Annotated in this window: 43 protein-coding genes; 32 read left to right on the forward strand and 11 right to left on the reverse strand. The window is 64.2% G+C overall.

Features of this window, described 5'->3' with window-relative positions:
* Nucleotides 1–221: 221 nt before the first annotated feature.
* Nucleotides 222–1,496, forward strand: a complete 1,275-nt coding sequence (locus tag AB7F49_RS21630; protein ID WP_428526233.1) for an adenosylmethionine--8-amino-7-oxononanoate transaminase — start codon at nt 222–224, stop codon at nt 1,494–1,496.
* 148 nt (nt 1,497–1,644) lie between these two features.
* Here the strand turns inward: AB7F49_RS21630 and bioD are convergent, their stop codons facing one another.
* Both bioD and bioF read right to left on the reverse strand, forming a co-directional pair.
* On the reverse strand, nt 1,645–2,328 hold the full coding sequence (gene bioD, locus AB7F49_RS21635) for a dethiobiotin synthase (protein WP_428526155.1): 684 nt from the start codon (nt 2,326–2,328) through the stop codon (nt 1,645–1,647).
* A gap of 161 nt (nt 2,329–2,489) precedes the next feature.
* Nucleotides 2,490–3,641: an 8-amino-7-oxononanoate synthase gene (gene bioF, locus AB7F49_RS21640; RefSeq protein WP_428526157.1), complete on the reverse strand. Its 1,152-nt coding sequence runs from the start codon at nt 3,639–3,641 to the stop codon at nt 2,490–2,492.
* A gap of 112 nt (nt 3,642–3,753) precedes the next feature.
* On the opposite strand from bioF, the gene crcB reads away from it, so the two are divergent.
* From crcB to AB7F49_RS21670, 6 genes are all read left to right on the forward strand, one after another.
* On the forward strand, nt 3,754–4,128 hold the full coding sequence (crcB, locus tag AB7F49_RS21645) for a fluoride efflux transporter CrcB (protein ID WP_428526235.1): 375 nt from the start codon (nt 3,754–3,756) through the stop codon (nt 4,126–4,128).
* 196 nt (nt 4,129–4,324) lie between these two features.
* Nucleotides 4,325–5,047, forward strand: coding sequence for a cysteine hydrolase family protein (locus AB7F49_RS21650; protein WP_428526159.1), 723 nt, complete (start codon nt 4,325–4,327; stop codon nt 5,045–5,047).
* Nucleotides 5,044–6,642 (forward strand): regulator, encoded by a 1,599-nt coding sequence (locus AB7F49_RS21655; protein WP_428526160.1) that lies wholly within the window; start codon nt 5,044–5,046, stop codon nt 6,640–6,642. Before AB7F49_RS21650 ends, AB7F49_RS21655 begins: the two co-directional genes overlap by 4 nt.
* A gap of 100 nt (nt 6,643–6,742) precedes the next feature.
* Nucleotides 6,743–7,378, forward strand: a complete 636-nt coding sequence (eda, locus tag AB7F49_RS21660) for a bifunctional 4-hydroxy-2-oxoglutarate aldolase/2-dehydro-3-deoxy-phosphogluconate aldolase (RefSeq protein WP_428526162.1) — start codon at nt 6,743–6,745, stop codon at nt 7,376–7,378.
* Entirely contained in the window at nt 7,378–7,941 is a 564-nt protein-coding gene (locus tag AB7F49_RS21665) for a permease (protein WP_428526164.1), read from the forward strand. The genes eda and AB7F49_RS21665 overlap by 1 nt, the downstream gene beginning before the upstream one ends.
* Nucleotides 7,917–8,435 (forward strand): hypothetical protein, encoded by a 519-nt coding sequence (locus AB7F49_RS21670; protein WP_428526166.1) that lies wholly within the window; start codon nt 7,917–7,919, stop codon nt 8,433–8,435. The genes AB7F49_RS21665 and AB7F49_RS21670 overlap by 25 nt, the downstream gene beginning before the upstream one ends.
* Before the next feature lie 13 nt (nt 8,436–8,448).
* On the opposite strand, the gene AB7F49_RS21675 is transcribed toward AB7F49_RS21670, so the two are convergent.
* Nucleotides 8,449–9,375 carry a sugar kinase gene (locus AB7F49_RS21675; protein WP_428526168.1) on the reverse strand — a complete coding sequence of 309 codons (927 nt, stop codon included), beginning with the start codon at nt 9,373–9,375 and terminating at the stop codon, nt 8,449–8,451.
* Nucleotides 9,376–9,540: 165 nt separating this feature from the next.
* On the opposite strand from AB7F49_RS21675, the gene AB7F49_RS21680 reads away from it, so the two are divergent.
* The 7 genes from AB7F49_RS21680 to AB7F49_RS21710 all read left to right on the forward strand — a co-directional run bounded on the left by AB7F49_RS21680 (nt 9,541) and on the right by AB7F49_RS21710 (nt 15,540).
* On the forward strand, nt 9,541–9,699 hold the full coding sequence (locus tag AB7F49_RS21680; protein ID WP_428526170.1) for a hypothetical protein: 159 nt from the start codon (nt 9,541–9,543) through the stop codon (nt 9,697–9,699).
* Nucleotides 9,699–10,448: a zinc ABC transporter ATP-binding protein AztA gene (aztA, locus tag AB7F49_RS21685; RefSeq protein WP_428526172.1), complete on the forward strand. Its 750-nt coding sequence runs from the start codon at nt 9,699–9,701 to the stop codon at nt 10,446–10,448. Before AB7F49_RS21680 ends, aztA begins: the two co-directional genes overlap by 1 nt.
* 126 nt (nt 10,449–10,574) lie before the next feature.
* Entirely contained in the window at nt 10,575–11,444 is an 870-nt protein-coding gene (locus AB7F49_RS21690) for a metal ABC transporter permease (RefSeq protein WP_428526174.1), read from the forward strand.
* An 18-nt stretch (nt 11,445–11,462) separates the two neighbouring features.
* Nucleotides 11,463–12,392 carry a metal ABC transporter solute-binding protein, Zn/Mn family gene (locus AB7F49_RS21695; RefSeq protein ID WP_428526176.1) on the forward strand — a complete coding sequence of 310 codons (930 nt, stop codon included), beginning with the start codon at nt 11,463–11,465 and terminating at the stop codon, nt 12,390–12,392.
* A 148-nt stretch (nt 12,393–12,540) separates the two neighbouring features.
* Complete coding sequence (locus tag AB7F49_RS21700) at nt 12,541–13,611, forward strand: CobW family GTP-binding protein (RefSeq protein WP_428526178.1); 1,071 nt, start codon at nt 12,541–12,543, stop codon at nt 13,609–13,611.
* Nucleotides 13,612–13,770: 159 nt separating this feature from the next.
* Complete coding sequence (locus AB7F49_RS21705; RefSeq protein WP_428526180.1) at nt 13,771–14,787, forward strand: WD40 repeat domain-containing protein; 1,017 nt, start codon at nt 13,771–13,773, stop codon at nt 14,785–14,787.
* A 42-nt stretch (nt 14,788–14,829) separates the two neighbouring features.
* Nucleotides 14,830–15,540 carry a histidine phosphatase family protein gene (locus tag AB7F49_RS21710; RefSeq protein WP_428526182.1) on the forward strand — a complete coding sequence of 237 codons (711 nt, stop codon included), beginning with the start codon at nt 14,830–14,832 and terminating at the stop codon, nt 15,538–15,540.
* Between the two features lie 111 nt (nt 15,541–15,651).
* On the opposite strand, the gene AB7F49_RS21715 is transcribed toward AB7F49_RS21710, so the two are convergent.
* From AB7F49_RS21715 to AB7F49_RS21735, 5 genes are all read right to left on the reverse strand, one after another.
* Nucleotides 15,652–17,082, reverse strand: a complete 1,431-nt coding sequence (locus tag AB7F49_RS21715) for a homospermidine synthase (RefSeq protein ID WP_428526184.1) — start codon at nt 17,080–17,082, stop codon at nt 15,652–15,654.
* Nucleotides 17,083–17,171: 89 nt separating this feature from the next.
* Entirely contained in the window at nt 17,172–17,747 is a 576-nt protein-coding gene (locus tag AB7F49_RS21720) for a GNAT family N-acetyltransferase (protein WP_428526237.1), read from the reverse strand.
* A 126-nt stretch (nt 17,748–17,873) separates the two neighbouring features.
* Entirely contained in the window at nt 17,874–19,004 is a 1,131-nt protein-coding gene (locus AB7F49_RS21725; protein ID WP_428526186.1) for a type III PLP-dependent enzyme, read from the reverse strand.
* 665 nt (nt 19,005–19,669) lie between these two features.
* Nucleotides 19,670–20,308 (reverse strand): DUF5074 domain-containing protein, encoded by a 639-nt coding sequence (locus AB7F49_RS21730; RefSeq protein ID WP_428526188.1) that lies wholly within the window; start codon nt 20,306–20,308, stop codon nt 19,670–19,672.
* Between the two features lie 43 nt (nt 20,309–20,351).
* On the reverse strand, nt 20,352–21,572 hold the full coding sequence (locus tag AB7F49_RS21735) for a helix-turn-helix domain-containing protein (protein WP_428526190.1): 1,221 nt from the start codon (nt 21,570–21,572) through the stop codon (nt 20,352–20,354).
* Between the two features lie 127 nt (nt 21,573–21,699).
* On the opposite strand from AB7F49_RS21735, the gene AB7F49_RS21740 reads away from it, so the two are divergent.
* Nucleotides 21,700–22,452 (forward strand): DUF899 domain-containing protein, encoded by a 753-nt coding sequence (locus AB7F49_RS21740; protein ID WP_428526192.1) that lies wholly within the window; start codon nt 21,700–21,702, stop codon nt 22,450–22,452.
* Complete coding sequence (locus AB7F49_RS21745; RefSeq protein WP_428526194.1) at nt 22,449–22,712, forward strand: hypothetical protein; 264 nt, start codon at nt 22,449–22,451, stop codon at nt 22,710–22,712. Before AB7F49_RS21740 ends, AB7F49_RS21745 begins: the two co-directional genes overlap by 4 nt.
* Nucleotides 22,713–22,734: 22 nt before the next feature.
* Here the strand turns inward: AB7F49_RS21745 and AB7F49_RS21750 are convergent, their stop codons facing one another.
* On the reverse strand, nt 22,735–22,998 hold the full coding sequence (locus tag AB7F49_RS21750) for a hypothetical protein (protein ID WP_428526196.1): 264 nt from the start codon (nt 22,996–22,998) through the stop codon (nt 22,735–22,737).
* Between the two features lie 138 nt (nt 22,999–23,136).
* On the opposite strand from AB7F49_RS21750, the gene AB7F49_RS21755 reads away from it, so the two are divergent.
* The 10 genes from AB7F49_RS21755 to AB7F49_RS21800 all read left to right on the forward strand — a co-directional run bounded on the left by AB7F49_RS21755 (nt 23,137) and on the right by AB7F49_RS21800 (nt 33,544).
* Nucleotides 23,137–25,233, forward strand: coding sequence for a M3 family metallopeptidase (locus AB7F49_RS21755; protein WP_428526198.1), 2,097 nt, complete (start codon nt 23,137–23,139; stop codon nt 25,231–25,233).
* A gap of 80 nt (nt 25,234–25,313) precedes the next feature.
* The gene (locus AB7F49_RS21760; RefSeq protein ID WP_428526200.1) at nt 25,314–25,559 is read left to right on the forward strand and encodes a nucleotidyltransferase family protein; all 246 of its coding nucleotides are present in this window, start codon (nt 25,314–25,316) and stop codon (nt 25,557–25,559) included.
* The gene (locus tag AB7F49_RS21765) at nt 25,519–25,890 is read left to right on the forward strand and encodes a HepT-like ribonuclease domain-containing protein (protein WP_428526202.1); all 372 of its coding nucleotides are present in this window, start codon (nt 25,519–25,521) and stop codon (nt 25,888–25,890) included. Before AB7F49_RS21760 ends, AB7F49_RS21765 begins: the two co-directional genes overlap by 41 nt.
* Nucleotides 25,891–25,914: 24 nt before the next feature.
* Nucleotides 25,915–27,510 carry a gamma-glutamyltransferase family protein gene (locus AB7F49_RS21770; protein ID WP_428526203.1) on the forward strand — a complete coding sequence of 532 codons (1,596 nt, stop codon included), beginning with the start codon at nt 25,915–25,917 and terminating at the stop codon, nt 27,508–27,510.
* A 143-nt stretch (nt 27,511–27,653) separates the two neighbouring features.
* A complete protein-coding gene (locus AB7F49_RS21775; protein ID WP_428526205.1) occupies nt 27,654–28,304 on the forward strand; it encodes a DUF1007 family protein in 651 nt (216 codons plus the stop codon).
* Entirely contained in the window at nt 28,298–29,440 is a 1,143-nt protein-coding gene (locus AB7F49_RS21780; RefSeq protein WP_428526207.1) for a nickel/cobalt transporter, read from the forward strand. Before AB7F49_RS21775 ends, AB7F49_RS21780 begins: the two co-directional genes overlap by 7 nt.
* Nucleotides 29,441–29,472: 32 nt before the next feature.
* Nucleotides 29,473–29,991: a TRAP transporter small permease subunit gene (locus tag AB7F49_RS21785; RefSeq protein ID WP_428526209.1), complete on the forward strand. Its 519-nt coding sequence runs from the start codon at nt 29,473–29,475 to the stop codon at nt 29,989–29,991.
* 4 nt (nt 29,992–29,995) lie between these two features.
* Nucleotides 29,996–31,390 carry a TRAP transporter large permease gene (locus AB7F49_RS21790; RefSeq protein ID WP_428526211.1) on the forward strand — a complete coding sequence of 465 codons (1,395 nt, stop codon included), beginning with the start codon at nt 29,996–29,998 and terminating at the stop codon, nt 31,388–31,390.
* Nucleotides 31,387–32,160 (forward strand): SDR family NAD(P)-dependent oxidoreductase, encoded by a 774-nt coding sequence (locus tag AB7F49_RS21795; protein WP_428526213.1) that lies wholly within the window; start codon nt 31,387–31,389, stop codon nt 32,158–32,160. The genes AB7F49_RS21790 and AB7F49_RS21795 overlap by 4 nt, the downstream gene beginning before the upstream one ends.
* Nucleotides 32,161–32,314: 154 nt before the next feature.
* Entirely contained in the window at nt 32,315–33,544 is a 1,230-nt protein-coding gene (locus AB7F49_RS21800) for an MFS transporter (RefSeq protein WP_428526215.1), read from the forward strand.
* A 50-nt stretch (nt 33,545–33,594) separates the two neighbouring features.
* Here AB7F49_RS21800 and AB7F49_RS21805 read toward each other — a convergent pair whose 3' ends face one another.
* Both AB7F49_RS21805 and AB7F49_RS21810 read right to left on the reverse strand, forming a co-directional pair.
* Entirely contained in the window at nt 33,595–34,317 is a 723-nt protein-coding gene (locus AB7F49_RS21805; protein WP_428526217.1) for a methyltransferase, read from the reverse strand.
* Between the two features lie 76 nt (nt 34,318–34,393).
* Nucleotides 34,394–35,158 carry a class II aldolase/adducin family protein gene (locus AB7F49_RS21810; RefSeq protein ID WP_428526219.1) on the reverse strand — a complete coding sequence of 255 codons (765 nt, stop codon included), beginning with the start codon at nt 35,156–35,158 and terminating at the stop codon, nt 34,394–34,396.
* Nucleotides 35,159–35,488: 330 nt separating this feature from the next.
* Here AB7F49_RS21810 and AB7F49_RS21815 point away from each other — a divergent pair, with 330 nt between their 5' ends.
* The 6 genes from AB7F49_RS21815 (at nt 35,489) to AB7F49_RS21840 (ending at nt 45,388) form a co-directional block, all read left to right on the forward strand.
* The gene (locus AB7F49_RS21815; protein WP_428526221.1) at nt 35,489–38,998 is read left to right on the forward strand and encodes an indolepyruvate ferredoxin oxidoreductase family protein; all 3,510 of its coding nucleotides are present in this window, start codon (nt 35,489–35,491) and stop codon (nt 38,996–38,998) included.
* Between the two features lie 120 nt (nt 38,999–39,118).
* Nucleotides 39,119–41,110, forward strand: coding sequence for an AMP-dependent synthetase/ligase (locus AB7F49_RS21820; RefSeq protein ID WP_428526223.1), 1,992 nt, complete (start codon nt 39,119–39,121; stop codon nt 41,108–41,110).
* Complete coding sequence (locus AB7F49_RS21825) at nt 41,107–41,907, forward strand: ABC transporter ATP-binding protein (protein ID WP_428526225.1); 801 nt, start codon at nt 41,107–41,109, stop codon at nt 41,905–41,907. The genes AB7F49_RS21820 and AB7F49_RS21825 overlap by 4 nt, the downstream gene beginning before the upstream one ends.
* A gap of 9 nt (nt 41,908–41,916) precedes the next feature.
* Complete coding sequence (locus AB7F49_RS21830) at nt 41,917–42,873, forward strand: branched-chain amino acid ABC transporter permease (RefSeq protein WP_428526227.1); 957 nt, start codon at nt 41,917–41,919, stop codon at nt 42,871–42,873.
* Nucleotides 42,874–42,883: 10 nt separating this feature from the next.
* The gene (locus AB7F49_RS21835) at nt 42,884–43,960 is read left to right on the forward strand and encodes a branched-chain amino acid ABC transporter permease (protein ID WP_428526229.1); all 1,077 of its coding nucleotides are present in this window, start codon (nt 42,884–42,886) and stop codon (nt 43,958–43,960) included.
* Between the two features lie 93 nt (nt 43,961–44,053).
* Nucleotides 44,054–45,388: an ABC transporter substrate-binding protein gene (locus AB7F49_RS21840; protein ID WP_428526231.1), complete on the forward strand. Its 1,335-nt coding sequence runs from the start codon at nt 44,054–44,056 to the stop codon at nt 45,386–45,388.
* Nucleotides 45,389–45,569 lie beyond the last annotated feature (181 nt).

The following is a 45,569-nucleotide window of genomic DNA, read 5'->3' on the forward strand; positions in this document are numbered from 1 at the left end:
TTGACTGCGTCCGCTCTTACCCTCCCCCTCGTGGGGAGGGTCGATCGACTGAGCGAAGCGAAGGAGATCGGGGTGGGGTCTTATGATGGGGAAACCTCTTTCGCGTGTGAAAGTCCCCACCCCGCCAGCCTCACTTTGTTCGGCAGGCGACCCTCCCCCCAAGGGGGAGGGTACGACCGTATTCGTGGCAATAACTCGCTGAACGCAAAATAGGACCAATGATGCTCGATCAGCGTGACTGGTACCGCTCCGGCCTCGACCACATCTGGCTGCCCTATGCGCAGATGAAGACTGCGCCGGCGCCGCTGCCGGTCTTGCGCACGCAGGGTACGCGCATCCATCTCGCCGACGGCCGCGAACTCGTGGATGGCATCGCCTCGTGGTGGACCGCATGCCACGGCTACAATCACCCGCACGTTGCGCAGGCGGTGAAGCGTCAGCTCGAAGTCATGCCGCATGTGATGTTCGGTGGCCTCGTTCATGAGCAGCCGATGACGCTGGCGCGCAGGCTGTCGGAAATCCTGCCGGGAGATCTCGACCGTGTGTTCTTCACCGATTCCGGTTCGGTCTCGGTCGAAGTCGCCATGAAGATGGCGATGCAATATTGGCTCAACCTCGGGGAAAAGAAGCGCGATACCTTCGTCTGCTTCCGCGGCGGCTATCACGGTGACACCCTTGGCACCATGGCGATCTCCGATTTCGAGACCGGCATCCATCAGAAATTTGCAGGCCTGCTGCACCGGCATGTCCTCGCGGTTCTGCCGGAGGACGAGGAGACGGAAGCCGCACTTGCGGTACTCCTCGAAAAAAACCCCGATTCACTCGCGGCGATCGTGGTCGAGCCGCTGGTGCAGGGGGCCGGCGGCATGCGCTTTCACGAGCCGTCGGTGTTGCGGCGTTTGCGGGAACTTGCCGATCGTTTCGGCGTGCTGCTGATTTTCGATGAAATCTTCACCGGATTCGGCCGCACCGGCACGATGTTCGCATGCGAGGCCGCCGGAATCGTGCCCGACATCGTCACGCTGTCGAAGGCGCTGACCGCCGGCACGCTGCCGCTCGCAGCCACCGTGGCGCGCCGGAAGATTTTCGACAGCTTCTGGTCGGATGTTCCGATGGCAGCATTGATGCACGGCCCGACCTATATGGCGAATGCGCTGGCCTGCGCCGCGGCGAATGCGTCGCTCGACCTGTTCGAGGATGGCGAACGGCTGCGCCAGGTCGCGCGGATCGAGCAGTGGCTGTCCGCTGGTCTTTCGCCGTGCCGCGATCTGCCGGGCGTGACCGATGTACGCACGCGCGGCGCCATCGGCGTGGTCGAGCTTGAGCGTATTGGCGATCTGAACGCGCTCCGCAGCGCCTTTGTCGCAAGGGGCGCCTTCATCCGGCCGATCGGCAACGTGATCTATCTGGCACCCGCGCTGACCATCGATGAGGAGGATGTCGCGTTTCTCGCGCGGGTCATCGGCGAGGTGCTGCGGGAGGGGGCGACGCCTTGAGCTCTCGTGTCCCGGACGCGGCGCAGCATAAAGCGAAGCGGAATGGTGCGCCGCTGATCCGGGACCCAGAGTTCGACCTCGTTATGCATGGGTCCCGGTTCTGCAGCGCACCGTTACACGCTGCGCTGCGCCCGGGACACGCAAGTGCCTAAACCAGCCCGCAGCTCTTTGCGATCTGTTCGAAGGCGGGATGCTCCTCGCCTGCGGCGAGCCGCGGCAGCGCAATCACCTCGATCGCGGGCAGGAAGCGCGCGATCGTCGCCACCGTCTCGTAGAACGGTACGTGGCTGCCCTCGCTCTCGCTGACCACGATCGCGCGCAGGTCGCATTCCTCCTGGTCCAGCACCTCGGCCGCGGTCAGGGTGTGGCTGATGCTGCCGAGATAGCTGCCGGCAACAAGCAGGACCGGAAGCTCGAGTTCGGTAATCCAGTCGAGAACGGTACTGTCCTGATCCAGCGGCACCATGACCCCGCCGACGCCTTCGACCAGAACCGATCCGTCCGCTTCCTTGATCGCGGTCTCGCAGAACGAGACCAGTTGATCGAAGTCGACCTCCTTGCCTTCGTGGCGCGCGGCCATGTCGGGAGAAAACGGTGCTGCGAACCGCCAGGGCGAAATGTCCTCGATTTCTTCCTCGGTGAGCGGCAGCCCGAGCGCGCGCAGCAGCACGCCGCTGTCGCTTTCGCCGGCCCGTGCCGGGTCGAATCCGCTGATGATCGGCTTCACCGCGTCGATGGGTTCGCCCTGCTTACGCAGATAGCGGATCAGGCCCGCCGCGACGAATGTCTTGCCGACATCGGTTCCGCTCGCGGTGATGAAAATCGATGGCATGGCTGGTGTCCCGGTTGAAGGCGTGTATCTGTCCCAGCGTGCCCGCTTGCAAGCGTCGAACCGAAAGGACACCCGCTACTGTATCGCTCTGGGGCGGTCTGGATTGACGTTCCTAGCACGGACTTGCAGCCAAATACTGGCCGGAACGTCAAATAGGCCGCTCAGCTCAGGATTCGGTGGCGGATCAGGCTTGCCAGCCGCTCGATCGCCTCGTCGGGCTGCGCGGCATTGAATGTCACGCGCAGGCGCGCGGTGCCGTCCGGTACGGTGGGTGGCCGGATCGCGACCACCAGGAATCCTTCCTGTTCGAGCAAGGTCTGGGCCCGCAAGGCGGCCTCGGCCTCGCCGATCCTCACCGGCACGATCGCGCTATCGGCCGCCGGCAGATTGGCCGCGCGGGTGAAGATGCGCGCCTTCTTCACCGGAAGGGCGGCGTAATCGGGATTGCCTTCGATGATATCCAGCGCGGCAATCGCCGCACCGAGCGCCGCCGGCGGCAGACCGGTGGAATAGATCAGCGTGCGCGCGCGGTTGTGCATCAGGTCGATCACCTCGCGGGAGGCACAGAGATAGCCGCCATAGCTGCCGATCGCTTTCGAGAGCGTGCCCATCTGCAGCGGGATTGTGGCGGGAGGATTGGTGGCGAAAGCCGAGCCGCGGCCGCCACCCAGAACGCCGATGCCGTGCGCATCGTCGCTCATCAGCCAGGCGTCGTAGCGGTGTGCGGTTTCCGAAAGTTCGGGCAGGGGGGCCAGATCGCCGTCCATGGAAAATACGCCCTCGGTCACGATCAGCGCATGCTTGAACCGCATCCTTTCGCTTTCGAGCAGGGAGCGCAGATGCGCGACGTCGTTGTGCCGGAATTGCAGGATTGCAGCACCACTCAATCGCGCGCCGGAATGCATCGAGCTATGCGCGAGTTCGTCGATCAGGATCAGGTCATCGCGGCCGGCCAGCGCCGGCAGGATCCCGGCATTGGCGAGATAGCCGGAACCGAAGATGCAGGCCCCATCCGCGCCCTTCATCCGAGCGAGCCGGGCCTCCAGCTCCGTATAAAGCGGATGGCTGCCGGTCACGAGCCGCGAGGCGCCCGCACCTGCGCCGTACTGCTCCGCCGCCGCCGCCGCGGCGCGTTTCACCGCCGGATGCTGGCTCAGATTGAGGTAGTCGTTGCTGCAGAAGGACAGCAGCCTGCGGCCGTTGCGCACCACATATAGCCCGTCCGCCAACTCGGTCTCGACGATGCCGCGGCGCAGGTTGTCACGCTCGCGCTCGGCGAGCTTGTCGCGGGCGAATTGATCGAGGGACCGCATGGCGGCCGGACCATGGCCGGGCCCCCGGTTGGACGCAACCGCAAAGTCGGCGATAACCGGGCCGGACGGGCAGGCAGAAGACTCCCGATCCCTGCGGAAGGTCTGGCCGAAGATGGGCTACGTATTGGTGTTTCTGGGAGGCGGACTCGGCGCGATGCTCCGTCACGCGATCAATCTCGCGACCCCGCGGCTGCTGGGCAGCGGGTTTCCCTGGTCCACCTTTCTCATCAACATTACCGGCTCGCTGATTATGGGGCTGGTGGCCGGCTGGTTCGCTTTCAAGGGCGACGCGCCACAGCATCTGCGGCTGTTTTTCACGACCGGGATCCTGGGTGGCTACACGACCTTCTCGGCGTTTTCACTCGACACGGCGCTGCTTTACGAGCGCGGCGACGTGGGTCTTGCGGCGGCCTATGTGGCCGGTTCGGTGGCGTTGTCGATCGCCGGTTTGTTCGCCGGGCTCTGGATCGTCCGTTCGCTGATGTGATGAAAGCCGGAGCAGAATTGCTGCGGTTTTCGGCAGTGAGATTCGAGCCGACGGCGCCGTTTGACCGAAAGCCGGTAGCGTTCCCAAAATGAATCAAAGAGATAGCCTGCTGCCGCCGTCCCAAATCTTTTGCATACAATAACCCGGAATTGGCCCCGAACTTGCGTAGCTCCTCCCGCCGGGATCGGGGGATGCTGTGCCAGTCAGGATCGAGGCCGAACCTTATCCGCTTCAGATCGACGTCAGCCGGTCTGCACTTGTCATTATCGACATGCAACGCGACTTCCTGGAGCCGGGCGGCTTCGGCGCCGCGCTCGGCAATGACGTCTCGCTGCTCAAGGCGGCAGTCGAACCGATCCGCAACGTCCTGAATGCCGCCCGCGAAACCGGGATGCTGGTCATTCACACGCGCGAAGGGCACCGGCCGGATCTCGCCGACGCGCCGCCGCTGAAGGTCGATCGCGGCGATCCCAAGACCCGCATCGGCGCGCCGGGCCCGATGGGCCGCATCCTGGTTCGCGGCGAGCCCGGCCACGACATCATTCCCGAGCTTTATCCGCTCGCAGGCGAGCCCATCATCGACAAGCCGGGGAAGGGCGCCTTCTACCAGACCGATCTCGAACTGATGCTGAAGAACCGCGGCATCGAGACGCTGCTGGTGTGTGGCGTCACCACCGAGGTCTGCGTCAACACCACGATCCGTGAAGCCAATGACCGCGGCTTCCGCTGCATCGCTTTGTCGGATGGCTGCGCCTCCTATTTCCCGGACTTCCACGCCGCCGGTCTCGCCATGATCAAGGCGCAGGGCGGGATATTCGGCTGGGTCTCGGATTCACAGAAAGCCATTGCCGCGATCGCGGCGCATGCCGCGCGCGCACCGAAAATGCCGTTTGGCATCATCGAAGGGGGAGTGCGATGACCGGTGTTTCCGATACCAGCGCTGAAAAATTCCGTCCGGCCTTGTGGACGCCCGGCGACTGGAACGCATTCTTCGGCTTCGGCACCAACATTCTGGTCAACATGCTGGTGCTGACCGGGTTGCTTCGGTTCGTGCTGAAGATGCCCGACTCGATCGTGTTCGGGCGCATCCTGCCCGCGATGGGCCTGATGATGTTCCTGTCCACGATGTATTACGCGTGGCTCGCCTACAAGCTGGCGCTCAAGACCGGCCGTTCCGATGTCTGCGCGCTGCCCTCGGGCATCAGCGTGCCGCACATGTTCGTGGTCACCTTCGTGATCATGCTGCCGATCTCGCTGAAGACCAACGATCCGATCAAGGGCTGGGAAGCGGGCCTCGTCTGGGTATTCTTCCAGAGCTTCATCCTGATGATTGGCGGCTTCATCGCGCCGTATATCCGCAAGATCACCCCGCGCGCCGCGCTGCTCGGTACGCTGGCGGGTGTATCGATCACCTTCATCTCGATGCGGCCGGCGCTGGAAATGTTCCTGACCCCGCAGATCGGACTGATCTGCTTCGCCATCATTCTGGTGAGCTGGTTCGGCGGCGTGAAATATCCGAAAGGCATTCCGGCCGGCCTGATCGCGATTGCCGCCGGCATGCTGATCGCCTGGGGTTCGACGCTGTTCGGCTTTAGCATCGGCGGCATGAGCCTGGAAAAAGTGACCGGCGCCTTCGCCCATTTCGGCTTCTCGGTGCCGATCCCGGCCTTCGGCCATGTGTTCTCCGGCTTCGAGTTCCTCGGCATCATCCTCGTGACCGCGATTCCGTTCGGCATCTACGATCTGGTCGAGGCCATGGACAACGTGGAGAGCGCGGAAGCCGCCGGCGATCACTTCCCGACCACGCAGGTGCTGACCGCCGACGGTGTGGTCAGCCTGATCGGGTGCCTGATGGGGAACCCGTTCATCAACGCGGTCTATATCGGCCATCCGGGCTGGAAGGCGATGGGCGGACGCATCGGCTATTCGGCCGCGACCGGGCTGATGGTGATCGTCCTGTCCTGGTTCGGGATTGTCGCACTGATGCTGGCGCTGATCCCGCTGGTCGCGATCTCGCCGATCCTGCTCTACATCGGCATGCTGATCGGCGCGCAGGCGTTCCAGACCACGCCGACGCATCATGCGCCGGCGATCGCGCTGGCGCTCACCCCGCATCTCGCCGCCTGGGCCAAGACCCTGATCGATGGCGCGCTGGGTGCCGCCGGTACCACGGCCGCGGCGGTTGGCTTCGACAAGATGGCGATGCAGGGCGTGATCTATCACGGCCTCGAAGTCATGGGCGGCGGCGCCATCCTGTCCGGTCTGATCCTTGGCGCGATCGGGGTGTTCATCGTCGACCGGGAATTCGTCAAGGCGTCCGCCTTCGCCCTCGCCGGCGCCGTGCTCACCTTCTTCGGCTTCATGCATGGGGAGGCTGTCGGCTTTGCGGTCACGCCATCGGTGGCCCTGGCCTACGCGATGGTGGCGGCCTTCCTGTACGGCCTGAGCCGCCAGAGCATCGGGATGACGGTGCCGGCTCCGGCGCCGAAGCCTGCGGCAGCGCCCGCCGAATAGCCGGCCTGGCGGGTCAAGCCGGGGGGCAAGCCGCCATGTCATGGCGCGGCTTTCGCGTCATGACTTGAACCGGACGCACTTCGCGGGCATGTCTGGCGCCATGCCCGACGCGACCGAGTCCTTAAGCCTCCTCAGCCGGGTACCGGTGATCCCGGTGCTCACCATCGACGATTTCGAGATCGCCGTGCCGCTGGCGCGTGCCCTGTGCGACGGGGGGCTGCCCGTGATCGAGGTCACGCTCCGGACGAGAGCAGCGCTGGCTGCCATCGCCGCCATCGCCGTCGAGGTGCCGGATTGCATTGTCGGCGCGGGCACGGTGGTCCGGCATGTCGATGCCGCCTTTGCAATCGACGCCGGAGCGAAATTCCTGGTGAGCCCCGGGACCGATTCGGTGCTCGCCGAGACCTTCACCGAGATCGAAATCCCGGTGCTTCCCGGCTGCGCGACCGTGAGCGAGGCGATGGTCCTGTCCGATCTCGGCTTCGAAGTCCTGAAGTTCTTTCCGGCGGAAGCCTCGGGCGGCGCAGCCTGGCTGAAGGCGGTCGCAGCACCGCTGCCTCATATCCGGTTCTGTCCGACCGGCGGCATCGACATGCGCAATGCGCGCGACTATCTCACGCTGCCCAATGTCATCGCGGTCGGCGGCTCCTGGGTGGTGCCGAAAGACGCGCTCGCCGCAAACGATTTCGCGCGGATCAGGACGCTCGCGCGCGAGGCGTCGGGTCTGCGCGGCTGATGCAGGCCTCGCCGCCGCCGCCACCTCTGCGCCGCAAGCGCCGCGCCCTCGACTGGCCGACGGCCTTGCTGATCGCGATCGTCGTGAGCGCGGCGGGTTTCGTCTATTGGCGTGACGGGTCGGCGCGGTTTTTCGATGTGGTCTGGTCCGACGCCGATCTGTTCGCCTGGATGCTGCCGAATGTGCTGGCGGGCTGCCTGATTGCTGCACTGATCACAGTCCTGCTTCCGCGCGATACGATCGTTCGCTGGGTCGGCAAGGACTCAGGGTTCAGAGGAATCCTGATTTCGGCCGCCGCGGGCATCATCGTGCCGGGCGGGCCTTTCACCATCTATCCGATCGCTGCGGCCTTCATTGGCATGGGAGCGGACGCCGCCGCCGTTGTGACGCTGATCACAAGCTGGACCACCATCGGGCTGAGCCGCTCTCTGGTCTGGGAATTGCCGTTTCTCGGATTTGATTTCGTGGCCTGGCGATGGCTCGCGGCATTGCCGCTTGCGGTTCTCGCCGGTCTGATCGCGCGGGCGATCGAGCGGCATTGGCGCGCGAAGGCGAAGACGTGATCGAACTGATCGTCATCGCGGCGCTCTGGATCATCGTGACTGCGCTGGCGCTCGGTGTCGCGGGGCGCAGCAAGGCATTACTGCGCGAGAGTCTGCGCAGCGGCGGCGGCGAATTCCTGCGGCTGGTGCCGCGAATGGCGATCGGCGTCCTCGGCTCCGGCTTCATCGCCGCGGCGCTTCCGCAGGAGAGCGTGGTTTACTGGCTTGGTTCGTCTTCCGGCTTGCTTGGTATCGCCATCGCCACGATTGCAGGGGCCATGACGCCCGGCGGTCCGGTGGTCGGCTTCGCGGTTGCCGCGGCCGCGCTGAAAGGCGGGGCGGGCGCGCCGCAGGTGATCGCCTATTCCACCGCCTGGGCGCTGTACGCCTTTCCGCGCCTCCTCAGCTATGAATTGCCGATCATGCCGTCGCGCATCGTATGGCTGCGGGTGGTCGCGAGCCTGCCGCTTCCATTCATTGCGGCGTGGCTGGCGATGCTGATCGGGAGGCCTTGAAAATCATCGTCGATCAATGCACCGCGCTGGCGGTACGCGGCATGATCGCGCCGCGATGGCGGATCACCTCGGATGCCAGCCTGTGGCCCGCGATCGCGGCATCGCCCGGATTCTCGTCGGCGAGCCGCGCCGCCATGTAACCCGCGTTGAAGCTGTCGCCTGCCGCGGTGGTGTCGACCGGGACCACCACGTCCGGCACCGGCACGAATTCCTTGTGTCCGCCGGCGGCGACCAGCGCGGAATTCGGCCCGTTCTTGATCGCGATTTCGGCGATGCCGAAGGCCTGCAGCCGCTCGATGGTCGCATCGGGCGAGGGATCGCCCCAGAGCAGCGCCTCGTCGTCGTAGGTCGGCAGCGCGATGTCGACCCGCTTGAGCGCCTCCATGAACACCGTGCGGGTGCGCTGCACGTCGCCCTTCCAGGCGCGCGGGCGGTAATTGCCGTCGAACACCACCTTGGCGCCGGCCTTGCGCGCCAGTTCAAGCAGCGCGAGGAAGCGGCCGAGCCCCTGGTTGGAATAGATCGACAGCGTAATGCCGGAAAAATACACGACCCGCGCGCCGACAATGCTCTCGGCTATCACGGCCCAGTTCGGCAATTCGAACAATTCGCGCGCCGGGGCGGTTTCGCGCCAGTAATGGAAGGTCCGCTCGCCCTTGTTGTCGGTCTCGATCAGGTAGAGGCCGGGAAGCCGGCCCGGCACCCGCAGAATAAGGTCGGTGGCAATGCCTTCGGCGGCGGCAAGCGCCACGATGCGGTCCGAATAGATATCGTCGCCGAGTGCGCTGGCATAGGCGACCGGCAGGCCACGGCGCGCCAGATAGACCGCCGTGTTGAAGGTGTCGCCGCCGCAGGCCTGGCTGAACCGCCCGTCCGGCCCGCGCGCCATCTCGATCATGACTTCGCCGATCGAGACAATGCGCTTGGTCTGATCGTTCATGGGGCCTCTTGGTCGCGTTGGGTGCCGGGGCACCATGAACCGGCCCGCCATGCCTTGCAATCAGACCGACGGAGAGACTGCGCCGGTGAAACCGCGCGGGCGGTGGTCTGGCCCCTTGGCATCTCGAAATGTTATACTATAACAACTGCTGGACTCTGATAACAGATGACCGAGCACCATCATCACCATCACCCGCATGGCCATGCGCATCCGCCCGCCCCGATCGGGCCGTCGATCCTGCGGCTGTCGGTGGTCGAGCGACTGGTCTTCGCCGCCGTTCTGACCGCAATGGTCTGGGCTGCGGTGATCTGGGCGATGCGCTGATGACCGTCCATGTCCCGACGCCGCAATTGCGGTTCCGCGACCTGACGCTGGGCTATGACCGGCACCCGGCGGTGCATCACCTCAGCGGCGAGGTTCCGTCCGGAGCGCTGCTCGCGGTAGTCGGTCCGAACGGCGCCGGAAAGTCGACGCTGTTCAAGGGAATCGTCGGTGCGCTGAAGCCGCTGGCCGGTCGGGTCGATCTGAACGGCCTGTCGGCGCAGGACGTTGCCTATCTGCCGCAGGCGGCCGAAATTGACCGGACGTTTCCGATCCGCGTCTACGACCTGGTCGCGATGGGCCTGTGGCGCACGACCGGCATCTGGGGCGGCTTTTCGAAGGCGGACCGTGCGAAGATTCATGACGCCATCGCCGCCGTCGGCCTGACCGGATTTGAGCGGCGCGCCATCGGCACGCTTTCTGGAGGCCAGATGCAGCGCATGCTGTTCGCCCGGCTGCTCCTGCAGAATGCCAAACTCGTGGTTCTCGACGAGCCGTTCAACGCTATCGATGCGAAGACCTCCGCCGATCTGGTGGCGCTGGTGCAGCGCTGGCACGGCGAAGGCCGCACCATCCTCGCTGCCTTGCATGATCTCGAACTCGTGCGCACCACCTTTCCGCAGACACTGCTGCTCGCGCGCGAGACCGTGGCGTGGGGTGATACCGCGTCCGTGCTGACGGCCGACAACATGCAGAAGGCACGGCATATGTGCGAGGCGTTCGACGAGGAGGCTGCAGCATGCGCGGCGTGAATCAATCTTCTGTCGTCCCCGTGAAAGTCTGCAAGTACCGGTCGCCCCCGCGCAGGCGGGGGCCCATATTTCAGAGTGGCGGTTATAGGTCTCCCTCTTCGCGGGGACGAGCGGACTAGATTCCTGATGCTCTACGCCACCCTCATCGCCCCGTTTGCCGAGTTCGATTTCATGCAGCGCGCGCTGGTGGGCGTGATGGCGCTGGCGCTCGGTGCCGGTCCGATCGGGGTGTTCCTGATGCTGCGCCGGATGTCGCTCGTCGGCGATGCTATGGCGCATGCGGTGCTGCCGGGCGCGGCGATCGGGTTCCTGATTTCCGGTCTCAACATCTTTGCGATGACCGCAGGCGGGTTGATCGCGGGTTTTACCGTCGCACTTCTTGCAGGTTTGGTGGCGCGCTCGACCGAATTGAAGGAGGACGCTTCGCTTGCGGTGTTCTTCCTGATTTCGCTTGCGGTCGGCGTCACCATCATTTCGGTGCGCGGCACCAATATCGATCTCCTGCATTTCCTGTTCGGCTCGGTGCTGGCGCTTGACGATCCGACGCTGATCCTGATCGCCATCAATGCCACGGTGACGCTGCTTGGGCTTGCGATCATCTACCGGCCGCTGGTGCTGGAATGCGTCGATCCGCTTTACCTGCGCTCGGTGAGCAAGGCCGGCGGTCCGGCACATCTGATCTTCCTCGCGCTGCTGGTGATCAACCTCGTGTCCGGCTTTCATGCACTCGGCACGCTGCTGGCGGTCGGCATCATGATGGTGCCCGCCGCGATCGGACGATTCTGGGCGCGCGATATTACCGCGATGATCGTGATCGCGGTGCTGGCGGGGATGTTGTCCGGCTATGCCGGCCTCCTGTTGTCGTTCCATACCGCGGCGCCCGCGGGTCCGGCGGTGATTCTGGTCGCCGGCATCCTGTACGCCATCTCGCTTCTGTTCGGCAGCGTTGGCGGGCTGGTCCGCCAGCTGTTTCCCGGGCGGCACCTCGAAGCCTGACATTTCCGGAGGTCCATCATGCTGACGAGACGCTTTCTGATTGCTGCGGCTGCTGCAGTCATGTTCCCGACCGCGCCGATACCGCTTGTGCAGGCGCAAGAGCAGCAAGCCACACTGCCCGTTGTCGCGACTTTCTCGATCCTAGGCGACATCGTCGGCAATGTCGGCGGCGACCGCGTGGCGGTGAAAAGTCTGGTCGGGCCGAACGGCGATGCGCATGTCTATTCGCCGTCTCCTGCGGATGCGAAGACCCTCGCCGACGCGAAAGTCATCGTCACCAACGGTCTCGGCTTCGAGGGCTGGCTTGCGCGGCTGATCAAGTCGTCCAACACCAAGGCGCCAAATATCGTCGCGGCCAAGGGCGTCAAGCCCCGCAAGCTCGCCGGCAAGCATTCGCACGGTCACGCGCATGGCCATGCCGACGGCGACCCGCATGCCTGGCAGTCGGTGGCCAACGTCAAAATCTATGTTGCCAACATCCGCGATGGGCTGATCAAGGCGGACCCGGCAGGCAAGGCGGCCTATGAGGCCAATGCCGCCGCCTATCTCGCCAAGCTCGACGCACTGGAGAGCGAGGTCAAGCAAGCCGTTTCCAATATCCCGCCGGAGCGCAGAAAGATCATCACCACCCATGACGCCTTCGGATATTTCAAGGACGCCTATGGGGTCGATTTCATTGCCCCGCAGGGGGTGTCGACCGATTCGGAAGCCTCGGCCCGCGATGTGGCACGCATCATCACGCAGGTCAGAAAGCAGAAAATTCCGGCCGTGTTCATGGAGAATATCAGCGATGCGCGGCTGCTGACGCGGATCGCCAGCGAGACCGGCGCCAGGGTGGGCGGAACGCTCTATTCGGATGCCCTGACCGCCGAAAATGGGCCGCCCCCCACTTCCATCGACCACCTCCGGCCCAATTTAGGGACGCTCTGCGCGGCGCTGCAGCGCTGACAGCTTCACCGACCCTTACCCTCCCCCTTGTGGGGTGGGTCGGCTGCGAAGCAGCCGGGGTGGGGGTGGCGTGACAAGCACGCGCCCGCTAAGACCCCCACCCCCGACCCCTCCCCACAAGGGGGAGGGGAGCAGACCGAGCGAGTTCATGTCCGACAAGACCCCCGTCACGGTGCTGACTGGCTATCTCGGCGCCGGCAAGACCACGTTGCTCAACCGCATCCTCTCGGAGCCGCACGGCAAGAAATACGCCGTGATCGTCAACGAGTTCGGCGAGATCGGGATCGACAACGACCTGATCGTCAATGCCGACGAGGAAGTGTTCGAGATGAACAACGGCTGCATCTGCTGCACCGTGCGCGGCGACCTGATCCGCATCATCGAGGGCCTGATGCGTCGGAAGGGCAAGTTCGACGCTATCATCGTGGAAACCACGGGGCTCGCCGATCCGGCGCCGGTGGCGCAGACGTTTTTCGTCGACGAGGAGGTCGGCAAGAAGGCGCGCCTCGACGCGGTGGTGACGGTCGCCGACGCCATGTGGCTGAAGGATCGCCTCAAGGATGCGCCCGAAGCCAAGAACCAGATTGCCTTCGCCGATGTGATCCTCCTCAACAAGACCGACCTCGTGGAGGAGGCCGATTTGCAGGAGGTCGAGGCCCGCATCCGCGGCATCAACCCGTATGCGAAGCTGCACCGCACCACGCGGTCGCAGATCGCGCTCGACGAAGTGCTCGACCGCAAGGCCTTCGACCTCGATCGTATCCTCGATATCGAGCCGGAATTCCTGCATGGCGACGCTCATGCGCATGATCACGGTCATGACCACGACCATGGGCACGATCATCATCACCATGATCATGACCATCATCACGACCATGCTCACGACCATCACCACCACCGCGGCGTGAAGCATTATCATGACGAGGAGATGCAATCGATTTCGCTTGCGACCGAAAAGCCGCTCAATCCGGACAAGTTCTTTCCGTGGATCCAGAAGCTGGTCGCGGAGGATGGCCCGGCGATCCTGCGCTCCAAGGGCATTCTCGCATTCAAGGACGATCCCGACCGCTTCGTGTTCCAGGGCGTACACATGATCCTCGACGGCGATCATCAGCGGCCGTGGAAGGACGACGAGAAGCGCGAGAGCCGGCTGGTCTTTATCGGCCGGCATCTGCCGGAGGAAAAGATCCGCAAGGGCTTTGCGGATTGCGTGGCTTAGTCCCCACGCTGTCGTCCCGACCGAGCGTATACGAGAGCCGGGATCCATAACTCTGATGCGGGTTGTTTGATCCGGACTTTCCTGATTGAAGCTTTGGTGGCTATGGGTCCCGGACAGCCTTCGCTCCGCTCAGGCTTCCGGGACGACCGGGACTTATGAATGACCGACACCCGCTCCCCCACCAACACACCCTCCGTCGCAGACCGCACCCAGCCGGTTGCCATCGGCGGTGCTGTCATCGCCGTACATTTCCTTGGCGACAGGGCTGCCTTCGTACTGGCGGAAGAGGCTGCGCTGATTGCCGGCCGTGACGGCAAGACCGACCGTATCGCGCTGTCCGATGGTGGCATTCTTGCTTCCGCCAGCGATGGCATGCGCCTTGTCACCGGCGACGACGAAGGCAAGGTGACGGAGATCGACGGCACAGGCGCAACGCGCATTTTGTTCGCCGATCCGAAGCGGAAGTGGATCGATCACGTTGCGCTCGGACCGGACGGTGCAACCGCATGGTCGGCCGGAAAGGTTGTCAGCGTCTCGGGCGCCAAAGGCGAGATCAAGTCGCTCGAGCTGAATTCGACCGCCGGCGGCCTTGCATTCCTTCCAAAAGGCTTCCGCCTCGCCATCGCGCATTACAACGGCGCTTCGCTCTGGTTTCCGAATGCGCAGGCCAAGCCCGAAGTGCTCGAATGGAAGGGTTCGCATCTGGGTGTTACCGCTAGCCCGGATGGCCGCTTCCTCGTCACCACCATGCAGGAGCCGATGCTGCACGGCTGGCGGCTCGTCGACGGCAAGCACATGCGGATGTCGGGCTATGCGGCACGCGTGCGCTCGATGAACTGGACCGCAGATGGAGCCTTCCTCGCCACCAGCGGGTCCGACCAGCTCATCCTGTGGCCGTTCTCCGGAAAGGACGGGCCGATGGGCAAGCAGCCGACGATGCTTGCGCCTCATGCCAGGCGGCTTGCGATGGTTGCCTGCCATCCAAAACAGCCGGTCGTGGCGGCCGGCTACGAGGACGGTTTGTTGCTGCTGGTGCGCCTCGATGACGGCGCCGAGGTGCTGGCGCATGCGTCCGATCTCGATACCCCGGTCACCGCGCTGGCCTGGAGCGGCGACGGCCGGCAACTCGCGTTTGCCTGTGAGGACCGTGTCGCGGGTGTGGTAGACTTGTCCTGACCCGTTAGACTTGTCCCGATGCAAATGTCGGAGGCGCACGCGATGATCCGGAATGTTCGGGCTTTTCTGTTCGCCTTCGCAATCCTGTGCGGCCTTGCCGTGCCGGCACTGGCCCTGCCGAAGACGGTGATCATCCTGCGCCATGGCGAGAAGGAGAATAACTTCGCGCTTTGCAGGATCGGCATCGACCGCTCCCTCGCGCTCGCCGCGCAATATCTCGGGCAGGGCGCGAAGCAGTCGCTGTTTGCGACCGGGGAGCGGCCCGCCGCCTTCTTCGCCATCACGCTGCACACGCTGGAACTGGCCTCACCCGCAGCCGCGACCTGGGAAATGCCGGTCACGACGTTCTCCGCGGTGCCGCTGCCGCGGATCGACCTCACCCCGCAGCTCAACCTGCGGACCCAGCAGGCGGTCGGCGCGCTGATGGACGATCCGCGCTATGATGGGAAGACGGTCGTGATGGTATGGGAGCATCACCACATCGCCGACCGCAGGCTCGAGCGCAAGTTTCCCGACCAGAAGGTGACGTTGCGCCAGCTTCTCAATCTCGACAAGCTGGCCGACGTGCCCGAAACCTGGCCCGGCCGGACTTACGACTATTTCTGGGTCGTGGAGTACGGGACGACTGGGTCGCGGGTACCCGTGAGTTTCCGCATGGTCAGGCAAGATTTCGCGGCGCCGTTCGACAAGGTGCCGTCGAACGACTGGGGCAAGCGCGCCAAGCTGCCGCTCGGGAACAAGTGCTTGCCGTAAGGAAAGTCGTCCCCGCGAAAGCGGGTACCCATATTCCAGAGTGGTGGTTATGGGTCCTCGCTTTCGCGGGGACGACAACAATCAAGTGCACCGTAAACCGGTGAGCAAAGATCACCGCACCAGCACATTCCTGAACTGCCAGGGATCGCTCTCGTCGATGTCCTCCGGGAAGAGCCCAGGGCGGCCTTCGAGCGGTGTCCAGTCGGTGTAATAGCCTTTCACCGGGCCGAGATACGGCAACTGGATTTCGAGGCAGCGCTTGTAGTCCATCTCGTCGGCCTCGACGATGCCTTCATTCGGATTTTCGAGCGCCCAGACCATGCCGGCGAGGATCGCCGACGTCACCTGCAGGCCGGTCGCGTTCTGATAGGGCGCAAGTTCGCGGGTCTCCTCGAGAGAGAGTTGCGAACCGTACCAGTACGCGTTCTTGGCGTGGCCGTAGAGCAGCACGCCGAGTTCGTCGATGCCGTCGGTCAGTTCGTCTTCGTCGAGCACGTGCCACTCGTCCTGCAGCGTGCCGCCGCGGCCGAACAGCTCGTGCCACGACAGCACCGCGGCGTCGGCGGGATGATAGGCGTAGTGGCAGGTCGGGCGGTACACGGCCTTGCCGTCTTCCATCACGGTGAAATAGTCGGCGATCGAGATCGACTCGTTGTGGGTGACGAGGAAGCCGTATTGCGGCCCGGGCGTCGGGCACCAGGTGCGCACGCGCGTATCGGCGCCCGGCCGCATCAGATAGATGGCCGGCGCATTCGGGTCGGCATAGCGCCGCGCGAAATCGGGCATCCACTTCTCGTGCGTGCCCCAGCCGAGTTCGGCCGGCTGCAGGCCCTCGGACACGAACCCCTCCACCGACCAGGTGTTGAGGAACACATCGCGCGGTTTCGGCGACTTGGTGCGCTGGGTGTCGCGTTCGGCGATGTGGATGCCCTTGACCCCGGTCTGGCGCAGCAGGTTCGCCCATTCCTCGCGCGTCGTCGGATCGGGTACGTTGAGATTGAGGTCGCGCGCGAGATTGAGCGCCGCCTGCTTGACGAAGAACGACACCATGCCGGGATTGGCGCCGCAGGTGGACACCGCCGTCGGGCCGCCCGGATTCTTCCGCTTCGCGGCGAGCGTCAGCTCGCGCAGCGCATAGTTCGAGCGCTCGGCCGGGCCTTTCGTCTTGTCGAAATAGAAGCCGAGCCACGGCTCGTTGACGGTGTCGATATAGAGCGTGCCGAGCGACCGGCACAGCTCCATGATGTCGACCGAAGAGGTATCGACCGAAAGATTGACGCAGAAGCCCTGGCCGCCGCCTTTGGTCAGCAGCGGCGTCAGCAATTCCTTGTAATTCTCACGCGTCACGTGCTTCTGGATGAACGGGATGCCGCGCTCGTCCGCGATCCACTTGTTGAGCGGATCGGGATCGATGATCACCATGCGAGACTTGTCATACTCGAAATGCCGTTCGATCAGCGGCAGCGTCCCGCGCCCGATCGAGCCGAAGCCGATGATCACAGTGGGGCCGTCGATCTTGCCGTATACGGGCCAGTCGGTCATTTCGCGTCACTCCAGTCTTCAGTCGGGAAAAATGAAATGGGCGGGTATCGCGGCCTCTGCGATACCCGCCCAGGAGGCTGCGCGCAAACCTAAGCTGCGCGCGGTGTCGGGCTTTTGACAGCCCCGTTGGACGCCGCCGCGACCAGAGCGCCGAGATCGGACTTCGGTGCGAGGCGGCCGGTGGCGCCGATCATGCCGCGGGCCCCATCGAGCGCGCCGGCATGGAGTTCGAGCGCAAGCAACCGGTCCTTCTGAAAGGGACCGGGCATCGACAGCAGGCCGGTCTTCTCCGCGGAGAAGCCGAACCGGCTGTAATAGGGTGCATCACCCACCAGCAGAATCGCGCCGTGCCCGCGCATGCGCGCTGTGGCGATCGCCTGCTTCATCAGCTTGCCGCCAACGCCCTTGCTCCGGTGTTCGGGGGAAACCGCGAGCGGGCCGAGGAGCAGCGCCGAGCGGCCAAGGCCGGCGGACACGTCCCACAGGCGCACGGTGCCGACAACGGCGCGGCCTTCGGTCGCGACAAAGGACAGGCCATGGGCCGGCAGGCGGTCCTCCCGCAGGCGCGCGGAGCACTTGGTGAAACGGGCCGGGCCGTAGGCGCGGTCGAGCAAAAGCTCGCGCGCCGCCGCATCGGTTTTCCGCTCCTGGCGAATGGCGATCATGGCCAAACTCCTTCCAAGGCCCCGCGCGCCGCGGAACCGCTTCAGTCCTGATTGTTGAGAGGAAAGGAAGCCGGTTTATCGCCGGCTTCCAGCGTCGTGGTCGGATGTGGCCCGATCGCGGAGCGATCAGATGTGGATCGTCTTCAGCGGCGGGAAGCCGTTGAAGGCCACCGACGAGTAGGTCGACGTGTAGGCGCCGGTGCCCTCGATCAGCAGCTTATCGCCGATCTCCAGCGAGACCGGCAGTGGGTAGGGCTGCTTCTCGTACAGCACGTCCGCCGAATCGCAGGTCGGGCCCGCGAGGATGCACGGGGACAGGTCGCTACCGTCGCGCGGGGTGCGGATCGGGTAGCGAATCGCCTCGTCCATCGTCTCGGCGAGACCGCCGAATTTGCCGATGTCGAGATAGACCCAGCGCACCTCGTCCTCCTCGCTCTTCTTCGAGACGAGAACGACTTCGGTCTCGATCACACCGGCATTGCCGACCATGCCGCGGCCCGGCTCGATGATGGTTTCCGGGATGCGGTTGCCGAAATGCTTGCGCAGCGCACGGAAGATCGCTGAGCCGTAGGTGCGAACCGTCGGCACGTTCTTCAGGTACTTGGTCGGGAAGCCGCCGCCGAGATTGACCATCGACAGGTTGATCCCGCGCTCGCCGCACTCGCGGAACACCGCCGCCGCCTGCGCCAGGGCACGGTCCCAGGCATGCTGGTTGCGCTGCTGCGAACCGACATGGAAGGAGATGCCGTAGGCGTTCAGGCCCTGCCGGTGCGCGTGCTCGAGCACGTCCGCGGCCATCGAGGGCTCGCAGCCGAACTTGCGCGAAAGCGGCCATTCGGCGCCCGCGCCGTCGCACAGGATGCGGCAGAACACCTTCGACTCCGGCGCCACGCGCGCGACCTTCTCGACCTCGGCCTTGCAGTCGACCGCGAACAGGCGAATGCCTAGCGCGAAGGCGCGCGCAATATCACGCTCCTTCTTGATGGTGTTGCCATAGGAGATGCGGTCGGGCGTTGCGCCGGCAGCGAGCGCCATTTCGATCTCGGCGACCGAGGCGGTGTCGAAGCAGGAGCCCATCGAGGCCAGAAGCGACAGCACTTCCGGCGCCGGGTTCGCCTTCACGGCATAGAACACGCGGCTGTCCGGCAGCGCCCTGGCAAAGTTGTTGTAATTCTCGCGAACGACGTCGAGATCGACGACCAGCACGGGTCCGTCGTCACGGCGGTTGCGCAGGAATTCGCGGATGCGGTCGGTCATGGTCTTCCCCAAACAGCGCTGCGGGGCGATGCCAGAGGCCCTGGCAAAGCACCCTCTGTATGCGTCTGATGGCGAACCCACGCTGCCGTGCGATGGAGGTCACGACGAGCGGTGTTCGACACCGGACAGTGCTGCCGTGGATTGGTGGGGAGACCCCGCCGCACACCTGGCAATGATGGACAAGCCTTCTCGGTAACCTGACCGGCTTATGGACAGCCGGCGATAGCCAAAAAAGCCCGCTCCGTCGTTGCTTTAAGTCGCGTCCTCAGCGGAGAACTGAGTTCGCCGGTTTCGCCTCCGGCTGCCGGTCAGAGTTCTTGGAGAGACTCTCCGCAGAGAGCTTGGTCTCCCCAGGCGGCTGGCGGGCCTCTTGTCCCGCTACCTACCGACCGACACGCGACCACAGGCACGTGCGAAATTGGGCAAAGGCGGAAATAATCCATTCACGCTGCATGTCAAGCATTACGTGCGGCTGTGACCCAAAAAACTTCAGAGATTACGGAGACGTTAACGTCAGAGCGCGCGCGAGGCCGCGGCGAAGCGGAGCGCGTGCGTCGCGTGTGTCGCAAACGCGGCGTCGATGCGGCAGACGACGACGCCACGCGCCGCATTTGCAGCGTGACGTGCACGCGAGCCGATCGTCTTGCGATGCTGTGAGGGTTCGCTCACCTCGGCCGGCGGACCGCTCGCACCTTGCCGGTGTTGCCGCCGCCGCAGAAGAACCGACCGCTACCGTCCGCCTCGAGCCCCGAAACCGCAACACCAGCCGGCATTTCGAGCCGCTCCTGCACGGCGCCGCTCGCCGGATCGACCCGACGCAAATCACACTGATCGCCCTCCCATGTGCCATGCCACAATTCCCCGTCAGTCCAGGTGACGCCGGTGACGAAACGATTCGACTCGATGGTGCGGAGGATCGCTCCGGTCTCGGGATCGATCTGGTGGATCTTGCGTTCGCGATATTGACCGACCCACAGCGTGCCCTCCGCCCAGGCGAGCCCGGAATCGGCACCGTTGCCCGGCGCTGGAATGGTCGCGAGCACGTCGCCGGTCTGAGGGTCGATCCTCTGGATGAGGTTCTCGGCAATCTGGAACAGATGCCGGCCGTCGAACGCCGTGCCGGCATGTCCCGGCACGTCGAGCGAGCGCACGATGCTGCCGCTGTCCGGATCGAGTGCGCAAATGCGGTCGCCGGCAGCGAACCAGACATGCTGGCCGTCAAAACTCACACCGGCGACCTGCTGCACGTCCGGAAAAGGCCCGTATTCCCGGAGAATTTCCGCCGGCCGCTCGATGATTTTCATTTCAATGCTCCAATAGCGTGGTCCGTGTTCGCATGACCGGAACCTAATCGCTCGGCAGCGTGCCGGTGAGTAACAAGATTGTCGGGAAACCGGGCAGAGGCGGCGTCATCCAGCGCCGCGCGCGCGCGCGTCCGATCCATTGCACCTTGTCTGACGCCGCCAGTTCATCGAGCGCGCGCTGCACGGTGCGCTGGCTCGAGCCGAGCGCCAGCGCGAGCGCCGAGCTGGACCAGGCTTCGCCGTCGGCGAGGCAGGCGAGGACGGCGGCATGCGGCTCCTCGATCGGACGCGCCAGCACGGCCACCGAGGCGGCGCCATGCGGGATCAGGGTGAAGCCGCGCGGCGTCGCCCTCACATCCGCTACGCTCCGCAACGCGCGGCGCAGCCGCCCGATCTCGACCCGCAGGCGTGCACGGTGCGATTCGTCGGCTCGCCTTGCCCGGAACGCCCGGGCCACAAGTGCGTCGCGCGACATATCGCCGGGCCAGGCTTCGCCAAGCGCGCGGGCCAAAGCGAAAAGGACCGGACGTCGGGCCAGCGGGATCGTCGTGCTCTTGTCACGGACGACGTAACGGCAGGCATCGACCACCAGCGCTTTCGACGCCAGCAGGTCCTCGACCTCCGCAAGCAGCAGAGGCCGCTCGCGTCCGCCCTCGACAAGCCGCGCTGCGGGTGTGTCGAGCATGCGCGTTGCACTCGCTACCTCGGCGGTCAGCGCAGGGATGGCCGCGGCCCGCGCGGCCTGAGCTGCGGCGGCGAGCGCAGCACGCGCCGGCTTCGTTCGGATCCGGCGCATCGCAACGTCCGCAATGGCCAGTTGGTTGACCGTTTGCAAAGCCGGCGGCAACGAGGCGGGATCGATGTTGTCGAGCGCCCGCTCGGCCTCCCCGAGGCTGCCCACGAGCAGCATGCGGCGGATGGCGAGATGCTGCGCCAGTGCAGCATTGGTTCGGTCGCCGTGGGCCTCAAGAGTCGCCCGCGCCGCATCGAGCGCGTGCGCGGGCCAGCCGAGGTCGCGCGACGCCAGCGCCACTTCGGCCTCCGCAACGACGCATCTCGCCCGCGCAACGGCCTCCCGGGGACTGAACGCGCGCCCCGCCCGCCGCAGTAATGTCTTGGCTTTGACGAACTCGCCGAGTTGCGCCATCGCGATGCCCCGCAGTGCGAGCGCCGGCGCATCGTCGCGGAGGGCCACGCGCTGCAAGGCACCGAGCGGATCGCCGGCTGCCAATGCGCGTCCGGCGGCTGTAATCAGTGAGTCCATCCGGTTCCGACCGTTCGAAATCCCGTCACACTTGTCACTCTCTCCGTCCGTTGGCGGACCCTAAGTCTGTCGCACGCGCTGCAATCCGGCTGGCAGGTCAGCCGGGAACCGGAAAGGAACGTATCAAATGAAGACGCCCCCCATTGTATCGCGGCAGGACTGGGATGCCGCGCACACCCAAATGTTGGTCAAGGAGAAGGCCGCCACCCGTGCGCGTGATGCGCTGGCCGCGGAACGGCGACGGATGCCGTGGACGGCCGTGGAAAAAGGCTACGGGTTCGACGGACCGGCTGGCAAGGTGAGCCTGCTCGAACTGTTCGAAGGGCGCCGTCAACTGATCGTCTATCGCGCCTTCTTCGAGCCGGGCGTGCATGGCTGGCCGGACCATGGCTGCATCGGCTGTTCTCTGGTCGCCGATCAGGTCGGCCATCTCTCCCATCTGAATGCGCGCGATACGACGCTCGCCTATGTCTCGCGTGCGCCGCAGCCCGACATCGCGCGTCTGAAGGCGCGGATGGGATGGATGATCCCCTGGTACACCATCACGGACTCGTTCGACGCCGACTTCGGGGTGGATCAATGGCACGGCCACAACGCCTTCATCCGCGACGGCGATCGCGTGTTCCGCACCTATTTTATCAACAGCCGTGGCGACGAGGCGCTGGGAACGGTCTGGAGCTTTCTCGACATGACGGCGCTCGGGCGTCAGGAAGCGTGGGAGGATTCGCCGGAAGGCTATCCGCAGACCCGGCCTTACAAGTGGTGGAATTGGCACGACGCTTACGTCCCCGGCGCGTCGCCGGATCCGAAATGGATCGAGGTGTCTGACGCAGGGGAGGCTGCTTTTCGAAAACATGCCGCGGCGGATCAAGAGCCATGACCGACGCCTCTGCGGTGAACGCGATCGGCGGCAGCAGCGGCAATGGCGCGCGTGCCGCACGGGATGCAGCCGGCTGGCTGCACCTCGCAGCGGCACCGACTTTCGCGATCATGGCGCTGTTGACGGCGGTGTCCGGAGGGCCTGCGGATATACTCTATTCCGCGGCGCGTGACGCATCGCCACTGACCGGGATGGTTACGATGTACGCGTTGATGGGCGCCTTTCACGCGGGGCCCTGGCTCAGGCTGATGTCGCGTTGAAAATCGTGAACCGTTCAGCCGGTCAGCGGCTGAAAGGCTCGACCTTCTGGGCGAAACGCACGAACTTGAACATGATGTAGGCGCCCAGCGCGAGGAAGGCGACGTCAAGGATGCGTCTGACCGTCTCGTCGAAACCGAACAGGTTGACGATGGCCCAGCTCCCGGCAAAAGCCGCGCCGAATACCTCGGCGCCGATCAGGATCGCCGCGCTCATGACGGTCATTACGTTCACCCACACGACGCGGCTTCCGCCACGGGGCTTGGTTGCTGTCGGTTCGGCGTTCATGCTTCGGTCCGGTTCGAATGGCGGCGCAATGTCGTCGAAACCGGGCGGCCGATCAAGGCTGGAATTGGGGGCGCCAAGCCCCCATCTGGAAGGCTGGATTTCCGCCGGATTCCCCAAGAAGCCGAGATATTTCAGAGCATGACTGCTTCAAACTCGCCCGCCCGCCCCGCCGTTGCCATCGAAAATCCGCTGCTTGCTCCCTGGATCGGCGAATTCGAGGTTCCAAGATTCGGCGAGATCGAGGCTTCGCATTTCGTTCCGGCCTTCGAGGAGGCCATGGCGCAGCATAACGCTGAAATCGCCGCGATCGCCGGGAATCCCTCGCCGCCGACCTTCGAGAACACCATCACAGCGCTGGAAGATGCCGGCCGCGCGCTCTCGCGTGTCTCCGATGTGTTCTATGTGCTGGCCGGCGCTCACACCGACGATGCCATCCAGGCTGTCGAGCGCGAGATGTCGCCCCGACTCTCCGCCCATCACAACGCAATCCGCCTGAACCAGGATCTGTTCCACCGCGTCGATCAGGTCATGCACAAAGCCGCGGATGACCTCACCGACGAGCAGGCGCGGGTGCTGGAGCGCTACCACACCGATTTTCGCCGCGCCGGCGCGCATCTTGACCGCGCGGCGAAAGAGCGCCTGGCCGCGATCGGCCAGCGGCTCGCCTCGCTCGGTACGGATTTCAGCCAGCATGTGCTGGCCGACGAACGCGACACCTATATCGAATTGGCCGGCGAGCCCGATCTTGCGGGCCTGCCCGATTACGTGCGCGCCGCCGCACGCGAGGCCGCCGAGACACGGGGGCTCACGGGCCGCCACGTCATCACGCTGTCGCGATCGAGCGTTGAACCATTCCTGCAATATTCCTCACGTCGCGATCTGCGCGAGAAGGCGTTCCGCGCCTGGATGGCGCGCGGCGACACTGGCGGGCCAACGGACAACAACGCGATCATCGCCGAGATGGTGGCGCTGCGCGCCGAGCGCGCCAGGCTGCTCGGATACCAGACCTACGCCGACTATCGCCTCGACGATGCGATGGCGAAAACCCCGCATGCCGTGCGCAATCTGCTGGGAGAGGTCTGGCCGCGGGCGCTCAAGCGCGCGCTGGCCGACCGCGATGCCTTGCAGGCGCTGGCGCAGTCCGAGGGCGGCAATTTCAGGATCGCGCCCTGGGACTGGCGCTATTACGCCGAGAAGCTGCGCAAGAAGCTGCACGACGTCGATGAGGCCTCGATCAAGCAATATCTGCAGCTCGACAACATCATCGCCGCGTCCTTCGACACAGCGACCCGCCTGTTCGGGCTGCGCTTCAGGGAATTGAAAGGCGTGCCGACCTGGCACCCCGACGTCCGCGTCTGGGATGTCACGGATCCCGCAGGCAAACATGTCGCCCTGTTCTTCGGCGACTATTTCGCGCGGCCGTCGAAGCACAGCGGCGCGTGGATGACCTCGCTCCGCGATCAGGAGAAGTTCAGCGGCGATGTCCGCCCGCTGATCGTCAATGTCATGAATTTCAACAAGGGCGCCGACGGCAATCCGGCCCTGCTGAGCTATGACGATGCCCGCACGCTGTTCCATGAATTCGGCCACGCGCTGCATGGCATTCTGTCGGATGTGACCTATCCGATGATTTCCGGGACCAATGTCGATACCGATTTCGTCGAGTTGCCCTCGCAGCTCTATGAGCACTGGTTCGAGCGGCCGGAAGTGCTGCGGAAATTCGCCGTGCATTACCGCACCGGCGAGCCGATCCCGGAGGACCTGCTCAAGAAGGTGCTTGAGGCGCGCACCTTCAACCAGGCCTGCGCCACCGTGGAATACGTGTCGTCGGCGCTGGTCGACCTGGAATTCCATTCGCTGGAATCGGCTGACGCGCTGGATGTGCCGAAATTCGAGCGCGAAACGCTCGACAGGCTCGGGATGCCGGAAGAAATCGTGATGCGGCATCGCTCGCCGCATTTCCAGCATGTGTTTTCTGGATCGAGTTATTCGGCGGCCTATTACAGCTACATGTGGTCGGAGGTGCTGGATGCCGATGCGTTTCGCGCCTTCGAGGAGGCAGGCGACATTTTTGACGGGGCGACCGCGGGAAAGCTGCGCGACAACATCTATTCCGCAGGCGGCCGCCGCCGCTCGGACGATGCCTATATCGCTTTCCGTGGCAAGCTGCCGAGCGTGGACGCGCTCTTGGCCAGGCGCGGCCTGGTGGACGCGGTGCCGGCAGGAGAGGCGTAGGCCCTGATTCAAGAGCCTGCTATATTGCCCAAATGAACAGGCAGCAGGCCCTTGAGATTTTGCGACGCGCGGAGCCAGATTTGCGGGCACGGGGCGTACTCCATGCCGCGTTATTCGGGTCGGTCGCGCGGGGTGATGCGCGGCCCGACAGCGACCTCGACGTGATGATCGAGGTCGATCCGGCGGCCGCGATCGGCGTGTATCAGTATGTCGACCTGAAGGACCGTATTGCCGGTCTGTTTGAGGGGGGCGTGGATGTCGTGAGCCGGGACTCGCTCAAGCCGCGTGTCCGGCCCGCTGTCGCCGACGCGATCTATGCGTTCTAAAGCCGCAGACACGGCTCTCCCCTATATTTTGCACCAGATCGAATTGGCTCAGCGCTTTGCGGTTGGGCTGCAGCGTGCGGATTTCCTCGCCGATATTCGCACCGTCTATGCGGTGACCCGATGCCCGGAAATCATTTCCGAAGCCTCGCGGCGTTTGCCTGATGATCTTAAGGCGAGGCATGCAGCGGTCCCATGGAAGCAGATGGCCGGGGCAGGCAATGTTTATCGGCGCGACTATGAGGCTGTCGCCGCGCGTTACGTGTGGGATACGGTCCAGCGGGACCTGCCACCCTTGCGGGCCGTCATTGAGCGTGAGATTGACGCGCCTTAGTCCCTTACCGCGGAAGGCGGACGAATGACCTCGCACACCTCCGGGCATCGCCGCGGCGTCGCCGCCGCGCCGCATTTCGCCGCGGCCGAGACCGGCCGGCTGATCCTGGCCGACGGCGGCAATGCGCTGGAAGCGATGGTGGCCATGGGCGCGTCGATCGCGGCGGTCTATCCGCACATGACCCATATCGGCGGCGACGGCTTCTGGCTGGTGCGCGAGCCGACCGGGCGGGTACGCGCGATCATGGCGCCCGGGCCGGCCGGCGCGAAGGCCAATATTGCGCTCTATCGCGAGCGTGGGTATGACGCGATTCCCGCGCGCGGCCCGCTGGCCGCGCTGACCGTCCCCGGGGCGGTCGGCGGCTGGGCCGCCGCGCTGGACGTGGCGAAATCGCTCGGCGGAAAAATTCCGCTGCGTATCCTGCTCGAATCCGCAATCAGGCAGGCCCGCGACGGCTATGTGGTCAGCCGCAGCCAGCATGCGCTGACGCGGGACAAGCTGCCCGAGATGGGCGAGGCGATCGGCTTCGCGCAGATCTTTCTTGAGGAAGGCAAGGTGCCGGTGGAAGACGCGGTGATGAAGCAGACCGCATTTGCCGCGACGCTCGATCAACTCGCCAATGCCGGCCTCGACGATTTCTATCGTGGCGATGTCGGACGCGAGATTGCCGCCGACCTCGAGCGAATCGGCTCGCCGGTCACGCGGGCCGATCTGGAAAAATACCGCGCCTATGTCGCCGAGCCGTTGTCGGTGCGGCTCGATGCCTGCACGCTCTACAACGCGCCGCCACCGACGCAGGGGCTTGCGTCTCTCATGATCCTCGCGCTGTTCGAGCGGCTGCGCGTGACGGAGGCCGAGGGCTTCGACTTCGTGCATGGCCTCGTCGAATCGACCAAGCGCGCCTTCCGGGTGCGCGATCGCGTGGTCACCGATCCGAACCGCATCGTGGAGCCCCTCGACCGCTATCTGTCGGCGGCTTTCCTCGATGCCGAGGTGCAGCGAATCGATCGCAGGAAGGCGGCACGCTGGCCGGCGCCCTATGGCGAGGGCGATACGGTCTGGATGGGCGCGGCCGATTCCTCCGGCCTCGTCGTCTCGTATATCCAGTCGATCTACTGGGAATTCGGCTCCGGCTGCGTGCTGCCCGCGACCGGCGTGCTGATGCAGAACCGAGGCGCGAGCTTTTCCCTCGACAAGGGCGCGGCCAATCCGCTCGAACCCGGCCGGCTGCCGTTCCACACGCTCAACCCGGCGCTTGCCGTGCTGAAGGATGGACGCGTGATGGTTTACGGCACCATGGGAGGAGACGGCCAGCCGCAGACGCAGGCCATGGTGTTCTCGCGCCATGTGCTGTTCCGGCAGCCGCTGCCCGAGGCGATCGAGGCGCCGCGCTGGCTGCTCGGGCGGACGTGGGGCTCGACCCATACCAACCTGCGGATGGAATCCCGCTTCGACGGTGGCCTGATCGACCGGCTGATGTCGGCCGGGCACGATGTCGCGGTTCTGGATGAGGCATTTTCCGACACCATGGGCCATGCCGGGGCGGTGATCCTGCATCCGGACGGCACGATGGAAGCGGCACATGACCCCCGCGCCGATCCGGGGGCGTTCGGGGTCTAGGCCGGCAAAAGCACTGCCGTTTTTGTTGCTCCGCAAAGCCGTGGGGAAGAAAAGATCATCACCGCAACGCTATATCCCCCGCCTCCAAACCGCCGCGTTCCGTGATATTGTGCTGCAAAATCGCTTCGGTCCCCGGAAACCCCATGATTTCCCGCATTTTCCGCCCATTCGCGCTTGGCCTCTCGGCCGGCCTCTTGGCGCTGGCCTTTTCCGCATCCGCCGCCCGCGCGCATCCTCACGTCTATGTCACCATGAAGAGCGAGATCGTCTATGACGCCGACGGCCGGATGACCGGCATCCGGCATCACTGGACCTTCGACGACATGTTTTCGTCATACGCCACGCAGGGCCTGGAATCGAAGGAGACGGGCAAGTTCTCCCGTGAGGAATTGCAGCCGCTCGCCGAGGTGAATGTCACCTCGCTGAAGGAATTCGACTTCTTCACGCAGGGGAAAATGAACGGCGAGAAGGCCGAGTTCGAGCCCCCGGTCGACTATTTCCTGGAACAGAAGGACGATCTGCTTACCTTGCACTTCACGCTGCCTTTGAAGAAACCGGCGGCGACCAAGGATGTGGATCTCGAGATTTACGATCCGCTCTATTTCGTTGCTTTCGAATTTGCTGAGAAGGAGCCGATCACGCTGAAAGGTGCTCCGGCGTCGTGCAAGCTTTCGACCTTGAAACTTGGCGACGAAAGCCAGTCGAAAACCTTGAGCGAATCGATCTTCTCCCGGCCCGATCCGAACAACCCGTTCGGGGCGCAATTCGCCAACAAGATCGCCGTGAAATGCTGACAGGCCAGCGGCCGGCGGGACATATCGTTCTGTTGATCGGCGCGGTGGCCGCTGCCGCATTGGCTGTGGCGCTCATCAGCGACCCGGCTTTCGCGCAGGCAAATCCGTTTGGCGCGCCACGCACCGCGCCGCCGCCACCGGACGGCATCGTCGGCTGGCTCCTGGCCAAGCAGTCCGAATTCTATCGCGGTCTGTCGGGCGCGATCCGCGCGGCCAAGAAGGATGGCAGCGCAGTCTGGGGGCTGTTTGCCTTGTCCTTCGCCTATGGCGTGTTCCATGCTGCCGGCCCCGGCCACGGCAAGGCGGTGATCTCCTCCTATGTTGTCGCGAACGGCGAGACCTGGTGGCGCGGCGTCGTGCTGTCCTTCGCATCTGCGATACTGCAGGCGCTGGTGGCGGTCGCGATCGTGGGCATCGCCGCGGTACTGCTCGGCGCCACACGCCGTACCATGGACGGCACCATCTGGTGGATCGAGGTTGTCAGCTACGGTCTGATTGCCGTGCTCGGCGCGCGGCTCCTTTGGGTCAAGGGACGGGCGCTGATCGGCGCATGGCAGAAATATCGCGCGGGGTCCGAAGCTACGCGCGCCGGGGATCAGGGCCACGCGCATGCGCATCACGCACATGCCGCTCACTCTCACGCGGCTCACGCGAAGGGTCACGATCACCATCACGACCACGATCACAGTCACAAACACACCGCCGCCTGCAGCGGCCATCACCACAACCACGATCACCACGACCACGCGTCGGCCTGGGGCCATGCGCATGCACCGGAGCCGCAGGAACTGGCCGGTCCCGGCGGCTGGAGGCGCGGGCTGTCCGCCATCGTCGCGGTGGGGCTGCGACCCTGTTCCGGTGCAATCTTGGTTCTCGTCTTCGCGCTGGCGCAGGGGCTGTTCTGGGCCGGGGTCGCCTCAACCTTCATCATGGGCCTCGGTACCGCGATCACCGTGGCCGCGATTGCGACGCTGGCGGTCGGCGCGCGCGGGCTCGCCCAGAGATTTGCCTCCGCGCGGCCGGGGCCGGGCATGCTGGTCCTGCGCGGTCTCGAAGTAGCCGCAGCACTTCTCGTCTTCGTCTTCGGAATAGCCCTCCTGACCGGCTATATCGCCAGCGAACGGATGTTCGCCTGAGGCGCGAGGCGCCTCTATAGTCCGCGGAAAAGATGGCGGACATCATGCTCGCACTCGCCGACGGGATCGACTGGCTGAATAAGAAGATCGGCCGCGCGGCGGCGTGGCTGTGCCTTGCCGTGGTCGCGATCCAGTTCGCGGTGGTGGTGCTGCGTTATCTGTTCGGGATCGGTTCGATCTGGCTGCAGGAATCGATCGGCTACAGCCACGCCGCGATGTTCCTTCTGGTCGCGGCCTGGACGCTGAAGAATGAAGGGCATGTGCGTGTCGATATCTTCTACGCGCAGGCGACGCCGCGCAGGAAGGCGATCGTCGACCTGTGCGGAGCGCTGTTTCTGCTGATCCCGTTCGCGGCGGCGATCCTGTATTTCTCGCTGCCCTATGTGGCGCGCTCCTGGGCGATTTTCGAAGGCTCGCGCGAGGCGAGCGGGCTGCCCCTGGTGTTCGCTCTGAAGACACTGATTCCGGTCTTCGCCGCGATGCTGATCCTGCAAGGTGCGGCGCAGGCGATCCGTGCGTGGTCCGTCCTGTTCCGCCAGGCCCCGGCCTGACACGATGGCGGAACTGCTCTCGATTCTTCTGGTTGTCGCGATCTGCGTCGCGCTGTTCGCAGGGTATCCGGTTGCCTTCACGCTCGGCGGGTTGTCTCTTGTCTTTGCCCTTATCGGCAGCGTCTTCGATATCTTCAGCTTCGGTTTCCTGGGCGCGCTCCCCCAAAGAATCTTCGGGGTGATGACCAGCGAAGTGCTGCTGGCGATCCCGCTCTTCATCTTCATGGGCATCATGCTCGAGCGCTCCCGGATCGCCGAGGAGCTTCTCGAAAGCATGGGACGTTTGTTCGGCGCGCTGCGCGGCGGACTGGGACTGGCGGTCGTGCTCGTCGGTGCGTTGCTGGCTGCCTCGACCGGCATCGTCGGCGCCACCGCGGCAGCCATGGGTCTGATCGTGCTGCCGGTGATGCTGCGGCACGGCTATGACCCGCGGCTTGCATCCGGTATCGTTGCCGCATCGGCGACGCTGGCACAGATCATCCCGCCCTCGACCGTGCTGGTGGTGCTGGGTGACGCGCTCAACAACGCCTATCAATCCGCCCAATTGTCGAAGGGCGTTTTCGCGCCCGCGTCCGTGACGGTGAGCGACCTGTTCGCGGGGGCGCTTGTGCCGGGACTGATGCTGGTCGCGCTCTACATGCTCTACGTGATGGCGGTCGCGATCGTCGCGCCGCAATCCGCGCCTGCGATATTGCCCGATCCGGAAGCACCGCGTGGCGCTGCCTTGGCCCCCCGGCTCGCTGCAGCGCTGTTTGCACCGCTTGTCCTCATCCTTGCTGTGCTTGGCTCGATATTGGGCGGCATCGCGACGCCCACCGAAGCCGCGTCGGTCGGTGCGGTCGGCGCCGTGCTGCTGGCGGCTTTGCGCGAAACCGGCTCTTTCGGAAAGGCGCTGATCGAGACCGTGATTAAGACCGCGCAGATGACCAGCATGATTTTCGTCATCCTGATCGGCGCCACCATGTTCGGCCTGGTGTTCCGCGGCTTCGGCGGCGACGACCTGGTGCATCGCGCGCTCAGCGATTTGCCCGGCGGCACGGCCGGCGCGATTCTCGCGGTGATGGTCGCGATGTTTCTCCTCGGCTTCGTGATGGATGCCTTCGAGATCATCTTCGTGATCGTGCCGATCGTCGGGCCTGTCCTGCTTGCGATGCCGGGCGTCGATCCGGTGTGGCTTGGCATCCTGATGGCGATGAACCTGCAGACCTCGTATATTCATCCGCCGCTCGGTCCGACATTGTTCTTCCTGCGCGGCGTGGCGCCGGCCGAAATCACCACGCGGCATATATATGTCGGCATCGTCCCGTTTGTCGCGATCCAGCTTGCGGCGCTGATCGTGCTGTGGTTCGTGCCGCAACTGGCGACAGCGCTGCCGCGCGCGCTCTATGGTGGGTCATGAAAGCCGGAACGATCTTCGATCTCACGGGCGATGTGGCGCTGGTAACCGGTGCATCGTCCGGGCTCGGCGCCCGCTTTGCCGAAGTGCTGGCGGCGAACGGCGCCAGAGTGGCACTCGTCGCGCGCCGCAGGGAGCGGCTCGATAGCCTGCGCGAGAGGATCGTGGCGGCTGGCGGGACCGCCATTGCGGTCGAAGCCGACGTTCTCGACCGCGCGGCGATGCTGCGGACCTTCGATCGAACCGAAGCCGCGTTCGGAACGGTCACGGTTCTCGTCAACAATGCCGGCGCCGCGCAAGGCGTGCGTGCGCTCGACATGAGTGAGGAGGAGTGGCGGCGCATTCTGTCGCTGGACCTCGATTCGGTTTTCTTCTGGTCGCAGGAAGGCGCGCGCCGCATGCTTGCCGCTGGCGCCAAGGGATCGATTGTCAACACTGCTTCGGTGCTTGCATTCGGTGTCTCGAAAGGCGTCGCGGCCTATGCCGTAGCGAAAGCCGGGGTGGTACAATTGACCAGGGCGCTGTCGCTGGAACTCGCCTTCAAGGGCGTGCGGGTTAACGCGATCGCACCCGGCTGGTTCGTCACCGAGATCAACCGGACTTTTCTCGAAAGCGAGAAGGGTCAGGAGATGAAGCGCGCGATCCCGATGGGGCGCTTCGGCAGCGAGGGCGATCTCGACGGGGTGCTCCTTCTGCTCGCGTCGAAAGCGGGCGGCTACATCACCGGCGCGACCCTCATCGTCGATGGCGGGCAGGTCATCGAGGTCGGCTAGGCTTTCCATTGTCGCGCAATCTGACGGCAAACCGCTTCACACTTTGCCGGATTGCGGTCCGACCCATCAGGGATCGGAATGCGTCCGTTGCATTCAATTGACTTGATGTGAGGGGGCGTGCGGATCACTGTGCCGCACCACAACGGAATGCTCAATGGACGGCCTAGCCGGAAGCCGCCCCAGCCTCGTCGATTCCTCCTATGCCTGGCTGCGGCTCGGTGTCGCGCTTCTGCTCGGCACGATCGGCAGCGTCGGGATGTGGTCCTATGTCGTCGCGCTGCCGTCCGTGCAGGCCGAATTCGGTGCGACGCGCGCCGATGCCAGCCTGCCCTACACGCTGGCGATGGTCGGGTTCGCGGTGGGCAATCTGCTGCTCGGCCGGCTGGCCGACCGGTTCGGCATTCTTGCTCCGATCCTGCTCTGCATCGCGTCGCTTGGAATCGGTTATGTCAGCGCGGGTCTGGCGCCGACCTTGTGGGTTCTGTCCGCCGCGCATGTTCTCATCGGCTTCGGCAGCGCCGCCTTTTTCGGCCCGCTGATCGCCGACCTGTCGCACTGGTTCGAGAAGCGGCGCGGAATTGCGATCGCGATTGCGGCGTCGGGCAATTATGTCGCCGGCGCGGTGTGGCCCCCGCTCGCGCAGCATTTCATTGCGGCCGATGGCTGGCGCATGGCCCATTTGGGCATCGGAATATTCTGCGTCGTCGCAATGCTGCCGCTCTCCCTGATGTTCCGCCGCCGCCTGGATGGCCACGCCGATGGCGGCGCGCAAGCGCGTGGGTTTGTCGCGCCGGATATTGGAGTGTCGCAGAACACGCTGCTGTTGCTGTTGTGCATCGCGGGCCTCGCGTGTTGTGTTGCGATGGCGATGCCGCAGGTGCATATCGTCGCCTATTGCGGCGACCTTGGATATGGTGTTGCGCGGGGCGCCGAGATGCTGTCGCTGATGCTCGCCTTTGGCATCGTCAGTCGCGTCGGCTCCGGCTTCATCGCCGATCGCTTCGGCGGTGTGGTGACCTTGCTGATCGGCTCGGTCATGCAGGCGGCGGCGCTGTTCCTCTATCTTCTATTCGATGGCCTGACCTCGCTCTTTGTGATCTCGATCCTGTTCGGACTTTTTCAGGGCGGCATCGTGCCGAGCTATGCCGTTATCATCCGCGAATATTTCCCTCCGCAGGAAGCCGGCTCCCGCGTCGGCATGGTGGTCATGGCGAACGTATTCGGCATGGCGCTGGGCGGCTGGATGTCCGGCTGGATTTTCGATCTGACCGGTTCGTATCGCGCAGCCTTCCTGAACGGGCTTGCCTGGAATTTGCTCAACCTGTCGGTTGCTTTCTGGCTGCTGCGCGCGGGACGGCCGGGTGCGCGGGTCGCGACCGCGTAGGCACGCTCCGTCCTTCGTGGTGCGACGAGGTCGAAAACGCGGGGGGACGGCTACCCGGCTGCGGCGCGCTTCGCCCAGTCAGGCACCGAAGCGTCCTTGTGCATGATGCCGAGATAGAAGAACCGGTGATCCGGAGTGAGTTGCGGAATTTCGTTGTTCACAAACACCGTCTTCAGCCCCGCCTCGTCGATCATGTTCCGGAAGGTCGCCGCGGTGGAACCGTTGTTGTTCTCCTGCAGCACGATCACGCCGTCGGGTTTCAGAAACCGGCCGACGTCCTTCAGGAATTCGCGATGCAGCCGCCAGCCGGGATCGTGCGCACGCAATTCAGCTTCGTAATAGCCATCGTCGAAATGCGGCGGGTTCGACACTACCAGGTCCCATGTCTCGCTTGCCGGGATATCCTTCAGGTTGTCGGATTCGTAAACCGACACGCGTGGTTCCAGCCTGTTGGCGGCGACGGTGCGGCGACAGGCCTCCACCGCCTCGGGATTGATGTCGGCCAGGCACAACGTCTCGCACAGGCCGTGGGCCATCATCGACAATCCGATGAAACCCGGTCCGGCGCACCATTCGAATGCCCGCTCCTGCCTCGGCATGCCCCAGCTTTTCAGAAGCGGGATGAAGTCCTGTCCGAAATAGGTGCCGCCGCCGTCGAGGTGCTTCTTGTATTGCACGTGAATGTCGCCATAGCGCACCGTCCGCCACGGTGCGAACCGGCGCTTGAACGGCTTGTAATATTGCCGCTTGAAGGTCTTCCAGGGATTGGCCACGTGGCGACGCCTCGCAAAGGGGCTGGACCATTGCGCGGCGGATTTTTTCTGTCAACGCGCAGATGCGGCGCTGCGATCAGTGCTTGTAACTGTCGTCCAGGCGGTCGAGGCGACGCAGCATCGCCGGCCATTCCACTTCCCCAAAGGGAGCACCTTCGCTGCCGAATCCCTGCGCAGCGGTTTTTCGACTCACGTCCTCGGGCGGGAAATTCAAGGGCGCGCCTGTCGCCATGGCGGCGAGTTGCGCCTGACAGGCCCGTTCGAGGTGATGCAGGATGCTGAACGCTTCCGGCACGTCGCGGCCTGCGACCAGCAGACCATGATTGCGCAGGATCATCGCAGGATGCGATCCAAGATCGCGCACCAGCCGCACGCGCTCATCGAGCTCGAGCGCAAGCCCTTCATAATCGTGATAGCCGATGCGGCCGTAAAAGAATTGCGCGTGTTGCGACAGCGGCAGGAGGCCGTCTTTCAGCATCGAGATCGCCATCCCGGCCGTCGAATGAGTATGGATGACACAGCCGGCGTCATGGCGCGCTCCATGCACGGCGGAATGGATGACGAAACCGGCCTTGTGGATGCGCGCGCTGCTGCCGTCGACGACATTGCCGTCGAGATCGATCCGCACGAGGTTCGAGGCCATCACTTCGTCGAAGGCGTAGCCGAAAGCGTTCAGCAGAAAATGGTCGGTGCCCGGCACGCGCGCTGAAATATGTGTGAAGACGAGGTCGGTCCAGCCCGACAAGTGTACCAGGCGATAGCAGGCCGCGAGCGCGACGCGCGTGTTCCATTCCGCTTCGCCGATGTCGCGCGGCCGTTGCACGGCATGAAGCATGGCCATGGCCTTCTCCTCCCGGAAGACCGCAATATTGACCACAAGAACCGGCTTTGTCGTGTGCAATCGCGACCGGTCTCTCGCTACCGGGCGCCCTGCATGGGAGATACGCTGAGGGACCGAGGCGGCGGGCTTGCACATCACGCCCGCGTCGCACAAAATGTCCCTGCCCGAATCCGCCTCGGCAGCGGCACCTCTGAACCCTCGACAAATGACGGGGGTGCCCTTAAAAGGTCAGCATTGCTGACCTATTTGCCATGTTGCTCAAGTTTAACGAGCCGCCCGGGCTAGCGATCGACTGTCCCGGTGCGCACATGAGGCCAAAGGATCGCGCGCATGAGTCTGCGGCAGGTCAGTCTCGACGATAAATACGACCTGACGAAGCGGGACGTCTTCGTCACCGGTTACCAGGCGCTGGTGCGGCTCTGTCTGATGCAGAAGGAGCGGGACCGGTCTGCAGGTCTGAACACCGCGGGCTACGTCACCGGCTATCGCGGTTCCCCGCTCGGGGGTCTCGACAACCAGTTCATTCGCGCGCGCAAATTCCTGACTCCGAACGACATCATCATCCAGCCCGGGCTGAACGAGGACCTTGCCGCAACGGCGCTCTGGGGAACCCAGCAGGCCGAACTGCGGGGTGAAGGCAGGTTCGATGGCGTGTTCGGCATCTGGTACGGCAAGGGTCCGGGCGTCGACCGCACCGGCGATGTGTTCCGGCATGCGAATTTCGCCGGCTCCTCGAAGCATGGCGGCGTGCTGGCTCTGATGGGAGACGATCATACCGCTGAATCGTCCACCACGGCCCACCAGTCCGAGTATCACTTCGTCGACGTGATGATCCCGATCTTGAATCCGGCCGGTGTGCAGGAGATCATCGATTACGGACTTTACGGCCTCGCCATGTCGCGCTTCTGCGGCACCTGGGCGGCCCTGAAATGCATGCATGAGACCGTCGAATCGACTGCGGTGGTGGATGGTTCGCTCGACCGTGTGAGGATTGCGATCCCGCAGGACTTTGTGATGCCGGAGGGCGGGCTGAATATCCGGCTTCGCGACACGGTGCTCGGGCAGGAAGCGCGGCTCTACGACTACAAGCGTGACGCCATGCTGGCCTTCATCCGCGCCAACAGGCTCAACCGGATGATTACATCCGGCGGCCCGAACGCGAAGATCGGCGTCATCACCACCGGAAAGGCCTATCTCGATGTGCGCCAGGCGCTGGACGAGCTTGGCATCGACGAAGTCCGCTGCAATCAGCTGGGCCTGCGCATCTTCAAGATCGGCTGTCCGTGGCCGATTCCCCGCGACGAATTGATCGACTTCGCCAGGGGCCTCGATCTGATCATTGTGGTCGAGGAAAAGCGCTCGCTGGTCGAAGTGCAGGTGCGCGAAGAGCTGTACGGCACCGCCAACCAGCCGCTCTGCATCGGCAAGAAGGATGAGCGCGGCAACTGGCTGTTCCCAATCAAGGGCGCGCTCGATCCGAACGAGGTCGCGATCACCATCGGGGACCGCCTCCTGGCACGCGGCCATGACGACGGGATCGCGACGAAGGTGTCGCAACTGAAGCAGGCGCAGCATGCGCTGTCCGAGTTGCAGGAGGTCGCGGCGCGAACGCCGTATTTCTGCTCGGGCTGCCCGCACAACACGTCGACCGTCGTGCCTGAAGGCATGCGGGCCTATGCCGGCATCGGCTGCCACTACATGGCGCAGTTCATGGACCGCAATACGCTCGGCTACACGCATATGGGCGGCGAGGGTGCGAACTGGGTCGGCGAGGCGCCGTTCTCCAGCCGCAGCCATGTGTTCCAGAATCTCGGCGACGGCACCTACAATCATTCCGGTTATCTGGCGATCCGCGCCGCGATCGCCTCGGGTGTGAACATCACCTACAAGATTCTCTACAATGACGCGGTCGCGATGACCGGTGGCCAGGCGCACGAGGGCTCGCTGACCGTGCCTCAGATCGCGCGCCAGGTTGCCGCCGAAGGCGTCAGGCGCATCGCCATCGTCAGCGACGATCCGCGCAAATATCCGAGCGGCATCGACTGGCCGCGGGGCATCACGTTCCATCACCGGGACGATCTCGACGAGGTGCAGCGCGAATTCGCGGCCGTGCCGGGCACGTCGGTGCTGATCTACGACCAGACCTGCGCCGCTGAAAAACGCAGGCGCCGCAAGCGCGGCATGTTTCCGGACCCCGACAAGCGGGTGATCATCAACGAGCTCGTCTGCGAGGGCTGCGGCGATTGCGGCGTGAAAAGCAATTGTGTCTCGGTGCAGCCGCTGATGACCGAATGGGGCCGCAAGCGCACCATCGACCAGTCAAGCTGCAACAAGGATTATTCGTGCGTGAAGGGCTTCTGCCCGTCCTTCGTCACCGTGCATGGCGGCAAGCCGAAGAAGGCGCTGCCGCTGGATCCGACACTCAACGCATCGACTTCCACCGTGCAGGAGGATGCGAAGAAGGAAGATCTGCCGTCCCCCGTTCTCCCGAAAATTGGCGAGCCCTACGGCATCATCGTCACCGGTATCGGCGGCACTGGTGTTGTCACCATCGGCGGCGTGCTCGGCATGGCGGCGCATCTCGAAGGCAAGGGTGTCGGCATCATCGACATGGCCGGGCTTGCGCAGAAGGGCGGGGCGGTCTACAGTCACATCCGTATCTCCAACAAGCCGGAAGACATTCACGCGATCCGCATCGCCGCGGGTGGCGCCGATCTCGTGCTCGGCGGCGACGTCGTGGTGGCGGGCAACAAGAAGGTGCTGGCCGCGGTCAGGCATGGTGCGACCCGCATGATCGTCAATCTTGCCGAATTCCTGCCCGGCGATTTCACCCGAAATGCCGATTTCTCGCTCCCGATGGAGCGGTTGAAGCGTGCGATCATCTCGGCTGCCGGCCGCGACCAGGTCTCCTTTGTCGATGCGACACGGCTCGCGACCGCACTGATGGGCAATTCGATCGCGGCCAACATGTTCATGGTTGGCTATGCGTACCAGATGGCGGCGTTGCCGCTTTCGGCCGAATCGATCGAGACGGCGATCGCGATGAATGGCGAGGCGGTTGCGATGAATCAGGCTGCCTTCCGCTGGGGCCGCCGCGCCGCGCTCGATGCCGCGGAGGTGGAAGGCCTGATCCCGGACGCGACTGCGGACGACGACAACCGCAGGCTTTCGCAATCGCTGGACGAGGTGATCGCGCGGCGCGTAGCATTTCTGACCGAGTACCAGAATGCAGCCTATGCGCGGCGCTACGCGGATGCGGTTGCGAAGGTGCGCATGGCGGAGGAGAAGCGTGTGCCGGGCCGTACCGGTCTTGCCGATGCGGTGGCGCGCAACCTGTTCAAGCTGATGGCCTACAAGGACGAGTACGAAGTTGCGCGGCTTTATACCGACGGCAATTTTGTCAAGCAGGTTGCGTCGACTTTCGAGCCCGGCAATCTGCGCTTTGAATTCCATCTGGCGCCGCCCTTGCTGGCGCGCGTGGACAAGGTGACCGGCGAGCCGCGCAAGATGAGCTTCGGGCCGTGGATGATGAAGGCGTTCGGACTGCTGCGCCGTTTCAAGGGCCTGCGCGGCACGGCGTTCGATCCGTTCGGTTACACCGCCGAGCGGCGCAACGAGCGCAAGCTGATCGCCGATTATGAGGCGGTGCTGTCGGAAGTGAGCGACAATCTCACCACGGACAATCATCCGCTGGCGGTCGGGATTGCGGTCCTCCCGGAAAAGATCCGCGGCTTCGGGCATGTGAAGGCGCGTCATCTGACGGCCGCAAAAGCCGACGAGGCCGCGCTGCTTGAGCAGTTCCGGTCGGGCGGCGCGTCGATGCTGAAAGCCGCGGAATAGTCAACCGTTCATCCGCCGATCGGTGGGCTTGACCGGCCCAACGCCCTGATTTCTTATCATGAAGACGGTACAAGCCGGCAAACGGCGGGCCGTCGCGCGGGCAGGCGCGATCCGGGAGGGATGGCTTTGGCGACGGCGCAAGAGACGGCGCGAGACGCTGCTGCGGATACCTTTCCGAAGCTGTTGCTTCATCATGCGCAGGTGCGGGGTGATCGTCCCGCATTGCGGCATAAGGATATGGGCATCTGGCAGACCTGGAACTGGTCGGATCTCGCCCGCGAGGTTCGTGCGCTGGCGCTCGGGCTTTCGAAACTCGGTGTAAAGCGCGGTGATACCGTCGCGATTGCCGGCAACAACCGGCCCCGCCTCTACGAATCCATTCTTGCGGCACAGGCGCTTGGCGCGATCCCGGTCCCGGTCTATGCCGACGCGGTGGCAACCGAGATGGCCTATGTACTCGATCACGCCGATGTCGCCGTCGCCGTGGTCCAGGATCAGGAGCAGGTCGACAAAATCCTGTCCGTACAGGAGCAACTGCCCAAGCTGCGCCATATTGCCTATGACGAGACGCGCGGCCTGCGCGATTACGATCATAGCCGTCTGCATGGTCTCGGCGTCATGATCGCGGAAAGCGAGGCGATCATCGCGGGCGATCCGGATGCCGCGGCGCGTATCGATCGTGAGATTGCGGCCGGCAGCGCGGCCGACCCGTCGATCATCCTCTACACTTCCGGTACTACCGGCCGTTCCAAAGGGGTCGTGTTGTCCGCCGGGCGCTGCATCGCGGCAGCGCAGGATACGGTGACCTTCGACAAGCTCACCGATCAGGATGTCGTCCTGGCCTATCTGCCGCTGGCCTGGGTCGGCGACCATTACCTGAATTATGCGCAGGCGCTGGTGGCGGGCTTCTGCACCGCCTGCCCGGAATCGCCCGACACCGCCCAGCAGGACCTGCGCGAGATCGGACCGACCTTCTATTTCGCCCCGCCGCGGGTGTTCGAGAATCTGTTGACGCGGGTGATGATCCGTATGGAGGATGCCGGCTATCTGAAGCGCCGCATGTTCCATTATTTCATCGGCGTGGCGCGGCGATACGGCGAGAAGTTGTTGAACGGACAGCCAGTACCGGCCGGAGGGCGACTGCTCTACGGGCTCGGCGAATTTTTCGTGTATGGTCCGCTGAAAAACGTGCTCGGCTTTTCGCGGGTGCGCGTTGCTTATACGGCGGGTGAGGCGATCGGGCCGGACCTGTTCTCGTTCTATCGTTCGCTCGGGCTCAACCTGAAACAGCTTTATGGGCAGACCGAAGCGTTCCTGTACGTGACCTGCCAGGCTGACCGCGACATCCGTGCGGACACGGTCGGGCCGGCGGCCCCCAATGTCGACATCCGCATCTCGGATTCAGGCGAGGTATTGTTCAAGTCGCCCGGCATGTTCCTTGGGTATTTCAAGGAAAGCGAGAAGACCGCGGAAGCCCTGACGGAGGACGGCTATGTGAAGACCGGAGACGCCGGCTTCTTCGATCAGTCCGGACACCTGAAGATCATCGATCGCGCCAAGGATGTCGGCAAGCTCTCCAGCGGTGCGCTTTTCGCGCCGAAATACATCGAGAACAAGCTGAAATTCTATCCGAATATCCGCGAGGTGGTTGCGTATGGCGATGGCCGCGATTTCGTCACCTGCTTCATCAACATCGACATGACGGCAGTCGGGAACTGGGCCGAGCGCAACAATGTGGTCTACGGCTCGTATCAGGAACTTGCCGGCAATCCGAGAGTCTACGAGCAGATCGAACAGCATGTGGCCGAAGTGAATCGTTCGCTTGCAAGCGAAGATGTCATGGCGGGTGCACAGATCAGGCGCTTCCTGATCCTGCACAAGGAACTCGACGCCGATGACGGCGAGATCACCCGCACGCAGAAGGTCCGGCGCGGCTTCGTTGCCGAACGCTATGCGCCACTGATCGACGCACTTTATGACGGATCGAAGGAAGCCGACATTGCGACCGAGGTGACATTCGAGGACGGCCGCAAGGGCATGGTGCGGGCGCGGGTGAAGATCGTGGACATGAAGACGGAGCTGGTGCCCGCGCGTACGGAGAGAGCGGCGTGAGGGCACCATCCCGGATCGACATTGCCGCCGGTGAGGTGCTGCTGGCAGTGGATGGCGTCTCGCTGTCCTTTGGCGGCGTCAAGGCGATCCGCGATGTGTCGTTCGACATCAGGAAGGGCGAGATTCGCGCGATCATCGGCCCGAACGGCGCCGGCAAGACTTCGATGCTGAATGTGATCAACGGTTTCTACACGCCGCAGGAAGGCCGGATCACGTTCAAGGGTCAGACCCGCGCGAAAATGCGCCCCTACGACGCGGCCAGCGGCGGGATTGCGCGCACCTTCCAGAATGTCGCGCTGTTTCGCGGCATGACCGCTCTCGACAACATCATGGCCGGCCGCACCCTGAAGATGCATCGCGGACTGTTCTGGCAGATCATCCGCTTCGGTCCCGCGCTTGCGGAAGAGGTCGAGCACAGAAAGCGCGTGGAGGAGATCATCGACTTCCTGCATATCGAGCATATCCGCAAGGTGCCGGTCGGCCGGCTGCCCTATGGGCTGCAGAAGCGCGTCGAGCTTGGGCGCGCGCTGGCGATGGAGCCGGATTTGCTGCTGCTCGACGAGCCGATGGCCGGCATGAACCTGGAAGAGAAGGAGGACATGTCGCGTTTCGTGCTCGACGTGAGCCAGTATTTCGGCACCACGATTGCGCTGATCGAGCACGACATGGGCGTTGTGATGGATCTGTCCGACCGCGTGATCGTGCTGGATTACGGCGTCAAGATCGCCGACGGCACGCCCGACGAGGTCAAAGCCAACAAGGCGGTGATCGACGCCTATCTCGGCGTGGCGCATTGAGGGCGATCGATGGACCTCCTGTACAAGATATTCATCGATCCGTTCGTGCAGATGGGCGGCGCGCCGGACCTGCTCCTCCAGACGCTGTGGGAAGGGCTGGTCTCGGGCGTGCTGTATTCGCTGATCGCGCTTGGCTTCGTGCTGATCTTCAAGGCCTCCGGCGTATTCAATTTCGCACAGGGCATCATGGTGGTGTTCGCCGCGCTGACGCTGGTCGGCCTGCACGCCAAAGGCGTGCCCGCCTTTCTCGCGCTCGCGCTCACCATCGTGGTGATGCTGGTGCTTGCCATCGGAGTCGAGCGGCTGATGCTGCGCCCGCTGGTAAACCAGCCCGACATCATTCTGTTTATGGCGACCTTCGGGCTGACCTATTTCCTGATCGGACTCGGCGAGATAATCTTCGGCGGCGAACCAAAGGTGATGATCACCGACGAACTGTTCCTGCCGAAGGGCGCTATCGAATGGAAGGTGTTCGGCGGGTTCGTCTCGTTCCAGAAGCTCGACATCGCCGCGGCGATCATCGCCTCGATCATGGTGGCGACGCTGGCTGTCTTCTTCCAGAAAACGCGCATCGGACGCGCGCTGCGCGCGGTGGCCGACAGCCACAAGGCCGCGCTTTCGGTTGGCATTTCGCTCGAGCAGATCTGGGTGATCGTCTGGTTCGCCGCCGGCATCGTCGCGCTCGCGACCGGCATCATGTGGGGCGCCCGCTCCGACGTGTCGTTCGCGCTGCAGATTCTGGCGCTGAAGGCGCTGCCGGTGCTGATCCTCGGCGGCTTCACCTCGATTCCTGGCGCGATCGTCGGCGGTGTCATCATCGGCGTCGGCGAGAAGCTCGGCGAATTCTACTGGGGTCCGTTGCTCGGCTCCGGAATCGAGAGCTGGCTTGCCTACATGATCGCGCTGGTCTTTCTGCTGTTCCGTCCGCAGGGGCTGTTCGGCGAGCGGATCATCGAGCGGATATGAGGGCGCGCTGATGTTCTACCGCGAGACCGGACAGTACAAGACCAACTACGCCGCCGACATGGCGCTGTTTCCGATCCGGCAGGACCGGATCGGCATGGTGCTGATCCTGATCGTTGCCTTCGTCGTGATCCCGCTGACCATGTCGAGCTTCACGCTGTCGGCGGTGATGATCCCGATCCTCATTTTCGCGCTCGCCTCGATCGGGCTCAATCTGCTGACCGGCTATACCGGGCTGATCTCGCTCGGCACCGCGGGATTCATGGGCGTCGGCGCCTATGCGACCTACAAACTTACCACCCTGTTTCCCGACGCCAACATCGTGCTGCTGATCCTGCTGTCGGGCTTCGTTGCCGCGGCGGTCGGCGTGGTCTTCGGACTGCCGTCGCTGCGCATCAAGGGTTTCTATCTCGCGGTCGCGACGCTTGCGGCGCAGTTCTTTCTGTCATGGTGTTTCGTGCGCGTGCCCTGGCTTGTGAATTACAATATCTCGAACGCGATCGAGGTGCCGACCCGCACCATGTTCGATATTCCGATCACGGGGCCGAACGCCACGCCGGTCGCGCGATATCTCGTGGTGCTGACGGTCGTCGTCGTGATGACCTGGATCGCCTCCAACATCGTGCGCGGCCGCATCGGGCGAAGCTGGATGGCGGTGCGCGACATGGACATCGCGGCGGAACTGATCGGCATCCGGCTCTATCGCACCAAGCTTCTCGCCTTTGCGGTGTCCTCCTTCTATTGCGGCGTGGCCGGCGCGCTGATGGTATTTCTGTGGCTGGGCGCCGCCGAGGCGGATTCGTTCAACATCAACCAGTCTTTCATCATCCTGTTCATGGTGATCATCGGCGGGCTCGGCAGTCTGGTCGGGTCCTTCTTCGGCGCCGCCTTCATCTGGGGCCTGCCGATCGTGCTGCGGGCGGCGCCGGAGTTTTTCGGGATCAGCGTTCACGCCGCGACCGTGGAACACCTGCAGTTCATGGTGGTGGGCGCTCTCATCATCTTTTTTCTGATTGTCGAGCCGCACGGCCTTGCGCGGCTCTGGCAGATCGGAAAGCAGAAACTTCGGGTGTGGCCTTTCCCGTACTGAAAGGGCAAACTCGGGTCAAACCCGCGGGCGGTATCTGCTTCGGGGAAACAAGACGACCGGCTTGAGCGCCGGCGAGACAAAGGGAGAAACGCAATGGGTCTCAAACATATTGCCCTGGGAGCGGCCGTCGCAGGCGTTCTCGGCGGCGCAGCTATTCCAGCTCCGGCAGTCGCGCAGGACTCGATTTATGTGCCGCTGCTCACCTACCGCACCGGCCCGTTCGCGGGCTCCGGCATCCCGATTGCCAACGGCATGAAGGATTACCTGGAAATGCTGAACGAGCGCGACGGCGGCATCGGCGGCGTCAAGCTTACCGTCGAGGAATGCGAGACCGGCTACGACACCAAGAAGGGTGTCGAATGCTACGAGCAGGTGAAGTCCAAGAAGCCCGTCGTGGTGAACCCGTATTCCACCGGCATCACGCTGCAGCTCATCCCGAAGGCCGCGGTCGACAAGATCCCGGTGCTGTCGATGGCCTATGGCCTGTCGGCTTCGGCGGTCGGCGACCAGTTCCCCTGGATATTCAACCCGCCCGCGACCTACTGGGACGGGCTGTCGATGATCTTCCGCTATATCGGCGGCAAGGAAGGCGGCCTCGACAAGCTGAAGGGCAAGACCATCGGCTACCTTTTCTTCGACGGCGGCTATGGCCGCGAGCCGATCCCGCTGCTCGAGCAGTTCGCCAAGGATTACGGTTTCAACGTGAAGCTCTATCCGGTGCCGGCGACCGAGATGCAGAACCAGTCGGCGCAATGGCTGAACGTGCGGCGCGACAAGCCGGACTGGATGATCATGTGGGGCTGGGGCGCGATGAACCCGACCGCGGTGCGTGAAGCGACCCGCATCAACTACCCGATGGATAAGTTCGTCGGCGTCTGGTGGTCGGGCGGCGAGGACGACGCGCGCGGCGGCGGCGAGGCCGCCAAGGGCTATCTGACCCTGAATTTCAACGGCCTCGGTACGCAATATCCCGCATTGCAGGACATCAAGAAGCACGTGGTCGACAAGGGCAAGAGCCAGGTGGTCGCCGACAAGTTCGGCGAAAATCTCTACAATCGCGGTGTCTACAATTCGGTGCTGATCGCCGAAGCGATCCGCAATGCGCAAAAGATCACCGGCAAGAAGGCGGTGACCGGCGAGGATGTGCGGCGCGGCTTCGAGACCATGAAGATCTCGGCGGCGCGCTGGAAGGAACTCGGCCTGCCGGATTTCGGCGCTCCGGTCGAGAACGTGTCCTGCACCGATCATAACGGCCATCATGCCGCCTACATGCAGCAATGGGACGGCACCAAGTGGGTGAAGGTCTCGGACTGGATCGTACCCATGAAGGAGCGGGTGCGCCCGCTGCTGGAAGCCGCGGCCAAGGACTATGTCAGCAAGAACCAGCCCTGGCCGAAGCGCACGGAGCCTTGCGACAAGGCGTCGTGAACTTCCCTCTCGCCGCTCTCCTCACTTTCACCCTCCCCCTTGTGGGGAGGGTCGACAGCTTGCGCGGAAGCGCAAGCAGTCGGGGTGGGGGTAGAAGTTTCACTCGTCGCTATCATCGCCACCCCCGCGCGCGTCGCTCGCCCACCCACCCCCCAAGGGGGAGGGTTAAGAGAAGTTTCAG

It is taken from the genome of Pseudorhodoplanes sp. (assembly GCF_050250235.1).
In the GTDB taxonomy this organism is placed as follows: Bacteria; Pseudomonadota; Alphaproteobacteria; order Rhizobiales; family Xanthobacteraceae; genus Pseudorhodoplanes.

Excerpts from the sequence above, each read along its gene's own strand:
- AB7F49_RS21720 (WP_428526237.1), bottom strand. The coding sequence starts at position 17,747 with ATGATCGCCATTCGCCAGGAGCGGAAAACCGATGCGGCGGCGCGCGAG.
- AB7F49_RS21690 (WP_428526174.1), top strand. The coding sequence starts at position 10,575 with ATGCTCTACGCCACCCTCATCGCCCCGTTTGCCGAGTTCGATTTCATG.
- AB7F49_RS21710 (WP_428526182.1), top strand. The coding sequence starts at position 14,830 with ATGATCCGGAATGTTCGGGCTTTTCTGTTCGCCTTCGCAATCCTGTGC.
- AB7F49_RS21695 (WP_428526176.1), top strand. The coding sequence starts at position 11,463 with ATGCTGACGAGACGCTTTCTGATTGCTGCGGCTGCTGCAGTCATGTTC.
- AB7F49_RS21790 (WP_428526211.1), top strand. The coding sequence starts at position 29,996 with ATGGCGGAACTGCTCTCGATTCTTCTGGTTGTCGCGATCTGCGTCGCG.
- AB7F49_RS21675 (WP_428526168.1), bottom strand. The coding sequence starts at position 9,375 with ATGAACGATCAGACCAAGCGCATTGTCTCGATCGGCGAAGTCATGATC.
- AB7F49_RS21700 (WP_428526178.1), top strand. The coding sequence starts at position 12,541 with ATGTCCGACAAGACCCCCGTCACGGTGCTGACTGGCTATCTCGGCGCC.
- AB7F49_RS21715 (WP_428526184.1), bottom strand. The coding sequence starts at position 17,082 with ATGACCGACTGGCCCGTATACGGCAAGATCGACGGCCCCACTGTGATC.
- AB7F49_RS21725 (WP_428526186.1), bottom strand. The coding sequence starts at position 19,004 with ATGACCGACCGCATCCGCGAATTCCTGCGCAACCGCCGTGACGACGGA.
- AB7F49_RS21665 (WP_428526164.1), top strand. The coding sequence starts at position 7,378 with ATGCAGGCCTCGCCGCCGCCGCCACCTCTGCGCCGCAAGCGCCGCGCC.
- AB7F49_RS21745 (WP_428526194.1), top strand. The coding sequence starts at position 22,449 with ATGACCGACGCCTCTGCGGTGAACGCGATCGGCGGCAGCAGCGGCAAT.
- AB7F49_RS21680 (WP_428526170.1), top strand. The coding sequence starts at position 9,541 with ATGACCGAGCACCATCATCACCATCACCCGCATGGCCATGCGCATCCG.
- AB7F49_RS21815 (WP_428526221.1), top strand. The coding sequence starts at position 35,489 with ATGAGTCTGCGGCAGGTCAGTCTCGACGATAAATACGACCTGACGAAG.
- AB7F49_RS21780 (WP_428526207.1), top strand. The coding sequence starts at position 28,298 with ATGCTGACAGGCCAGCGGCCGGCGGGACATATCGTTCTGTTGATCGGC.
- AB7F49_RS21810 (WP_428526219.1), bottom strand. The coding sequence starts at position 35,158 with ATGGCCATGCTTCATGCCGTGCAACGGCCGCGCGACATCGGCGAAGCG.
- AB7F49_RS21800 (WP_428526215.1), top strand. The coding sequence starts at position 32,315 with ATGGACGGCCTAGCCGGAAGCCGCCCCAGCCTCGTCGATTCCTCCTAT.
- AB7F49_RS21735 (WP_428526190.1), bottom strand. The coding sequence starts at position 21,572 with ATGGACTCACTGATTACAGCCGCCGGACGCGCATTGGCAGCCGGCGAT.
- AB7F49_RS21705 (WP_428526180.1), top strand. The coding sequence starts at position 13,771 with ATGACCGACACCCGCTCCCCCACCAACACACCCTCCGTCGCAGACCGC.
- AB7F49_RS21750 (WP_428526196.1), bottom strand. The coding sequence starts at position 22,998 with ATGAACGCCGAACCGACAGCAACCAAGCCCCGTGGCGGAAGCCGCGTC.
- crcB (WP_428526235.1), top strand. The coding sequence starts at position 3,754 with ATGGGCTACGTATTGGTGTTTCTGGGAGGCGGACTCGGCGCGATGCTC.
- AB7F49_RS21795 (WP_428526213.1), top strand. The coding sequence starts at position 31,387 with ATGAAAGCCGGAACGATCTTCGATCTCACGGGCGATGTGGCGCTGGTA.
- AB7F49_RS21820 (WP_428526223.1), top strand. The coding sequence starts at position 39,119 with ATGGCTTTGGCGACGGCGCAAGAGACGGCGCGAGACGCTGCTGCGGAT.
- AB7F49_RS21755 (WP_428526198.1), top strand. The coding sequence starts at position 23,137 with ATGACTGCTTCAAACTCGCCCGCCCGCCCCGCCGTTGCCATCGAAAAT.
- AB7F49_RS21830 (WP_428526227.1), top strand. The coding sequence starts at position 41,917 with ATGGACCTCCTGTACAAGATATTCATCGATCCGTTCGTGCAGATGGGC.
- aztA (WP_428526172.1), top strand. The coding sequence starts at position 9,699 with ATGACCGTCCATGTCCCGACGCCGCAATTGCGGTTCCGCGACCTGACG.
- AB7F49_RS21840 (WP_428526231.1), top strand. The coding sequence starts at position 44,054 with ATGGGTCTCAAACATATTGCCCTGGGAGCGGCCGTCGCAGGCGTTCTC.
- eda (WP_428526162.1), top strand. The coding sequence starts at position 6,743 with ATGCCCGACGCGACCGAGTCCTTAAGCCTCCTCAGCCGGGTACCGGTG.
- AB7F49_RS21770 (WP_428526203.1), top strand. The coding sequence starts at position 25,915 with ATGACCTCGCACACCTCCGGGCATCGCCGCGGCGTCGCCGCCGCGCCG.
- AB7F49_RS21775 (WP_428526205.1), top strand. The coding sequence starts at position 27,654 with ATGATTTCCCGCATTTTCCGCCCATTCGCGCTTGGCCTCTCGGCCGGC.
- AB7F49_RS21730 (WP_428526188.1), bottom strand. The coding sequence starts at position 20,308 with ATGAAAATCATCGAGCGGCCGGCGGAAATTCTCCGGGAATACGGGCCT.
- AB7F49_RS21835 (WP_428526229.1), top strand. The coding sequence starts at position 42,884 with ATGTTCTACCGCGAGACCGGACAGTACAAGACCAACTACGCCGCCGAC.
- AB7F49_RS21785 (WP_428526209.1), top strand. The coding sequence starts at position 29,473 with ATGGCGGACATCATGCTCGCACTCGCCGACGGGATCGACTGGCTGAAT.
- AB7F49_RS21740 (WP_428526192.1), top strand. The coding sequence starts at position 21,700 with ATGAAGACGCCCCCCATTGTATCGCGGCAGGACTGGGATGCCGCGCAC.
- AB7F49_RS21630 (WP_428526233.1), top strand. The coding sequence starts at position 222 with ATGCTCGATCAGCGTGACTGGTACCGCTCCGGCCTCGACCACATCTGG.
- bioD (WP_428526155.1), bottom strand. The coding sequence starts at position 2,328 with ATGCCATCGATTTTCATCACCGCGAGCGGAACCGATGTCGGCAAGACA.
- bioF (WP_428526157.1), bottom strand. The coding sequence starts at position 3,641 with ATGCGGTCCCTCGATCAATTCGCCCGCGACAAGCTCGCCGAGCGCGAG.
- AB7F49_RS21655 (WP_428526160.1), top strand. The coding sequence starts at position 5,044 with ATGACCGGTGTTTCCGATACCAGCGCTGAAAAATTCCGTCCGGCCTTG.